This window comes from Actinoplanes sp. NPDC051861 (assembly GCF_040681145.1).
GTDB lineage: Bacteria > Actinomycetota > Actinomycetes > Mycobacteriales > Micromonosporaceae > Actinoplanes.
Genome location: NZ_JBFAYE010000025.1, coordinates 26,144 through 83,814, shown reverse-complemented (window position 1 = coordinate 83,814; position 57,671 = coordinate 26,144). Strand labels below are relative to the sequence as shown.

Annotated in this window: 38 protein-coding genes (1 of these 38 cut by a window edge); 13 read left to right on the top strand and 25 right to left on the bottom strand. The window is 72.0% G+C overall.

Features of this window, described 5'->3' with window-relative positions; all coding sequences use genetic code 11:
* On the bottom strand, positions 1–4,729 hold the 5' portion of the coding sequence (locus AB0M02_RS40240; RefSeq protein WP_364237237.1) for an alpha-(1->3)-arabinofuranosyltransferase family protein. 227 nt of this gene lie to the left of the window's left edge; 4,729 of the gene's 4,956 nt are visible here — the first part of the coding sequence; the start codon lies at positions 4,727–4,729; the stop codon falls past the left edge of the window.
* Positions 4,726–6,435, bottom strand: coding sequence for a substrate-binding and VWA domain-containing protein (locus tag AB0M02_RS40235; protein WP_364237234.1), 1,710 nt, complete (start codon positions 6,433–6,435; stop codon positions 4,726–4,728). Before AB0M02_RS40235 ends, AB0M02_RS40240 begins: the two co-directional genes overlap by 4 nt.
* Positions 6,436–6,539: 104 nt before the next feature.
* Here AB0M02_RS40235 and AB0M02_RS40230 point away from each other — a divergent pair, with 104 nt between their 5' ends.
* Positions 6,540–7,721, top strand: coding sequence for a glycosyltransferase family 4 protein (locus AB0M02_RS40230; protein ID WP_364237232.1), 1,182 nt, complete (start codon positions 6,540–6,542; stop codon positions 7,719–7,721).
* A gap of 85 nt (positions 7,722–7,806) precedes the next feature.
* Here AB0M02_RS40230 and AB0M02_RS40225 read toward each other — a convergent pair whose 3' ends face one another.
* Both AB0M02_RS40225 and AB0M02_RS40220 read right to left on the bottom strand, forming a co-directional pair.
* Complete coding sequence (locus AB0M02_RS40225) at positions 7,807–9,537, bottom strand: hypothetical protein (protein WP_364237230.1); 1,731 nt, start codon at positions 9,535–9,537, stop codon at positions 7,807–7,809.
* Between the two features lie 14 nt (positions 9,538–9,551).
* Positions 9,552–11,408, bottom strand: coding sequence for a hypothetical protein (locus tag AB0M02_RS40220; protein WP_364237227.1), 1,857 nt, complete (start codon positions 11,406–11,408; stop codon positions 9,552–9,554).
* 141 nt (positions 11,409–11,549) lie between these two features.
* Between AB0M02_RS40220 and AB0M02_RS40215 the strand changes: the two genes are divergently transcribed.
* The 5 genes from AB0M02_RS40215 (at position 11,550) to AB0M02_RS40195 (ending at position 17,488) form a co-directional block, all read left to right on the top strand.
* A complete protein-coding gene (locus tag AB0M02_RS40215; RefSeq protein ID WP_364237225.1) occupies positions 11,550–12,749 on the top strand; it encodes a nucleotide sugar dehydrogenase in 1,200 nt (399 codons plus the stop codon).
* Positions 12,746–13,543, top strand: coding sequence for a glycosyltransferase family 2 protein (locus AB0M02_RS40210; protein WP_364237223.1), 798 nt, complete (start codon positions 12,746–12,748; stop codon positions 13,541–13,543). The genes AB0M02_RS40215 and AB0M02_RS40210 overlap by 4 nt, the downstream gene beginning before the upstream one ends.
* Positions 13,540–14,565 (top strand): NAD-dependent epimerase/dehydratase family protein, encoded by a 1,026-nt coding sequence (locus tag AB0M02_RS40205; RefSeq protein WP_364237220.1) that lies wholly within the window; start codon positions 13,540–13,542, stop codon positions 14,563–14,565. Before AB0M02_RS40210 ends, AB0M02_RS40205 begins: the two co-directional genes overlap by 4 nt.
* A complete protein-coding gene (locus tag AB0M02_RS40200) occupies positions 14,529–15,839 on the top strand; it encodes a polysaccharide biosynthesis protein (RefSeq protein WP_364237217.1) in 1,311 nt (436 codons plus the stop codon). Before AB0M02_RS40205 ends, AB0M02_RS40200 begins: the two co-directional genes overlap by 37 nt.
* A gap of 95 nt (positions 15,840–15,934) precedes the next feature.
* On the top strand, positions 15,935–17,488 hold the full coding sequence (locus AB0M02_RS40195; RefSeq protein ID WP_364237214.1) for a heme peroxidase family protein: 1,554 nt from the start codon (positions 15,935–15,937) through the stop codon (positions 17,486–17,488).
* Between the two features lie 57 nt (positions 17,489–17,545).
* Here AB0M02_RS40195 and AB0M02_RS40190 read toward each other — a convergent pair whose 3' ends face one another.
* The 8 genes from AB0M02_RS40190 to AB0M02_RS40155 form a co-directional block, all read right to left on the bottom strand.
* Entirely contained in the window at positions 17,546–18,301 is a 756-nt protein-coding gene (locus tag AB0M02_RS40190; RefSeq protein ID WP_364237212.1) for an MBL fold metallo-hydrolase, read from the bottom strand.
* A 67-nt stretch (positions 18,302–18,368) separates the two neighbouring features.
* Positions 18,369–19,172 carry a M15 family metallopeptidase gene (locus AB0M02_RS40185; RefSeq protein WP_364237209.1) on the bottom strand — a complete coding sequence of 268 codons (804 nt, stop codon included), beginning with the start codon at positions 19,170–19,172 and terminating at the stop codon, positions 18,369–18,371.
* A gap of 29 nt (positions 19,173–19,201) precedes the next feature.
* Positions 19,202–20,473: an FAD-binding oxidoreductase gene (locus AB0M02_RS40180; RefSeq protein WP_364237208.1), complete on the bottom strand. Its 1,272-nt coding sequence runs from the start codon at positions 20,471–20,473 to the stop codon at positions 19,202–19,204.
* Positions 20,474–20,475: 2 nt separating this feature from the next.
* Positions 20,476–20,949, bottom strand: a complete 474-nt coding sequence (locus AB0M02_RS40175; RefSeq protein WP_364237207.1) for an Rrf2 family transcriptional regulator — start codon at positions 20,947–20,949, stop codon at positions 20,476–20,478.
* A 59-nt stretch (positions 20,950–21,008) separates the two neighbouring features.
* Positions 21,009–22,436, bottom strand: coding sequence for a diguanylate cyclase (locus AB0M02_RS40170; protein ID WP_364237204.1), 1,428 nt, complete (start codon positions 22,434–22,436; stop codon positions 21,009–21,011).
* 71 nt (positions 22,437–22,507) lie between these two features.
* Positions 22,508–23,509, bottom strand: coding sequence for a maleylpyruvate isomerase family mycothiol-dependent enzyme (locus AB0M02_RS40165; RefSeq protein WP_364237202.1), 1,002 nt, complete (start codon positions 23,507–23,509; stop codon positions 22,508–22,510).
* Between the two features lie 9 nt (positions 23,510–23,518).
* Positions 23,519–24,088, bottom strand: coding sequence for a sigma-70 family RNA polymerase sigma factor (locus AB0M02_RS40160; protein WP_364237199.1), 570 nt, complete (start codon positions 24,086–24,088; stop codon positions 23,519–23,521).
* Between the two features lie 40 nt (positions 24,089–24,128).
* The gene (locus AB0M02_RS40155) at positions 24,129–25,262 is read right to left on the bottom strand and encodes an AI-2E family transporter (protein ID WP_364237197.1); all 1,134 of its coding nucleotides are present in this window, start codon (positions 25,260–25,262) and stop codon (positions 24,129–24,131) included.
* 65 nt (positions 25,263–25,327) lie between these two features.
* On the opposite strand from AB0M02_RS40155, the gene AB0M02_RS40150 reads away from it, so the two are divergent.
* Complete coding sequence (locus tag AB0M02_RS40150) at positions 25,328–26,050, top strand: SAM-dependent methyltransferase (RefSeq protein ID WP_364237194.1); 723 nt, start codon at positions 25,328–25,330, stop codon at positions 26,048–26,050.
* A gap of 189 nt (positions 26,051–26,239) precedes the next feature.
* Complete coding sequence (locus AB0M02_RS40145) at positions 26,240–26,644, top strand: MmcQ/YjbR family DNA-binding protein (RefSeq protein ID WP_364237191.1); 405 nt, start codon at positions 26,240–26,242, stop codon at positions 26,642–26,644.
* On the opposite strand, the gene AB0M02_RS40140 is transcribed toward AB0M02_RS40145, so the two are convergent.
* The 4 genes from AB0M02_RS40140 to AB0M02_RS40125 all read right to left on the bottom strand — a co-directional run bounded on the left by AB0M02_RS40140 (position 26,634) and on the right by AB0M02_RS40125 (position 35,596).
* On the bottom strand, positions 26,634–31,790 hold the full coding sequence (locus tag AB0M02_RS40140; protein WP_364237189.1) for a diguanylate cyclase: 5,157 nt from the start codon (positions 31,788–31,790) through the stop codon (positions 26,634–26,636). The two genes, AB0M02_RS40145 and AB0M02_RS40140, sit on opposite strands and share 11 nt — an antisense overlap.
* Positions 31,791–34,175: a bifunctional diguanylate cyclase/phosphodiesterase gene (locus tag AB0M02_RS40135; RefSeq protein WP_364237187.1), complete on the bottom strand. Its 2,385-nt coding sequence runs from the start codon at positions 34,173–34,175 to the stop codon at positions 31,791–31,793.
* A 67-nt stretch (positions 34,176–34,242) separates the two neighbouring features.
* A complete protein-coding gene (locus AB0M02_RS40130; protein ID WP_364237184.1) occupies positions 34,243–34,986 on the bottom strand; it encodes an MBL fold metallo-hydrolase in 744 nt (247 codons plus the stop codon).
* A 19-nt stretch (positions 34,987–35,005) separates the two neighbouring features.
* Complete coding sequence (locus AB0M02_RS40125; RefSeq protein ID WP_364237181.1) at positions 35,006–35,596, bottom strand: TetR/AcrR family transcriptional regulator; 591 nt, start codon at positions 35,594–35,596, stop codon at positions 35,006–35,008.
* A 144-nt stretch (positions 35,597–35,740) separates the two neighbouring features.
* Between AB0M02_RS40125 and AB0M02_RS40120 the strand changes: the two genes are divergently transcribed.
* Positions 35,741–36,559, top strand: coding sequence for a hypothetical protein (locus tag AB0M02_RS40120; protein ID WP_364237179.1), 819 nt, complete (start codon positions 35,741–35,743; stop codon positions 36,557–36,559).
* A 40-nt stretch (positions 36,560–36,599) separates the two neighbouring features.
* Here the strand turns inward: AB0M02_RS40120 and AB0M02_RS40115 are convergent, their stop codons facing one another.
* The 5 genes from AB0M02_RS40115 to AB0M02_RS40095 all read right to left on the bottom strand — a co-directional run bounded on the left by AB0M02_RS40115 (position 36,600) and on the right by AB0M02_RS40095 (position 43,746).
* Entirely contained in the window at positions 36,600–37,844 is a 1,245-nt protein-coding gene (locus tag AB0M02_RS40115) for an alpha-amylase family glycosyl hydrolase (RefSeq protein WP_364237177.1), read from the bottom strand.
* A gap of 11 nt (positions 37,845–37,855) precedes the next feature.
* Positions 37,856–40,297: a LuxR C-terminal-related transcriptional regulator gene (locus tag AB0M02_RS40110; protein ID WP_364237174.1), complete on the bottom strand. Its 2,442-nt coding sequence runs from the start codon at positions 40,295–40,297 to the stop codon at positions 37,856–37,858.
* Positions 40,298–40,364: 67 nt separating this feature from the next.
* On the bottom strand, positions 40,365–41,342 hold the full coding sequence (locus AB0M02_RS40105; protein ID WP_364237171.1) for a helix-turn-helix domain-containing protein: 978 nt from the start codon (positions 41,340–41,342) through the stop codon (positions 40,365–40,367).
* 62 nt (positions 41,343–41,404) lie between these two features.
* Positions 41,405–42,547 carry a glycosyltransferase family 1 protein gene (locus AB0M02_RS40100; RefSeq protein WP_364237168.1) on the bottom strand — a complete coding sequence of 381 codons (1,143 nt, stop codon included), beginning with the start codon at positions 42,545–42,547 and terminating at the stop codon, positions 41,405–41,407.
* A gap of 74 nt (positions 42,548–42,621) precedes the next feature.
* Positions 42,622–43,746: an MFS transporter gene (locus tag AB0M02_RS40095; protein WP_364237377.1), complete on the bottom strand. Its 1,125-nt coding sequence runs from the start codon at positions 43,744–43,746 to the stop codon at positions 42,622–42,624.
* Between the two features lie 132 nt (positions 43,747–43,878).
* Between AB0M02_RS40095 and AB0M02_RS40090 the strand changes: the two genes are divergently transcribed.
* The gene (locus tag AB0M02_RS40090; protein WP_364237166.1) at positions 43,879–44,505 is read left to right on the top strand and encodes an alpha/beta fold hydrolase; all 627 of its coding nucleotides are present in this window, start codon (positions 43,879–43,881) and stop codon (positions 44,503–44,505) included.
* Positions 44,506–44,853: 348 nt separating this feature from the next.
* Positions 44,854–45,837: a TerC/Alx family metal homeostasis membrane protein gene (locus AB0M02_RS40085; protein ID WP_364237164.1), complete on the top strand. Its 984-nt coding sequence runs from the start codon at positions 44,854–44,856 to the stop codon at positions 45,835–45,837.
* Between the two features lie 8 nt (positions 45,838–45,845).
* Here AB0M02_RS40085 and AB0M02_RS40080 read toward each other — a convergent pair whose 3' ends face one another.
* Together AB0M02_RS40080 and AB0M02_RS40075 are read right to left on the bottom strand one after the other, a co-directional pair.
* Positions 45,846–47,828, bottom strand: coding sequence for a tetratricopeptide repeat protein (locus AB0M02_RS40080; RefSeq protein WP_364237161.1), 1,983 nt, complete (start codon positions 47,826–47,828; stop codon positions 45,846–45,848).
* Between the two features lie 89 nt (positions 47,829–47,917).
* Positions 47,918–51,130 (bottom strand): PAS domain S-box protein, encoded by a 3,213-nt coding sequence (locus tag AB0M02_RS40075; RefSeq protein ID WP_364237159.1) that lies wholly within the window; start codon positions 51,128–51,130, stop codon positions 47,918–47,920.
* A 97-nt stretch (positions 51,131–51,227) separates the two neighbouring features.
* On the opposite strand from AB0M02_RS40075, the gene AB0M02_RS40070 reads away from it, so the two are divergent.
* Positions 51,228–53,249, top strand: a complete 2,022-nt coding sequence (locus AB0M02_RS40070) for a response regulator (RefSeq protein ID WP_364237157.1) — start codon at positions 51,228–51,230, stop codon at positions 53,247–53,249.
* Between the two features lie 73 nt (positions 53,250–53,322).
* Complete coding sequence (locus AB0M02_RS40065) at positions 53,323–55,110, top strand: VanW family protein (protein ID WP_364237155.1); 1,788 nt, start codon at positions 53,323–53,325, stop codon at positions 55,108–55,110.
* Positions 55,111–55,128: 18 nt separating this feature from the next.
* Here AB0M02_RS40065 and AB0M02_RS40060 read toward each other — a convergent pair whose 3' ends face one another.
* Together AB0M02_RS40060 and AB0M02_RS40055 are read right to left on the bottom strand one after the other, a co-directional pair.
* A complete protein-coding gene (locus tag AB0M02_RS40060; RefSeq protein WP_364237153.1) occupies positions 55,129–56,214 on the bottom strand; it encodes a methyltransferase domain-containing protein in 1,086 nt (361 codons plus the stop codon).
* Positions 56,211–57,407: a hypothetical protein gene (locus AB0M02_RS40055; protein WP_364237151.1), complete on the bottom strand. Its 1,197-nt coding sequence runs from the start codon at positions 57,405–57,407 to the stop codon at positions 56,211–56,213. Before AB0M02_RS40055 ends, AB0M02_RS40060 begins: the two co-directional genes overlap by 4 nt.
* Between the last annotated feature and the right edge of the window lie 264 nt (positions 57,408–57,671).

Here is a 57,671-nt window from a genome sequence, read left to right as displayed (position 1 = left end):
GCGCCGCGCTGATCGGGAAGAGCGACTCCATGTACCGGTTCTTCGGCTCACGGCCGTGGATCCGCTGGTAGCGGCGCCGCGCACGGTTGCCGCCGATCAGCAGGTGCCACGGCCCGGTCTCGTGGCCGCCGTGCGGTGAGAGCCACGGCGTGAACGACACGAAGATCGTTCCGCCGGGGCGGGTCACCCGTACCATCTCGTCGAGCATCGCCTCCGGGTCGGCGACGTGTTCCAGGACGTTCGACGAGTAGGTGACGTCGAGGGCGCCGGTGCGGATCGGCAGGGCGGTGCCGCTGCCGCGGACCATCCCGCCCACCTCGGCGCCGGCCGCGGCGAAGTCGCCGACGGCGGGATCGATACCGACGTACGCGGCACCGGCGCGGCGGAACTCGGACGCGAAGTAACCCGGCCCGCCGCCCACGTCCAGCACCCGCGCGCCGTCGAGCGACACGTACGAGCGCAGCTGGCGTACCGAGTCGGCGGCGAGGTGCGAGTAGAACCGGTCGGGATCGGTCTGCTCGACCAGGAACGCCCGGAACAGGGCTACCGAGCGGCCCAGTGTCGCCCGGTGCGGGTCCGGATCCGGCTCGATGTTCGGTTCGTCCACTCGCACCTTTTCCTCGGGGTGGCCGGCCGCGGGCGCGACGGTCGCCGCCACCCAGCAGACGGCCGCCAGCATCGCCAGCTGAACGCTCAGCCCGTACGCCCACTCCTGACCATGTCCCAGCTGGCGCCCGGCGACGGCGACCGCGATGCCGGTACCGGCGCTCACCAGGGCGAGGCCGGGCAGCAGGCTGGGCCGCAGCTGCCGCACGATGAGCCCGAGCAGCAGGAAGACCGCGCCCGCCGCGCCGCCGAGGGCGACCGCCAGCGCCAGCAGCGGCACGATGATCCAGCCCTCGCCGCCGGGAATCGCCCGGAAGGTCCGGGCGAGCGGGCGGCTCACCACCACCCGGCGGCGGGCCGGCACCAGGGCCAGCAGCACGACCAGCGCGACGCAGGCCGCGCCGGCCGCGAGACCGGCCCGGTACGGCTCGTCGGGCGCGAACCGCAGTGTCACCTCACCGCCGGCACCTGCGGGCACGGCGAAACCCTGCTGCCAGCCGTCCACCCGTACCGCGCGCAGGTCCTGGCCGTCCAGGGTGGCCGTCCAGCCCGCGTTGAGGTTCTCCGGCACCACGAGCAGCGCGGCCTCACCGGCGGCGACGGTGACCCGGCGCTCGGTTGCGTCCCACTGCTCGACCGTGACCGCCCGCTGGGTGACGACCGGTGGCGTGGCCGCCGCGCCGTCGTGGACCAGCGTGGCCGACTCGGCCAGGAAGGCCTCGGACGGCACCGTGCGCAGCCGGTGCTCCCCCGCGGTCAGCTGCACCGACTCGCTCGCGAAGTCGTCGCAGATCGTGACCGGGAGCGCCCGGCCTGCCCGGACGTCGGCGAGCGTGCCGGTGACCGAGGTCGGGTAGGCGACGCCGTCCAGCTCGACGGTGGGTCCCTTCCCGCACGGCGCCGCGATCGGGGTGGCCGTCGCGGCCGGGGTGAGCAGATCGTCCAGCGCCGGCGCCTCGATCTCGGCGACCCCGGCCGGAGCCCGCCAGCCGTTGCCGCGGCTGTCGGCCTCGACCTCGGCCGTCGACGTGATGGTCAGGTCGAGCCGGTCGGTGGTCACCGCCGGGAAGCGCACCCAGCCGTTCGCGTCCACCGGCTGCTCGGTCTGCCCGGACGGACTGGCGACGAGCACGTGCTGCGGCTTGGCCGTGGCCGGCGCGTCCGCGGTCACCAGCCGCACCCGATCGATGCGCCGCTCGCCGGTCCAGGACAGGCGCAGCATCGGCTTCTCGTCGGTGGGCTCGGCCAGCCAGCTGGTCGCCGGGTCGCCGTCGACCGCGGCGTGTGCGCCGACCGTGAGGTCGCCGGTCAGCGTCGACGAGGCGGCGGCGTGCATCGGGCGGTCGAACGGCACGGCGGCGCCGGGCCTCGGCAGGGCGGTCAGTCGCAGGTCGTAGGCGGCGGCCACCGGCGCGGTGAAGTAGCGGTCCACGCCGAGGGGCTCCTCGCCGGCGCGGGCCAGGAACTGGTCGCAGCGGACCGTCGCGCCGGTCGCGTAGCAGGCGGCCCGCTGCTGCGGCGCGCGCCGGAACGCGAACACCGGTGCGGCGGCCGTGCCGGTGTCGGCGGGCACCCGCAGGCCACGCTGCGCCTCCAGCCCGGGGATGCCCAGTTCGCGCAGCGCGACGCTGCCCTGGTAGCCCTGGCGGAGGGCGAGCACGATCACGCGTACCGAGGTGGTGAGGCCGGGCAGTGTGGCGAGCTCGTGCGGGCCGGGCGTCTCGGGGACGTCCCGGTCCACCGGGCCCTGGTCGGTGATCAGGCGGACCATCGCGACCGGTGCGGCGATCCGCAGGTCGTCGGAGAAGTCCACGGTCACCGAGGTGACCCGCTTGGCCGTCTCCAGTTCGACCTGCAGCCACTGGCCGGCGGGCGATTGGTACTGGTCGGCGCGCCACGCCGTCGCCGGGTCGCCGTCGAGTGCCGCGAACGGCAGGGCGGACGGGTCGCCGGCGCCGAGCGAGTCGGCGAAGCTGGCGGAGCTGGACGCCTCGACCGTACGGATGCCCTGGTAGGCGGCGACCGTCAGGTGGCCCTTGGCGGAGAACGGGATGAGGTCGGTACGGACCCGGTCCTGCCGGGTCTTCTCGTCCTCGGTGAGGGTCTGGCTGACGTTGTCGCGGATCCGGCCGATGTTCAGCTCGCGGCGGCGCAGGCCGTCGGTGACGATCGCCGGCCCGGCCGCCTCGGTCAGCCCGAGGTCGCCGTCCACGTCGCCGGTGAGCACGGCCGGCTGCCGGCTGTCGATCAGGCCCTTGTCCATGACCTCGAGCAGCGACTCGGGGCCGCCGCTGACCACCGGCACGTCGGCGAGCCGGGTCGCCGATACCACCGGCACGTCCCGCCGCACCTCGAAGATCTCGATGGCCGGCACGGAGACCCCGGTGTCGGCGGGGCTGGGCGCCGCGCCTCCCGCGCCGACCCGCGGGCCGAACGTGGCGGCCGCGGCCAGGCCGGGCGAGCCGCTGATCGCCTGGCGGATCACCGCGATCGGTGGCGCCGAGGTGGCGGCGCGGTCCAGGTCGTGCCGGACCAGCAGGTACTTGTAGCCGTTGCGGGCCAGGAAGTCGGCCAGGGCGGGTGAGCCGCGTCCCTGGGCGAGCAGAGTCTCGACCGCGTCCATCACCCGGATGTTGCCCTCGGAGCTGAGCGGGATCTGGTTGCGGGTGGACCAGGGCGCGCCGGCGAGCGGCTGGAGCGGCTCGTCGACCGTGCGGCCCCAGGTGCTCTGGGCGAAACCGGCGCCGGGCACCACCAGCGTGCGGGCCTGCGCGTCCCGGTCGGCGAGCCAGTCGCCGGCCTCGGTCCAGTACGACGGGACCGACGACCAGCCGGGCCCGGGGCGCAGCACGCCCGTCCAGGCCGGCGTCGCGGCGACGAGGACCAGCACGGCGATCACCGGTGCGGCCGGGATCCGGATCCGGAAGCGGCGCCAGGTCAGCGCGCGGGTGGCGGCGTACGCGACACCGAGCGCGATCGGCAGCCGCAGCACCGGCTCCCACTTGTGCACGTTGCGCAGCGGGGCGAGCGGGCCGTCCAGCAGCTCCCGGATCTGCGGCGCGAACGGGCTGTCCAGGGTGCCGACGTAGCCCACGGTCAGCAGCGTCAGGCCGGTCAGCGCGCCGAGCACCAGGAACCGGCGCTCCGGCAGCCCGCGCGAGGCGAGCCCGAACAGGCCGATCGCGGCGATCAGCGCGGTCACGATCATCAGGCCGGGGTTGTCGATCAGCACCCATCCGGCCGGCCACCACGGCTCGCCCGAGACGATGTAGCCGACCCACTGGTTGGTGCCGCGCAGCGCCTGGAAGAGCGAGGTCACCGCGGTGGTGGTGCCGGACGACTCGATGAAGTCCAGGAACGGCAGGCTGTACTCGCCGAAGAGCAGCAGCGGGACGATCCACCACAGGGTGGCACCGACGACGCAGAGCACCCACCAGAACATCAGCGAGAACAGGCGCCGGTCCCACTGCCTGGTGAGCAGCCAGATGCCGGGCAGCACGAGGGCCATCACCACGGCGGCGGCGTTGATGCCGCCCATGAAGAGCACGGCCAGGCCGGAGAGCGCGGCGGCACGGCGGGCCGAGCCGATCCGGTGCACGCAGACCAGCGGCAGCAGCACCCAGGGCAGCGCGGCGACCGGCAGCATCTCCGAGGAGAGCGGGCCGATCTCGGTGAGCATGCGGGGTGCCAGCGCGTACGCCAGCGCGCCGATCACCCGTCCCGCCTCGCTGCCGATCCGCAGCACCCGGGCCAGCAGCAGCACGCCGTAGTAGGCGGCCAGGAGCAGCAGCGCGCTCCACACCCGCTGGGTGATCCACGAGGGGACGCCGAGCAGGTCACCGGCGGCGAAGAACGGTGCCATCGGGAACAGGTAGCCGTACGCCTGCTGCTGCAGTTCGCCCGAGGTGGCCACCGGGTTCCACAGGTGCAGGGCCCGCTCCATGAAGCCGATCGGGTTCTCGACCAGATCCAGCTTCGTGTCGAACGTCGTCTCGCCCGGGCGCTGCAGGAACGCGGCGGCGACGAGCAGCAGGGCTCCGCCGGCCGCGAGCCAGGAACGGCGGCGTGGTGCGGGTGGTACGTCAGCCACGGCGGGCGTCCGCTCCCGGAGGGCGGCAGTCATCGTCGGCACTCCGGGGGCAGGCAGCTGAACTGAGCCAGCGCAGTGTAGAAGATCTCCCGGATTCCGGAAGGCTTCGCGGTCAGCGCGACGCTGCCACCGGTGACCTTGGCGATCTGGTTCAGCTCGTCCTTGTCGATGTCCGGCCCGACGCCGATGAACAGGATCGGCAGCGGCCGCTTGCGGTCCACGAGTCCGCCCAGCTCACGCAGCAGCGCGGTCCGGGTGATGCCGTCGGCGTTGTCGTCCGCGCCGTCGGTGAGGATCAGGACCATGTTGATCCGGCCGGGCGTCCAGTTCCGGGTGCCGTTCTGGTACGCCGCGAGCGTCGTGTTGTAGAGGCCCGTTCCGCCGTCCGGCTTGACCTTGATCTCGCCGACCCGCTTGAGCATCTCCGCGCGGCGCGGGCCGAGCGGGCCGACCGGGATCACCTCGCGGTAGTCGCGCTTGCCGTCGAGGTCGATGGAGAACTCCCAGACACCGAGGTCGGTGGTGCTCAGCAGCAGGTTGGAGCCTTCCTGCGCGGCCTTGATGGTGGCCGACATCCGGGTCTCACCGGAGCCGGGCACGGCTGCGGCCATCGAGCCGGAGATGTCGAAGACGGCCAGCATCCGGGCGCTGATGTGCACACCGCCCCACGCGTTGAGCAGGTCCTCGGTGTCGGCCTCGGCGGGCAGGGCGGTCGGCGGCAGGTCGGCCTTGCTGATCCCGGTGCCGGCCGGGATCTCGGCCGGCGCCGCACCGGCCGGGGTGCGCAGCCCGTGCTCGGTGAACGCGGCGGCGCCGTCGGCGGCGAGCATCGCGCGCAGCAGGGCGGTCGCCGTGTCCCGGGCCTCGGTGGACGAGGTGAGTACGGCGTACGGGTAGTCGGGTCCGGGCACGCCGTCCGGCGGGTAGACCGCCACCTGCGGCTCGCCGTTCTCGGTGGTGGAAAGCAGGACCTGCTGCTCGGTGCTGACCACAGCGGTCTCGTCCTTACCCGGCCCGGTCGGGTCGGGCGCTGCCTCGCCGGCCGTGGAGACGGTGTCCTTCGACAGCCGGCGCATGGTCCGCGCCGTGCCGGCCTCGTCCCACTTGGCCAGCGACCGGATGCCGACCAGGCCGCCGAAGCCGAGCGGGCTGATCGCCGGGTCCGGCAGTAGCACGGCCACCGGTGGCTTCGCCGCGTCCACGAGCCCCTTCCAGGCGAGGTCGCCGCCCTTGCCGAGGCGGCCGGCGGTCTTCGGGTCCAGCGCCAGCACGATCGGGGTGCCGGCCACCGAGACACCCTCGGCGGGCACCTGGAACGCGCCGACGGCCCGCGCGCGCCGCAGCCACAGCGTCGACTCGGGCAGCCAGACGTCCGGCGCCTCGGTGACAGCCGCGCCGTCGCCGGAAGCGCTGGGCGAGGGCGCGGCCGAGGCGGCGGCGAGCCGTTCCGGCGCGGAGTTCGCGATCGTCCGCAGCACCTCCGCCGACTCCCGCGCCTCGACGATGACGTCGAGGCACCGCTGCCGCTCGGTGAGCCGGGTGGCCACCTGCCGCACGGGCGGGGTGATGCTCGGCGCCGCGGCCACCCGCAGGGTGGTCCGTTCGGCGCACGGCGGGTCCTTGCGGGTCCGCTCGACGTATGTGACTCCGGCCCAGCCGCCCAGTACCGCGATCAACGCGACGCTCAGGAGCGTGACCGGCCAGAATTCCGGTCTCGAGCGGAGGCTCCCATCGGTCACGCGGTCTCCTCCATTTGTTACGCCACCGTTGCGGTTATTCCCGAGGCTGCCCTAGTGTGACGCGACCGCGAATCGTACTCGCTAGTAGGGGTGCAGAGTAGACCATGACGGACGCCTCCAGCGGTCACATCGTGTTCCTGAACTGGCGGGACACCCACCACCCGGAAGGTGGCGGCTCCGAGCTGTTCCTGGAACGGATCGCCGCTGAATTGATCGGGAAAGGCTACCGGGTCACTCTTCTCTGCCAGGCGTATGGTTCCGCCCCGGCCGAAGAGATCAATTCCGACGGCATGCGTATCGTCCGCCGCGGCGGACGGCACACGGTATATCTGCGCGCCGCATTGACATATCTGCTCGGCGTCCTGGGCTTCGGCCCCCTGTCGCGCCGCCAGCTCGGCCGTCCGGATCTGATCGTCGACGTCGGCAACGGCATGCCGTTCCTCAGCCGCCTCTGGACCCGCCGTCCGGTCATCGCACTGGTCCACCACGTGCACCGTGAGCAGTGGCCGGTCGTGTTCGGCCCGCGGGTCGCCCGCATCGGCTGGTGGATCGAGTCACGCCTGGCGGTACGCGTCTACCGCAACTGCCGCTACATCACCGTGTCCGAATCCACCCGCGAGGAGCTGGTCGGGCTCGGCGTCGACCGGCACCGCATCTCGGTGGTGCACAACGGGACTCCCGAGGTGACCGGAGCGCCGGTGGCGCGTACGCCGAACCCGAGCCTGATGGTTCTCGGCAGGCTGGTGCCGCACAAGCGGGTGGAGATCGCGCTGCGGGCCACCGCGCTGCTCGCCACCGAGCTGCCCGACGTCGAGCTCGTGGTGGCCGGTCAGGGCTGGTGGGACGAGCCGCTGACCCGGCTCGCCGCCGACCTGGGTATCGAGGACCGGGTCAGGTTCACCGGCTTCGTGTCCGAGGAGCACAAGCACGAGCTGCTCTGTGGCTCCTGGCTGATGCTGATGCCCTCGCTCAAGGAGGGCTGGGGCCTGACCATCGTCGAGGCCGGGGCGCGGGCCACACCGTCGATCGCGTTCCGCTCCGCCGGCGGCGTCGCGGACGCCATGGTCGACGGGGAGACCGGGATGCTGGTCGAGGACGAGTACGAATTCTTCCGGGCGGTGCGCTCACTGGTGCTCGACGCCCGTAGGCGGAACGCGATGGGCGCCGCCGCGGCGGCGCATGCCCGGCGATTCACCTGGGAGAAAGCCGGTGAGGCGTTCTCCCAGGTGGTCGCCGGACAGCTCGCCGGCGAACAGCCGAAGCCGGCTGATCAGCGAGTTCCGTAAACCGAGCTCTCCAGATCCGCCGTGCTGCTGGCGTTCTCACTGGCGACATGCTCGGCGGACGGGCTCACCGCACCGACGGTCGCGACTACACCGACGATGCCGAGGACACCCCCGGCGACGGCAGCGATGACGAACGTGGCCAACTTGGCCATTTTTGTTCCTCCCCGGACTCGTGGGTGCGCGGACCGTACCACGATCTTCTGCGGACGGGCAGCAGCGCGAGAACTGCGACGACGACCACCGTACCGGCCAGTAGGTGTGCTGTCAGCGACGGAATTCGGCGGGACGCCGCGGAGAGCCGGACACCTGCCCCAATCGCCGGATTCTCCCACAATCGCAGGTCGGGGCCCTCGTGGACGAGACGGAGACCGGCCAGCGTGGCGACCGGGACCTCGCCGCGGACGAGCACCCACTTGACACCGAGCGAGGCGGCCGGGCGGCCGGCCTCCAGGTGCGCCCAGGCGGCCGCGGCCCGGGGGTTCTCCCCGTCGACGATCACCGCGCCGACCCGCAGCGCGTCGTTCATCAGCACCGGTGCGTCCAGGTATCGCGGCGCCGGGTCGCGGACCACGACGTCCCGGTTCCACGGGTAGCGCTGGTAGCCCTCGAACGGCAGCGACAGCACCTCGCCCGGAGCGGCGGCCACGATCGCGGCGACCCGGTCCCAGTCAGCCGGGTACCGCACCGGCCGCAGCGCGCCGCCGACGCCGAACGCCAGGTCCGGCAGCGCCACGATCGGCAGCAGCAGCGCGCCGGCCAGCACCACGAGCCCGGCGGCCGGTTCGAACCGGCGGGACAGCCGCTCGGCGAGAGCCTCCGCACCGAGTGCGAATCCGAGAGCCAGCGTCAGCGCGTACGGAATCAAGAATTTCTGCCCGTCCCGCAGCAGGCCGGCCCCCGGCACATGGGTGACCAGCCACTCGAGCAGGGGTGCGGTCGGCCCGGCACCCGCCGCGGCCAGCACGAAACCGCCCGCGGCCAGCACGAACAGCCGGACCGCGCCGCCCGGCCACCGGGTGCGCAGCACCCGCAGCCCCACCACGGCCACCGCGAGCAACAGCAGGGTGACGACCGGGGCCGCGGCGGTGACGCGGCTGGCGGGAACGGTCTGCGCGTTCCAGATGCCGCCGGTTCCGGCCAGCGCGACCAGCGTGCCCGCCCAGTTCTCCGAGCGCGCGGCGAACTGCGCGATGCCTTCCGGATCGGAGCGGCCACCCGCGGCGCTGGCCAGCGAGGCAAGCAGCCAGGGTGCGTTGAGCGCGGTCACGGCGGCCAGGGCGATCGCGGTGGCGCGTGACCGGAGCGGGAGCAGGATGGCCACGGTGACCAGCGCGATCAGGCCGCCGGTCGGGGTCACCGCGGCGGGCGCGGCGGCGATGATCAGCCGGGGCAGTGCCTTCTGGCGCCCGGCGCGCAGGTCACGCGCGGCGGCCACCATGAAAGGCAGGCATGCGTACGCGAGAAGCAGCGCCCATTGGCCGAGGAGCAGCCGTTCGGCCAGGAAAGGCGTCCATGCGTACGCGAACGCCGCCACCGCCTTGGTCAGCGCCCGGTCCGTGGGCACCAGCCGGGCCGCTCCCAGGGCGGACAGGTAGACGACCGCGACCAGCGCTATCCGCTGCAGCAGCCAGCCCGGCACCGCCACGTTGAGCAGCGAGACGAGCGCGTCCAGCGGCACCGCCCGCGGCAGCGCGTCGGCGGGGACGATCATCTCCCAGCTCAGCGGCTGCCGGGGCACGAACACCATGTCGTAGCGCAGCACGTATCCCGGCAGCACGAGCGGCGCCAGGACCACCGCGGTGATCCCGGCCGCCAACGCCCTGAGTCTCACTACTTCGGTGCGGGGACTAGCTCCCCGACGTGCAGCTCGTTGGAGCAGACGCTGGCCGCCTTGTCGACGATCTCCACCTGGACGCTCGACCCGCTGCCCCAGACGATCAGGAACATCGCGTTCAGGCCGCGCCGCACGTCGAACGCGACCGGCTTGTCGATGCCGATCCGCAGCCGCGCCGAGGTGTCCCGGTCGGCGAGGTACGCGATCCGCACCACGTGCCAGTACGCCGGCACCTCGGACTCCAGCGGGATGTCGGTGGTCTTCCCGTACCCCAGCTGGTAGCCGCAGCCGGACAGCGGGCCAGGCTCGGCCTTGACGCCGCTGACCCAGCCGGGCCGGATGTGCCCGCTCTCGTCGAAGACCGACACCTCCCGGGACTGCGTCACGAAGACCGGCCCGTTCTCCATCGGCGCGAAGAATTTCGACTGCAGGTTGTACGGCTGCGACAGCGACCCGACCACCTCCTCCGGCACCGGCTCGTCCATGAACACCGTGCCGGCCGGCATCGTGACCAGGTCGGCGCGGGCGTTGGCCAGGTAGTCGCGGCCGGCCTTGAGCGACCACTCGTCACCGAACCTCAGGCCGGAGACGGTCGCGCTGGCCAGCAGCACCGCGAGCGTGCCGAGCAGGGCCGGCTGGGCGAACCGGGCGGTGAACGCCGGCAGCCTGCGCGGCGCGCGCTTCTCCTCCTCGACGCCCTCGCGCCGCAGCCCGCACAGCGCCGCACCGATCGCGATCGCCGCGACCACCATCACGTCGGCGATGTACCGGGGCACCGCGCCGGCCACGGCGCTGTAGACCGAGCCCATCCGGGTCGCGCCGAGCAGGCCCGCGACCAGCCCCGTGTAGAGCAGCACGAGCAGCCAGGCGCGCGCCGCGGCGGCACCGCGGAGCCAGATCGTGAACGCCACGAACGCCAGCACGACGCCGATCGCGGCGAAGCGCATCGGCTGGGCGGGCGCGGTGATCGGCGCGCCGTCACCGGCCGGGAACCACGACCACGGGCCGCCGAGCAGACCCGGGATCAGCGTGTGGGTGAACATCTGCGCGACGAACTCGACCACCTCGTTCACCGACGCCGGGCGGCGCAGCGACGAGGTGGAGCGCGACAGGTACCCGGCGAGGAACAGCAGCGAGATGAGGGTGAGTGTGACCCAGGACGGCCACCACCGGCGGATCGTGGTGATCACCGCGCGCACCGGGCCGCCGGGTGCGTACAGGCAGAGCGTCATCAGGAAGACCAGCGCGACGGTGAGCAGGGCCTTCTCGAAGAAGATCAGGCCCAGCAGCACCGAGAGCGCGAGCGTCACCAGGTGCTTGCGGCGCCGGGTCCGGATGTACTTCACCTGGGCGCCGACCGCGAGGACCATGGCGAGCTGCATCGGCAGCATGTTGATGCCGACGGCCCACCACGACGAGGCCTCCAGCGTCAGCGGGCTGAACAGGAAGACGGCCAGCGGGACCAGCAGCATCCAGGTGGGCTGGAGCATCAGGCGCAACAGCCGGTACAGCGCGATGCTCACCGCCGCCTGACCGGCCATCAGCAGCCCGAGGAACGGCGCGTAGTCGAACCCGCCGAACCGCAGCGTCAGCCAGTTGACCGCGTGCCCGGCGGGCATCAGGTGGTTGTTGAACAGGCCGAACAGATAGTTGGGCACCAGCGCGTTCGCCTCGGCGAGCGACAGCATGGGGAAGTCGTCGTACGACAGGTAGCCACGCTGGGCGATCGCGGCCCGGGCGGCCACACTCGCCGCGATGAGCACGGCGGCGACCGTCGTGATGGTGATGCCGACGGCCGGCGCGTTCTCGGTCGGCTGTGGCGCTTGTTCTGTGGGGCTTTCGGCCAGGGACACGACAGCAGGGTGCCATAAACCGCTTCGTGTTTGGCTGCGGAGCCCCTGGTTGCCCGCTGTGCCTGAACGACCACTAGACCTGAAGTTTCCTCACCAGTAACCTACGCGGGCCAGCACCAAAGCGGGGATATGCGAGGCGAGATGACACAACCCAGCAACGCGGTCGACATCTGTGTGGTGGGCGGCTGCGGCCGGGTCGGGCTGCCCCTCGGCATCGCGCTGGCCGCGCGCGGGCTGTCGGTCGTCCTCTACGACATCGACGCGGCCGCGGTCGACCGGGTCAACAGCGGTGTCATGCCGTTCGCCGAGGAGGGCGCCGCCGAGCTTCTCGCCGAGGCGACCGGGGCCGGGCGGCTGCGCGCCACCACCGACCCGGCCAGCGTCGGGCGGGCCGACGCCCTGGTCGTCGTGGTCGGCACGCCGGTCGACGAGCACCTCAACCCGGATCTGGGCGCGGTTCCGCGGGCCATCGAGCGCTGCGTCGAGCACCTGCACGACGGGCAGCTGATCGTGCTGCGCAGCACGGTCTACCCGGGTGTCACGGCGCTGACCGAGAAGCTGCTGGTCAAGCACGGCCTCACCGTGGACGTGGCGTTCTGCCCGGAGCGGATCGCCGAGGGTAAGGCCATGACCGAGCTGTTCACACTGCCGCAGATCGTCGCGGCGCGTACACCTCAGGCGATGGACCGGGCCGAGAAGCTCTTCCGCAACCTGACCGGCTCGATCGTCCGGCTGGAGCCGGAGGAGGCCGAGCTGGCGAAGCTGTACACCAACACCTGGCGCTATCTGAAGTTCGCGGCGGCCAACCAGTTCTGGATGATGGCCAACGACTTCGGGCTCGACTTCGCGAAGATCCGGCACGCGGTGACCTTCGACTACCCGCGCGCGGACGACCTGCCGATGCCCGGGTTCGCCGCCGGGCCCTGCCTGCTCAAGGACACCATGCAGCTGGCGGCGTTCAACCGGAACAACTTCGTGCTCGGCCACTCGGCGATGCTGATCAACGAGGGCCTACCTCTCTATCTGGTGTCCCGGCTCGAGGACCGCTTCGACCTCGCGGACATGACCGTCGGCATCCTGGGCATGGCGTTCAAGGGCGGCAGCGACGACCCTCGGGACAGCCTGGCGTACAAGCTGAAGAAGATCCTGACGCTCAAGGCGCGGGAGACGCTCTGCACCGACCCGTACGTGGCCGACGACCGGCTGCTGCCGCTGGACGAGGTGCTGTCCCGGGCCGACCTGCTGGTGATCGCGGCGCCGCACACCGACTACGCGGGCCTCGCGCCGACCCAGCCGCTGATCGACATGTGGGGCCTGACCGGAAAGGGCGTGCTGGTATGACACCACGGGTCTCGGTGGTCATTCCGGTCTACAACGAGGGCGAAGGCGTGGTGAAGCACCTGGAGCGCATCCTGCGCGAGGTGCTGCTGCCGGCCGAGATCCTGGTGGTGCACGACATGCCCGAGGACACCACGGTGCCGTACGCGCTGGAGATCGCGCGGACCGATCCGCGGGTGCGCACGGTGTTGAACACGTACGGGCGGGGGCCGGCGAACGCGATCCGGTTCGGCATCGACGCGGCCCGCGCGCCGGTGGCGGTCGTGACGATGGCCGACGGCTGCGACGACCCGCGGCAGATCGACGACCTGGCCCGGCTCGTGGACCGGGGCGTGGTGGTCGCGGCGGCGTCGCGGTACATGCCGGGCGGGCAGCAGGTCGGCGGGCCGCGGTTCAAGGGGATGGCGTCGAAGTGGGCGGGGCGGACGCTGCACTGGTTCGCGCGGGTCGGCACCCGGGACGCGACCAACAGCTTCAAGGCGTACGACACGGACTTCGTGCGTGAGGTGGGCATCGAGTCGAACACCGGGTTCGAGATCGGTATCGAGCTGACGGCGAAGGCGACCCGGTCGCGGCGGCCGGTTGCGGAGATCCCGACGATCTGGCTGGATCGGCAGCTCGGGGAGTCACACTTCGATGTGGGGCGGTTCCTGCCGTCTTATCTGCGCTGGTACTTTTTCGCGTTCGGGCGGACGCTGTCTGCCGAACAGCTCGCGGCTCGGTGGGCGGCGCACCGGCCCACTGTCCTGTCCGACATCTCGGACATTTCGCAGAATAGGGAGGAAACACCGGCATGACTAAGGTACTGGTGACCGGCTCCGCCGGGTTCATCGGCGGGTACCTGGTGGAGGAGCTGCTCGGGCGTGGCCACTCGGTGGTCGGCCTGGACAACTTCTCCAAGTACGGGCCGGTGGCGCACAGCTACGACGACCACCCCAACTTCCGGTTCGTCGAGGGCGACGCCCGTGACGTCGAGCTGGTCACGTCGCTGCTGGACGGGTGCGACCACTTCATCGCGGGTGCGGCGATGATCGGCGGGATCTCCTACTTCCATGCGTACGCGTACGACCTGCTCGCCACCAACGAGCGGATCATGGCGTCCTCCTGTGACGCCGCGATCGCCGCACATCGGAACGGGACTCTCAAGAAGGTCACGTACGTGTCCTCGTCGATGGTCTTCGAGTCCACCGACCGCTGGCCCAGCAAGGAGGGCGACCAGCGGCTCATCCCGCCGCCGCATTCGTCGTACGGCTTCCAGAAGCTGGCCGTGGAGTACTACGCGCGGGCCGCCTGGGATCAGTACCGGTTGCCGTACACGATCGTGCGCCCGTTCAACTGCGTCGGCGTGGGCGAGGGCCGGGCGCTCGGTGAGGCCGAGGTGCTCTCCGGCAACGTCAAGCTGGCCATGTCGCACGTCGTGCCGGACCTGGTGCAGAAGGTGCTCAAGGGCCAGGACCCGCTGCACATTCTGGGCGCCGGTGACCAGGTGCGGCATTACACGTACGGCGGGGATCTGGCGCGCGGCATCGTCACGGCGATGGAGCACGAGGCCGCCGGCAACGACGACTTCAACCTCTCCACCGCGGAGTCCACCACCGTGCTCCAGCTCGCCGAGCTGATCTGGCACAAGATCAAGGGAACGGACGTCCCGTTCCGCTTCGTCAGCGACGAGCCGTTCGCGCACGATGTCGCGATGCGGGTGCCGGACGTTACCAAGGCACAGGAGGTTCTCGGCTTCACCGCCGAGACCACGCTCGACGCGATGCTCGACGAGGTGATTCCGTGGATCAGGCAGGCAGTGGAGGACGGCCGCTTGTAGGCGGCTCCTCCTCGCCGGTTCCGCCCAAGGCCGCCGCCGAGCTCTCCGAGCTGGCCGCGCGACGTCCGTCCGGCCGCGTCATCGGCATCGGCGGCGCGGCGGTCGCCGTGGCCAGCGCGGTCTCCAGCGGCATGGGGTACGTCGTGCCGGTGCTCGGCGCCCGTACGCTGGACGCCGCCGACCTCGGCGCGCTCGCCACCGTGCTGGCCATCGTCGCCATCGTCACCGTGCCCGGCATGGGCCTGCAGATCGCGGTCGCGGTCCAGCGCGCCAAGCACCCGGGCTCGACGGCCCGGTACGTCGGCTGGATCACCGCCGCCGCCTGCGCCGCCCTGGTCGCGCTGCTGACGCCGTTCGCCGGTGCGGCGTTCGACCTGCCGCCGACGGTGATGCTGCTGCTCGCCGTCTACACCGGCGCGATCGTGGTGGCCGGTCGCTGGCTCGGGCAGCTCCAGGGTGACGAGCGGTTCCTGCGGCTCGCCCTGGGCATGGCGGTGCTGGCCGCCGGGCGCTACGGCGGTCTGGTCGCCGGCCTGCTGCTGGGCGCCGGCCTGACCGAGTCGGTGCTGATCGGCACCGTGGTGTCACTGTTCATCCCGGTGGTGCTGTCGTTCGTCGCCCGCGGCTCCGGCGGCGGCACCCGCGGCGTCACCCCGCGCCACGTCCTCACCGCGTCCTCGGCGACGCTCGCCATGCTCGTGGTCTCCTACGCCGACCTGCTGCTGGCCCGTGCCCTGCTGCCACCGTCGGTGTCCGGCGCGTACGCGGTCGGCACCGTCCTGACCAAAGGTGCGATCTGGGCGCCGCAGGTGGTCACGGTGCTCGCGCTCCCCCGGCTCGCTCAGGGCAGCCGCCGGGCACTGACGGTGTCGATCGGGCTGGTGACCGGCTCGGGCACGCTTCTCGTCGTGATGTCGGCGCTGGCCGGAGGGCTGGCGTTCCGGTTCGCGGGCGGGGAGGACTACGTCGAGCTGGGGCGGTACGCGCCGGTGTTCGCCCTCACCGGCGCGCTCTACGCACTGGTGTTCGTGCTGGTCAACGCGCAGGTCGCGTCGGGGGCGAAGTGGCCGTCGGCGCCGCTGTGGGTCGCGACGGGGATCCTCGTGGTGGCCGCGTGGCTCGTCCCGCACACGTTCACGGCGATCATGTGGTGCGCTGCGGGGACGGCGGCTCTGGCGCTGGTGGCGACGGGGTATCTGACCTACAACGCGGGACGTGGCGGGCGGATGCGGGCGGCTACCTCTTCCGGGCCGCAGGGTCCCGAGTCGGATTAATCCGTCCAGCCTGGAATTTCCTTCAGTATCCGCTTTTTGTAGATTTCCTATTACCTTCGCTGGCATCGGTCCAGCTGTTGGCGAAGGGGAACTCCATGAGCGACGAATCGGCCTGCCTCGACAGGCGGACACTGCTCGCCGCAAGCGCGGGCGCGGCAGTCGCGGCGTCGGTCGGCGCCGGCTCCACCGCCGCCTCCGCTTCCGCGGCCGCCTCCACCCCAGCCGCCGTGACCGCTCCGGCGGCCGCCGTGCCGCCGGCTTCCCAGGACTGGAAACACGCGGTTGCCGGCACCCGGGGCAGCGACATCGCGGTCAAGGCCGGGCGTGCCCAGGAGGGACGCTTCGGGGTCATGTTCAAGAACGCCGAGGCGTACTCCCCGCCGGACGAGCTGATCAAATCGCTCGCCAGGCAGATGGGCGAGCCGACCGGCCCGGCCGGCAGCGACCTCGACAACCCGCGCATCCCCGCCGGCTTCACGTTCCTCGGCCAGTTCATCGACCACGACATGACCCTGGACCGGACCCCGCTGCCCGAGCAGGAGGCCGACCCGCACGCCCTGACCAACTTCGACACGCCGCTGTTCGACCTGGGCTCGCTCTACGGCCGCGGCCCGGACACCGACCCGGACCTCTACGAGGCCGACAAGACCCGGATGAAGGTCGTCCGCAACGTGAACGGCGTCGACGACCTGCCCCGCCGCGCCGACGGCAGCGCCATCATCGGCGACGCCCGCAACGACGAGAACCTGATCGTCGCTCAGCTGCACCTGGCGTTCGCGAAGTTCCACAACCGCTGCCTCGACACCGGCCAGGCCCGCAACCTCGCCGAAGCCCAGCGCCTGACCCGCTGGCACTTCCAGTGGATCATCATTCACGACTTCCTCGACAAGGTGGCCGGCCCCGAGGTCGTCGGCCGCTTCCTCGACGGCAAGGGCCGCGTCAACCGCGAGTACTACAAGCCGAAGAACCCGCACCGGCCGATGATGCCGATCGAGTACTCGGTCGCCGCCTACCGCTTCGGCCACAGCATGGTCCGCGCCGCTTACCTGATGAACGCCCGAACCACCCCGCCCGCGGTCGGGCCCATCTTCGGCGCCGAGGGCAGCGACCTGCGCGGCAACCGCCCACTCCCCGCCCGGCTCGAGATCGACTGGTGGCACTTCTTTGACGTACCCGGAAAGCCCGCGACGCCTCGCAACGCGGCCCGGCGCATCGACGGAAAGCTCTCCCTGCCCCTGTTCAACCTGCCCGTCACCGTCGTCACCGAGGGAACCTCGTCGCTGGCCGAGCGCAACCTGATCCGCGGCAAACGCCTGGGCCTGCCCGCCGGCCAGGACGTCGCCCGCCGCATGGGCATCACGCCGCTGACCAACACCCAGCTGGGCCTGCCCGACCCGGACAACGCCGACTGGCAGGGCAAGGCGCCCCTCTGGTTCTACATCCTCAAGGAAGCCGAACTCACCCACGCCGGCGAACGACTCGGCCCCCTCGGCGCCCGCATCGTCTGCGAGGTGATCCTGAGCATCCTCGACGCGGACAAGAACAGCTACCTGCGCGTCAACCCGTCCTTCCGCCCTGCCGCCCCGATCGCCCCCTCGACCGGCCAGTTCCGGATGGGCGACTTCCTGAAGTTCGCACTGTCCTACTGAGCCCCGCCTGTCTCCCCCGCCCGGCTCCTTCCCCATCAGCCGGGCGGGGGACCGATCTCAACGGCTCTGACGGGCCTGCTCCTGGTTCGACTTGTGGATGCCGGACAGCCAGTCCTGACTCAGGCGCACGTCGGCCGGTTCCTCTCCCCGCCGCAGCGCGTCCAGGTAGGCACGATCGGCGTCGAGGCGGCCCAGCACCTCCGGGCCCTCGGCGACGGCACCGTGACCGGGGATCAGCACATCGACGTGCTGGATTGCCTGACCCAGCCGGTCGAGCGCCGCCCGGTAGGCGTCCACCTGCCCGGGGCGACGATGGTCGAGCAGCGGGATCAGCACGTCGGAGAGCATGTCACCGGCGATCAGGACGCGCCGGTCCGCGAGGAGTATCGCCGCGTGGCCGACGGCGTGCGCGTCGTGCTCGATGATCTCCCCCGGCACGGGCGCCCCGCCCGCGGGCAGCGGGGTGAGCAGCGCGACCAGTTCGAGAGGGATCCCCGGCGCGGTATCCGCCGCCATCTTCTGCGCCCGCTCCCGCGCCTCACCGGCGATTCGGGCGCAGGCGGCGGTCGCATATCGGGGCACATCCCCGAACCGCGAATGCCACAGCAGGTGGTCCCAGTGCGGATGAGTGGCGAACCCGGCCACGACCGGTATCCCGAGCCGCTCCACCTCGTCAGCGAGCTGTTCGAGATCAGCCCCGCCGATCCCGGGGTCCACAACGATCAGCCCGCCGTCCCCGCGCACCACGACGGCGTTGCTCCACACCCACTCGCTCTGCCGCACCCAGACACCGTCCGCCACCTCATTCAGCACCGGCTCACCCTGTCAGCTCCCCCCGCTCCCCGCGACCCGAACCCCCAACCAGCCGGCACGCAGGGCGTCAGCGGTTGTTCGGGCTGAAGTGCATGTAGTCCTTCAAGGTGATCCAGCGTCCGCCCCACGCGAACCCGTTTGATGTGAAGGCCGGGACTCCGCCGTCGGCGTGGAGCATTCCTGGCCAGTAGTGGTCGCGGGCCAGCCACGTCGCGCTGTTGGGTGGGTCCAGGTAGTCGCCGCGGATCATGGGGTTCTGGCGGGGGTTGACGTCGATGGCCCGGCCGTAGGAGTGCTGCGACCAGGTCGTCGTCCCGGCTACGTAGCGGCACTCATAACCGCTGGTCAGGATGGACTTGTCGGTCAGGCCGGGCATGTTCACGGCGGCCGGCTGCATCACCAGGACGGGGAAGCGCCAGCGGTAGAGGGCGGCGAATGCCTTTTGGGTGGGTACGGCCAGTTCGCGGTGCATGATGAGGTTGCCGTCTCGGGCGACGCCCTGGAAATCGAGGTAGCGGACCCAGATGCGGCGCAGGTCGTAGGCGGCGACCGGGCACTTCTTGTTCGGGTCGCCGTTGGCCTCGGTGGCGGTGACCGTTTCGGTGCGGGTGCGCCAGACCGGCAGGGGTGCGGCAGGTGCGGTGAGCCGCAGCATGCCGTCGATCCGGAGGGTGTAGCCGGCGGGCAGGCTGTTCCACCGGCGAAGGTTGGCGACGCTGACGTCGTGCCGCGCCGCGATGGACGTGAGGGTGTCGCCGGGCCGGATGATGTGTGCGGCCTGCCTGGGACCGGCCGCCCTGACCGGTGCCGCCGGCGCGGTCGGAACGAACAGGAGAACGGCGGTGAGCAGCACCGGCGGGAGTTTCCACATAGTTCTCCAGGTTCGGGGGAAACCGGAGGTCAGACCGGGAAGCTGCCGCGGAATACGCCCTTCGGGTCTACGGCCTGTTTGATCGTGCGCAACCGTGCCACAGCTGCCGAGTCGAACGCGTCGGCGACGGTCTCGGAGGGGTTGAGGAACGTGAACGGCTTCCGGCCGCTGACCGGCAGTGCCGCCGCGTAGCCGGCCTGCTTGGCCAGGACCGCCTCCGGGTCGATCGGGAGACCGAAAAGGTACAGCGCGAACGGCTCGGTCAGCGGCCCGTGCGGGCTGTCCGACGGCCGGGTGAACGCGCCGCCGAGGTGGCGGATCTGCACGCTCAACAGTGGCGCGATCGGGTCCTTCAGCAGTGCGGCCACGACCGCGTCGTCGAGCGTGGTGAGTAATTCAGCGTGGGACAGTCCGGCACTCGGATCGGTCGGCTCCGCGGTGATCGAGCCCAGCTCGTCGACCGCCATGACACGCCGGCTGTCGGACACGGGCGCGGGCAGGGCGTCGAGCGGAACCAGAAGCTCGCGGGCGGCGTCGGCGGGCCCGAGGTAGGTCGCGTCGACCGCGACCATGGGCGCCGCCCCGGGGAAGTGCAGCAGGTCGAGCCAGACGGTCAGCTCGTCGGGTGCGGTCGCGACGATCCGCCGGTACGCGTCGATGACCGCGGGGGCGTGGGCGAAGTCCCAGAGGACGCGGCCGCCGTAGAGCGAGGGCGCCGGGTGCAGGGCGAGCTCGAGCGCGGTCACCACGGCGAAGTCGCCGCCACCGCCGCGCAGGGCCCAGAACAGGTCCGGGTCGGAGGTGGCGGTGACGTGCCGCTCGGTGCCGGTGGCGTCGACGACGTCGAAGGCCAGAACGTTGTCGGAGACCCAGCCGTGCGCGCGGCCGAACCAGCTCAGCCCGCCACCGAGTGCCACGCCGGCGACGCTGACGACCGGCGAGCTGCCGGGCATGCCGGTCAGGCCGTGCGGCGCGGCGGCGGCCTGGAGCCGGCCGGACAGGACCCCGGCGCCGACCCGGGCGCGGCGGGCGACCGGATCGATGTCGACACCGTCAAGACGACGGGTGCGCAGCAGCACGGCACCCGAGGTGTTCCCGGTCGCGCCGTGCCCGCGAGCCTGAGTGGTGACGGTCCGGCCGGTGGCCGCCGCGTGCCGGATCAGTGCGGCGACGTCGGCCGCGTCCGCCGCCTCCACGACCGCGTCGACCGGCTGAGTGATCGCCAGGTTCCACGGCTGGCGGGCGTCGTCGAAGCCGGGCGTGCCGGGCAGGTGGACGGTCCCCCGGACGAGATCTTTCATGGTCATCTCCCCATCAGCCGGTCAGTGGTGCCGGACGGCGCGTCCGGATAGGTCGTCTCGACCGAGGCCTTGAGCCCGGCCAGGGTCTGCCCGGCCAGCTCGCGGCGCCAGGCCAGGTCGGCCCGGTGCATGGCCTGCGAGATCAGGCATGCCTGGCGGTAGTCGGTGGCCGGGTCGGAGCCGGGCCCCTTTTTCAGCAGCTCCGCACAGCGGAACGCCTCGTCGGCCCCCTCGATGGCGACCACGATGTCCAGCAGGGTGATCCGCTCCGGCTCGCGGGCGAGCCGGAAACCCCCGCGCGGGCCGGGCGTCGAGGAGACGATGCCGGCGCGGGCCAGGGCCTGCATCTGCTTGTTGAGGTACGCCGGGGGCAGCTCGTAGAACGCCGCCAGCCTCCCCGTCGGCACCGCCTGGCCGTCGGGCAGCCACGTCAGGTTGAGGCACGTGTGCAGTGCCCACTCGACGCCCTCGCTCATCCTCATATCCTGGACACTACATATCCAGAATAGCCGAGTCCAGTGACCTGGGTCACCGCTCAGGCGGTCGCCTCGGCGTGCACCGTGAACCGGTTGTTGCCGGCCCGCTTGGCCCGGTACATGGCCTGATCGGCGTGCCGCAGCAACTCGGGGGCGTCGCCCGCGCCCGGTGACGCCAGGGCGATGCCCACGCTGCACCCCACCCGGACCCGGCGCCCGTCCACCACGAGATCGCTGTCGAAGGCGTCGATGAGACGTCGCGCCACCGCGATCGCCTCCTCCTCGCCGCCCTGATCGTCGAGGTCGTCCAGCAGGACACCGAACTCGTCGCCCCCGAGCCGGCCCACCAGGTCCGGACGGGGCACCCCGGCCCGGATCATCTCGCTGATCATGCGGAGCACCTGGTCGCCGACCTCGTGCCCGTACGTGTCGTTGACCGGTTTGAACCCGTCGAGGTCGAGGAAGAGCAGGCCGACCCGCCGCCGGCCGGCATCGAGCGCCTCCGCGACCGACCGGCTGAACGCGGTGGCGTTGACCAGGCCGGTAAGCCCGTCGTGGGTCGCGGCGTATGCGATGCGCTCCCGATCGGCGCGATGCTCGGTGATGTCCCGGTGGTGGGCGACGATGCCGCGCACGGCGGGATTGCCGAGCAGGTTGCGTACAGTCGCCTCGTGCCAGCGCCACGCGCCTCCGGCGGTGCGGACCCTCAGTTCGGCGCGGTGGGCCGTGGAGCTGTCGGTGGTCTGGGCGCGCTCCCCGAGCGCCGCGACGGCACCGGCGTCGTCGGGGTGGATGAACTCCGCTATCGGCCGGCCCACGAGCCGTTCCGGCGAATGCCCGATCATCGCTCCGGCAGCCGGGCTGGCGTAGGTGATCTCCCCGTCGCTCGACCAGACCACGATCATGTCGGTTCCGTCGTGCAGGAGCGCCTCCAGACGCTCCTCACTGCGGCGCAGAGCCAGCTCGGCCTCCTCGCTGCGGTGCACGCTCAGGCCGAGGACCCGGCAGGTGGTGACCGTGCCGATGGCGATCAGTGCGGCGGCCCCGTGCACCGCGGGCTGCGGCAGGTACGAGGACACCCAGCCCGCGGCGATGGCGAGCTGGCCGAGGAGAAGCATGGCGGCGCTGGCGAGAGCGGCCGGGCGCCAAGCGCGGGATCCGGACCAGCCCAGGTGCACCGACGCGATCTGCAGGTGCGCGACCGCCAGCACGGGGCCCCAGCCGACCAGGTACATCGTCAGGCTCACCAACAGCAGGTGGACAGCGACACGCGGGGCGACGCGCTGTGTCAGGTCCCCACCGGCGAGGCGGCGCTGCAACCCGGGCTGCTGATAGACCATGCCGGCGAACAGGACGACCGTCAGCAGCCAGAACGGGGCGTGGCCGGCCAGACCCAGGCGATACAGCACGGCTACGACGGCAAGGACCATGATCGGTTCGACACCGTGGCGCAGGTAATCCACCACCCGTGCCCAGCCTGACCGCATGCATGCCTCATCGGCACCCGCTGCGGGCACCTGACCGAACCGGGCTCACGTTCGAGCGAGGTACGCCACCGTCACGGGTACGGCGCGAGTGCCGGCACCACGCTCAGCCACTCCCGTGCCAGCCTCTCGTCGCCGCTCACCTCGGCCGGAATCACCGCCGGGTCCCGGCGGTCGCCGACCAGCCGGCAGAACTCCACCACGTCCACCGACACCTCGGCGTCCGTGTCGAAACCGGCCGGCTCACCGAGCGGCACCGTCCACGTCCCGCCGCCGGGGCCGGTCAGCAGCAGGCGGATCTGGCGGCCGGACGCCTCCGGCAGCCGGTGCGAGGTCACCCTGGGGAGCATGCGGACGGCCAGGTCGGCCATGGGATTAAGGTGCTCGGGCAGCGGCGTGATCGACGGGCTGCTGGTCACGCCCGCGATGTCCTCGGCGTGGATCCACGTCTCGAAGGCGCGGGCGAGCAGCGCGTCCGGGACCGGCATCGTGAAGCCCAGGGTCACCGTCGTGGAGGTGTCCGGGCGGCGCGGCAGGGCACGGCAGACGGCGTCGGCCTGGTCGCGCCAGGTCCGCAGGGTGTCCGACACCGGACGGCTCTGCTCGGCGGCCACCACCGCGGACGTACGGGCCTCGGCGTCCATGTCGGGCCGGACGGGCAGCGAACCGGGCACCCCGAGCGCGTCCGCCACCATCCCGTCGACGGCGATCAGGTGGGCCAGGAGGTCGTGGACGCTCAACTGCTCGTACGCCGCGACCTGCCGCCAGTCGTCGGTGGCCAGGTCGGAGAGCATCAGGTCCAGGGCGGCGACCTGAGCCGCGTACGGTTTCGCGTACCCCGGTGTCTTGAAAGCCGGACGGCGCCGGACCGGCATCTCCGACCGCAACCGGGCAAGAAGGCCCGCCGGAGGTGCGAACAGCAGCTCCTCCGCCGTCGCGCGCAACGTGCGCGCCTCGCCCGCGCAATCCGCGCAGCCCGGCAGATGGCCCTGGACGAGATGCGCCTCCTCCGGCGAGCAGGCGTCCACGGCCCACGCCCCGATGAGCTGGGAGACGGTCTCGTGGTCGGCTGTCATCGTTCCTCTTCAGTCGTGAGCATGCGGGCTCAACGCCACGGTAAGCCTGCGCAGCGCCTCGCGCAGCCTGGACTTGGCGGTGCCCTCCGGCAGGCCCAGCTCGGCGGCGACCTCGCGGTAGGTTCTTCCCTCCAGATAGGCCAGAGTGATCGCGCTGTGCAGCGGCTCCGGCAGGGTTCCCAACGCTACCCTCAGGCGGCGCGTGGTGTCGGCGTCCGTGACCTGGTCACCGACCGGGTCACCGGCGTTCAGCGCGTCCATGCTCAGCTGCGGCTCGCGCGTGCTGCGGCGGTGCGCCTCCTCGCGGCGCACCAGGTCGACCGCCCGCCGGTGGGCGATCATCGCCAGCCAGCCACGGAGGCTCCCCTTGGCCGGGTCGAACGCGAACGGCCGCTGCCAGAAGGAGAGAAACACCTCCTGGGTGACGTCCTCGGCCGCACGATCGTCGCGGGTGACGCGCACGGCAACGGTGTAGACGAGCGCGCTGTAACGCTCGTACACCTCTCCGAAGGCGTCCTCGTCGCCGAAGACGAGGCGATCGCGGAGCCGGCAGTCCACATCGGTGGATCCCTGCTGCACCCGCATACTTTAGGACGTTTCAAGCGTTCATGGGTGTCAATCAGGCGACTTCTGGTTCGGCGACGGCGTCCAGCGCGGCCTCGTCGGCGGGATCCTCCGGTGGCGGCTGCGGGGCATCGCTGAGCTGCTCGCGCAGGTAGTTCCACAGCACCGCGATCAGCGCGGCCACGGGAACGGCGAGCAGGGCGCCGACAATTCCGTACAGGCTGCTGCCCAGCGTCACGGCGAGCAGCACCACGCCGGCGTGCAGGCCCAGGCCACGGCTCTGCACCATCGGCTGGAAGACGTTGCCCTCCAACTGCTGCACGGCGACGATGATCGCCAGCACGATGAGCGCGTCGGTCCAGCCGTTCGACACGAGCGCGATCAGGACGGCGACGAAACCGGCGAACAGCGCTCCGACGATCGGCACGAACGCGGCCACGAACGTCAGCACGGCCAGCGGAAGCACGAGCGGCACGCCGACGATCCACAGGCCGATGCCGATCGCCACGGCGTCGAGGAGGCCGACGAACGCTTGGGAACGTACGAAAGCACCCAACGTCTCCCACCCGCGCGCCGCCACGATCGGCACGTCCACGGCGAGGCGCCCGGGCAGCTGGCGCGACAGCCACGGCAGGAACCGCGGCCCGTCCTTCAGGAAGAAGAACATCAGGAACAGCGCCAGAATCGTGGTGACCAGTCCGTTCACGACGGTCGTCACACCGGTCAGGGTGGCCGTGGCGATGCTGCCGACACTGCTCTGGATCCGGTCGATCGCCGCGTTCGAGGCGCTGGTCACCTCCTCGTCGCCGATGTTCAGCGGCGGCCCGGCGGCCCAGTCCCGCACGGTCTGGATACCGTCGGTCACGCCCTTGGCCAGCTCACCGGACTCCGACGCCACCGGCGCCACGATGCCGACCAGGGTGCCCGCCGCCACCAGCAGGAACAGCACGGTCACCACGGACGCGGCCAGCGCGGGCGGCCACCTGTGCTTGCGCAGGAACCGCGCGGCCGGCCAGGTCAGCGTGGTCAGCAGCAGGGCCACCACCAGCGGCCAGATCACCGACCACATCTGACCCAGCAGCCACAGGGCCACCCACGCCATGACCAGCACGAGCAACATCTCCAGCGAGATGATCGCGGCGCTGCGCAGGGCGGACTTCGACTTCCTGGCACTCAGCGTGGGCCCCATGTGATCACCCTAAGTTCCCTCGCCGGGGGTTGCCCGCCCGGGGCCGATTGCATAGAAAGAGATCCATGACAGGCCCGCTGCCCGCGCGCATCTGGAACTACTGGATGGGCGGAACGGACAACTTCCCCGCCGACCGGGCCGCCGGAGACGCGGTGGCCCAGGTGTACCCCGAGATCGTCGACATGGCCCGCGAGTCGCGCGGCTTCCTCACCCGAGCCGTCCGTTACCTGTCCGAGGAGGCCGGCATCCGCCAGTTCCTCGACATCGGAACCGGCCTGCCCACCATGCAGAACACCCACGAGATCGCCTCGTCCGCCCGCGTGGTCTATGTCGACAAGGACCCGCTGGTCCTCTCCTACGCCGCCACCCTGCCGGACCGCGCCACCTTCCTCCTGGCCGACTACCACGACCCCGAACTGATCCTCGCCGAGGCCGCCAAGACCCTCGACTTCGACCGCCCGGTGGCCGTCATGTTCATGGGCGTCCTGGGCTACGAGCCCGATCTCGACGAGGTCCGCTCCATCGTCTCCCGCACCTTCGCGGCCGCGGCGCCGGGCAGCTACCTCGTGCTGTGGGACGGCACGAACACGACGCCGGCGGTGGTGGAGGGGGCTCGGCGCCTCGCTGAGAGCGGCGGGGATCCGTACATCCTGCGCAGCCCGGACGAGATCGGCCTGCTCTTCGGCGGACTCACCCAGGTGGATCCCGGCCTCGTGCCCATCACCAGGTGGCGCGCGGACGCCAAGGCCGTCTTCATCGACGCCTACGGCGCCATCGCCCACTCATGATCCCCGTCAACGGCGCGAGCCGTCCGACAGAACCCTCCCGCCGGCCGAAATGGCGCCTAGCGCACGGCTCAGCCGCGCGAGCCGTGCGACAGAGCCCTCCCGTCGGCCGAGAAGGCGCCTGGCGCACGGCTCACCGCACCGCGCTGGTGGGACACGTCACGGCCGGCGAGGCGCCGTTATGGTGGGGGTGTGTCAGAGCCTGGGGATGTGGCGCCTGAGATCATGGAGCGGCTGCGGCTGATCTGTAGTGGGCTGCCTGACGTGCATGAGCAACCGGGATGGCTCGGCGTGCGCTGGCTGGTCCGGAAGCGGACGGTCGCCCATGTCTACACTCCGGATGTGGGACGGGCGCCTGTCTACGCGCCGTTTCTGGTCGACGGGGAGCCGCCGGCCGTGATGGCGTTTCGCGTGCCTGTCGAGGACCTGCTCGGCCTGACCGCGCCCGGTTTTCCGTACCTGCGGGCCCGCTGGGGCCGGAACGTCGCCGTGGCCGTACTCGGTGACCACACCGACTGGACCGAGATCACGGAGCTCGTCACCGACAGCTACTGCGAGATGGCACCGAAGTTCCTAGCCGCCCAGGTCAGCCGCTGACCACGCGGTTGCGGCCGGCCTCCTTCGCCCGATAGAGCGCGTGGTCCGCCCGCGCCAGCAGCTCGTCCAGGGTGCGATCCTCCGCCTCCAGACGGGTCAACCCCACGCTGATCGTCACCGGCACCGGGCCGGCGGCCGTCAGCACCGGGGACTCCGAGACCGCCTGGCGGATGCGTTCCGCCAGTTCGGCCGCGTGGCCCTCGTGGTCCGGGAGCACGACGGCGAACTCCTCGCCGCCGTAGCGGCCCAGGACGTCCGAGTGGCGCATGCGGCTGCGGATGCGGGCGGCCACCGTGCGGATGACCTCGTCGCCGACGCCGTGGCCGTACGTGTCGTTGATGGACTTGAACTTGTCGATGTCGAGCATGGCGGCGGCGAGCTGGCGCCCGTTGCGGGAGGCGGCCTGGACCAGGGCGCCGGCGATCGCGTAGAAGTGGCGGCGGTTGTGCTGGCCGGTCAGTTCGTCGGTGGTGGCCAGTTCGCGGACGCGGCTGAACAGGCGGGCGTTCTCGTACGCCGACATGCCCTGTGTGGCCAGCGCCGCCGCGACCTGGCGACTGGTGTCGTCCAGGCCGGCACCGCCGAGCAGGATCAGGCCGGCGTTCTCGTCGCGGGCGCGCAGCGGCACCGCGAGCACCGAGGCGGCGCCGTTGAGCAGGCGTTCGCGCAGCGCGGCGGTGGCCGCCGGGTCGAGCAGGGCGGGGGCGGCGGAGTCCACGTCGACCGGTGGCGCGACGCCGCCGACCATCGCGGCGGGTGCGTCGCCGAGCACCTGCAGGACCTCGGAGGTGGGGCTCAGCAGGCAGCCGGCGTCGGCGCCGAGCTGGGTCTGCAGGGTCTCGCCGAGGCGGCGCAGCAGCTGGTCCGGTTCGAGGATCGCGCTGAGCTCGGCGAGGGTGGCCCGCAGCATCTCGGCGAGGGCCTGCTGCTGGCGGGCGGCCTCGACCGCGGAGTGCAGCTGTGCCGCGCGGGCGGTCTCCAGCGACACCGCGACGTGGCTCGTGACCGCGGTGAGCACGGCGACGTCGTCGTCGGTGAAGATGCCTCGGGCGAGGCGGCTGTCCAGGTAGACGACGGCGACCAGACGTCCCTTGAACTGCACCGGCGCGACCAGGATGCTGCGCAGGCCGTGTACGACAGCACTGCGCGAGCCGAGCGCGGCGCCTTGTTCGGTGCCGGTGACCACGAGCGGCTCGCCCGTCTCGGCGACCCGGCGGACGAGCGTGGCGCCGTACGCGGTGGTGTCGCCGAGGTCGCCGTTCGCGTCCCGGCCGGCGTAGCGCACGGGTTCACCGGCGTCGTCGAGCAGGAAGAACAGCGCCCGCTCCGCACCGAGGATCCGCAGCATCTCGTCGAGCGCCACCTGGGCCAGCTGGCGCGGGTCCAGGATGGTCGCGGCGGCCGTGCCGACCTGCTGCAGCGCGTCGAGGTGCCGGTTGCGCCCGGAGGTGGGCCGGCGTTCCGCGACGGTACGCCGATGCGTGCCGGCGCCCTCGTCCACGCCGAACTCCGTACGCGTCTGCCGGCGCCGCTGCTCCCAGCCGTGGAAGACGGCCAGCCCGAGCGCGAACCGCGCCTGCCGGTCCGACTCGTTCGCCATGCCCATCGCCCGGAACGCGCGCGCCCGGATGCGGCACACCTCGTACTGGATGAACGGCGCGTCGATCGCGCGCAGCCGCCGTTCGGCCTCGTCGGCGGTCCTGATGCAGCGCTTGTGGTCGCCCATGACGTAGAACAGCGAGGCCTTCGTGGTCAGGTGCACCGCCTTCAGCAGCGGGGTGCCGCCGACCTTGCCCAGGTCCTTGATCGCCTTGGCGGCGACGGCGAGACGCTCGGCGCGCTCGTCGTCGGCGGCGTAGCGCAGCTGGATCAGCCGGGAGTGCGCCTCGTAGACGTAGATCCACTTGTGCTGCGGCATCAGGTCGGCCGGGCGCAGGCCCAGGCCGTGGAACTCGGCGAGCACCTCCTCCAGCTGCGCGCCGACCTCACCCTGTTCGAGCAGCACGCACGCGGCGGCGGTGAGGATGTTGGCGCGCTGCACCGGGGTGCCGGCGCCCGCGGGGAACGCCTCGCGCAGCCGCTTCAGGGCCGCGGCGGCGTCGCCGAAGCGGCTCTGACCGGCCGGGATCATCACGCTGAGCATGCCGAGCGAGGTACCGAGCGCTTGCTCGGGCTGCTCGATACGCGCCATGCCCCGCTCGTACTCGCGCTCGCTCTCGCCCACGTATCCGCGCAGCAGGAAGCGCAGGCCGAGGGTGGCGTAGCCGGGGATGAGCTGGGCCGGTGAGTACCACCGGACGTTGCGGGTGATCACTTTCTCCCACGCGGTGCCGTCGTCGTAGCCGCCGAACAGCAGCGCCACGCCCCGCAGCCACTCCACATAGGCCACCAGCGCCGGGTCACCGAGCCCGGCGGCGACCTCGGCGGCGCGGTTGAGGCACCGCTCCGAGGTGCCGCGCAGCTTGATCACCGCGGTCACGTAGCCGATCAGCGCATAGATCCGGACGTACTCCGGGCAGGGTCCGATCCGGTTCACCGCGTACAGCGCGCGCATGCTGAGGATGCCGGCTTCGCGCAGGCGCAGTCCGATCCCTGCGGCATAGCCGCCGGCGTCAAGGACGGCGGTGAGTGCGGCGAGCGTTTCGCGCCGCCGGCCCCGTGCGGTTCCAAAACCGATTCGGGTACGCCGAACGAGCCCACCGGCCATCGCGATGCACAGCGTCGACAGGATGACGAGCAGTCCCCGCCCGGGCAGCGGCCGGCGCAGTTCGGCGAGGGCCGACCGCGCCGCCTCCAGGGCGCGCTCGTCGTCCCAGAGCGTGTGGTGCAGCTCGATCCGGGTGGTGAGCAGGCGCGCCCGCCGCAACCGGTCCGGTTCGGCGGCCAGTGCCCGGTCGAGGACCTCGCCGGCCTCGTCGAACCGCCAGGCGCCCAGGTACGCCCGGGCCAGCAGGTGCAGCAGCTCCGTGCTCGGCTCGGGATCGCCGTCGACCGCCTCGGTCAGGTAGTCGATGGCCTCCGCCGCCGCCTGGTCCTGCAGCGCGCGCAGCCCGGCCGCCGCGGCACCGCGCCGCCGGTCCGCGGCCGGGATCAGGTCACCGGCCCGGCGGTGGTGGCGGGCCACCGCGTACGCGTGTCCCTCGTCGCGCAGGTCCTCGGGCAGCGCGTCGAGCGCGCCGGCCAGGGCCGCGTGCAGCCGGCGCAGCTCGCTCTCGCCGATCCGGTCGAGCAGCACGTCGCGCAGTTGCGGGTGGACGAACGCGTACCAGCCGCCCGGCCGGGCCTCCAGCACGTGCCGGTCCACACCGGCGGCGAGCGCGGCCACGACCCGGTCGGGTTCGCCGATGGTGAGCAGCGGCTCGGGCCGGAACCGGACGCCGGCGACCGCGGCCGTGGCGAGGCAGTCCAGCTCCTGGCCGGCGAGCCCGTCGAGGCGGGTGGCGAGCAGCTCGCGCAGGCCGGCGGCGGCGGGCAGCAGATCGGCGCCCGCGGTGTCCAGCCGCCAGGTGCCCCAGAACGGGCTGAGCAGACCGGCGTCGAGCAGCCGCATCAGGTAGCTGACGACGGCGAGCGGCGTCCCGTCGGTACGCGTGGCGATGTGCCGGGACAGCTCGGGGGCGACCGTGGCGCCGGGCAGCCGGGAGCCGATCAGCTCGGCGACCGCCGGGCCGGGCAGCGGGCCGCAGGTCACCTCCAGCGGCGGCGGCCCGCCCAGGCCGTCGGCCGGGTCGGGTGCGCCGTCGGGCGCGGTGAGCAGCAGCAGGATCGGCAGGCCGGGCAGCTCGGGGACGAGCTTGCCGAGCAGCTGCCGGGTGCCGGAGTCGAGCTCCTGCGCGTCGTCGACGACCACGACGAGACCGCCGGCGCGGGTGGCCAGCTCGCCGATGAAGGCGACACCGGCGGCCAGCACGTGCTCCTCACCGCCGGCGGCCGGCGCGGGTGCGTCGGCGGGCAGCGGCACGAGGTCGCCGAAGAGCCGGCCGATCAGGCTGGGCCCGGCGACCGAGACCGATTCGGTGATCTGCTGTTCGACCACGGCACGGCGGGCCGCGGGGAGACGGCGTACGACGGCCAGCCAGCCCTCGACGGCCTCACGGGCGGCGGCGAGCGGTGACTCCTCGTCCGGGCGGCAGGTGGCCCAGAGCACCGGCGCGTCCTCGGCGGTGGCCTGCGACGCCAGTTCGGCGGCGAGTCGCGTACGCCCGGATCCTGGTCCGCCACGGACCACCGCGACGCCGCCCTGCCCGGCCCGCACCCTCTCCCAACGTCGTGCCAGGCGACCGGCCTCGGCGTCGCGGCCGCACAGCGGCCATCCGGTGACCGCGGAGCGCCCGGCAGCCTCGCCACCGGGACAATCGCGCAGGTCGGCCAGGAGCGCCGCGGCGTCCGGATAGCGGTCGTCGGGGTCCTTGGCGAGCAGCCTGTACACCACGGCGGCCAGGGCGGGATCGAGGCCGGGACGCAGCTGTGCCAGGTCGGGCACGGGCGCGGCCAGGTGCAGGCGCAGCAGCTCGCCGACGTCGTCGGCCTCGAACGGCAGCCGGCCGCCCAGGCACTCGAAGAGCACGACGCCGAGCGAGTACAGGTCGGAGCGGCCGTCGACCGGGCGCTTGAGCATGCCGGACTGCTCCGGCGGCGCGTAGAGGAAGGTGCCGACGGCCTCGTCGGACCGGCCGCGCTCGTCGCGGGCCAGCTGGGCCAGACCGAAGTCGATCAGCTTGGCCGGACGGTCGCCGGAGACCATGATGTTGCCGGGCTTGATGTCGCGGTGGACCAGGCCGAGCCGGTGCGCGGCGGCCAGGCCGCGGGCAAGCTGAGCGGCGATCTCGACGACGCGCTCCTGGCTGAGCAGGCCACCGGCGAGCAGGTCGGCGAGCGAGCCGCCGGGCAGGTGCTCGAGCACCAGAGCGGGCGTGCCGTCCAGCTCACCGGCCGCGTGCACGCCGACCACACCGGGGTCGTCGATGCAGGCCAGCAGTGCCGCCTCGCGGTGGAAGGCGGCCCGGATCTCCGGATCCTCCTGCGCGTCACCGAGGGGCCGCTTGACCGCGTACCACTGCTCACCGCGCCGGGCGCGGTGCACCATCGTGAAAGCGCCGCGGCCGATCTCCTCGATGACCTCGAGGTCGGTCAAATCGTTCGTCACTTACACACTCACTCCGCATCCGGCGTCGCTCTGCTGATCGGCTGAGAGCGGGCCGACCTGAACGATCGCACTGCCGGCGAACATCACAGCGAGGTCCGGTGCGGGGATCGGGCGGGCGAAGTGGTAACCCTGGCCGCGGTCGCAGCCGAGGTCGCGCAGCAGATCGGCGTGGTACGCGGTCTCCACCCCCTCGGCAACAGTGGTCAGTCCGAGGCTACGCGCCAGATCGACAATCGTGCGCACCAGCGCGGTCTGCTGCGCGTCCTGGGGACTGTCGCCGTCGCCGGCGGGCATGAACGACCGGTCGATCTTGAGCACGTCGATCGGCAGATCGCGCAGGTACGCCAGTGACGAGTAGCCGGTGCCGAAGTCGTCGATCGCCACGCGTACCCCCTCGGCGCGCAGCGCGGAGAGATGGACCAGCGCCTGCTGGGCGTGCGCCCCGGAGCGCACCAGCACGCCCTCGGTGATCTCCAGCGTCAGCGCGGCGGCCGGCAGCCCGCTGTCGTGCAGCGCGGTGACCACCTTGAGGGTGAAGTTCGGGTCGATCAGCTGGCGCGGGGAGACGTTCACGGTCAGCGTGGTGCCCCACGCGCGGTACCAGGCGGCGGCGTCCAGGCAGGCCTGGCGCAGCACCCACTCGCCGAGCGCGACGATCAGGCCGCTGTCCTCGGCGGCGGGGATGAACTGGTCCGGCCCGACCGGCGCCCGACCTGGCGGCATCCACCGGACGAGAGCCTCGGCCGCGGTGGGCGTCCCGTTCTCCAGCGACACGATCGGCTGGTAGTGCACGGCGAACTCGCCGGCGTCCACAGCGGCGCGCAGGCGCTCCAGCAGGCGGATCCGTTCGGCCTGCTCGTCGCGCATGGCGACCTCGAACAGCGCGGCGCAGTCCTTGCCGGCGGCCTTCGCGGCGTACAGGGCCAGGTCGGCGTCGGCGAGCACCTGGACGGCGTCGGCGCCGGGTTCGATCACGCGTACGCCCACGCTGCCCGTCACGCGCAGCACCTGGTCGCCGGCCGGGACCGGACTGCGCATCGCGCCGACCAGCAGGTCACCACGCTCGACGGCGGTGACGCCGGGGAGCAGCAGCGCGTACTCGTCGCCGCCCAGCCGCGCGGCGACCTCACCCCCGTTTTCGCTCGTGGCCAGCAGGCCGCGCAGCCGGTCGGCGACGGCGATCAGCAGCGCGTCGCCGGTCGGGTGCCCGAGCCGCTCGTTGACGTCCTTGAACCCGTCCAGGTCGAGCAGGAGCAGCAGGCCGCCGCCACTTCCGGCCACCTCGGCGATCAGGTTCTTCATCTCGGCGCGGTTGGGCAGGCCGGTGAGCGCGTCGTGCCGGGCCTGGTGGCTCAGCGACCGCTGCAGTTCGGCCTGCTCGCGCAGCGACGCGCGGAGCCGCGCGGCCCGCCCGTTCGCCAGCCGGGTGCTGTGCGTGGAACGGATGACCAGCAGCACCGCGGTGAGCGCGGTCGCGGTCAGCGAGACGGCCACGTCGAGGAAGTCGAAGTCGTCGCGGGTGCGCCCCACCACGTAGGCGGTCGCGGCCGGGCCGATCAGCACCAGCACCACGTTGAGCAGGACCGTGCGCCACCCCTGGCCGGTCGCCGCGTCCTGAGGGCGGGCCGGGGCACCCGCGGACGGATGCGTCGCCGCGGCGCCGATCAGCACGAGACTGAGCACCCATCCCGTCGCGCTCCACGGCGGCCCGGCCCAGGCGCCACCGTCCGCGACGGAGACGAAATACACCACGTCGGTGCAGGTCTGCACGACAGCGGCGGCGGCAAGCAACAGGTCGGACCCGCTGAGCCTGCGCAGCGTGACCATCAGCCGGGTCACCGCGGCAAGAACAAGAAGATCCAGCCATGGGTACGCGATGACGCTGGTCGCGCCGGGCCACGGTCCGCGGTCGTCGACGTACGGGTCGAACAGCAGCACCCACACGAGGGCCGACCCGGTGCACAGCACGATCCCGGCCTCGGTCATCCCGGACCAGAACGTGCGCAGCCGTCCCTGCGTCAGGCCGAACAGACCCGCCATGACCAGCACGTACTGGCTCAGGTAGACGACGTCGACCCACGACATCCGCAGGGCGATCGACCGTCCGGTGGCGAGGTCGGCCGCCCAGACCGCGTTGGCCACCGCGGAGCCGACCATGGCGGCCGCGATCGCCCACCACGGCCACCGCCGGGACGGCCGGTGCAGCCGGATCCCGGCGGCGACGCCGAGCAGCGCGGTGCCGGCGGCGGCGATGTACGCGATCTGCCGCCCCAGATCGCCCAGCAGTGGTGCGACGATCGCGACCACCAGGCCGATGAGCACACACCAGGCCCAGGCACGGGGGCGCCACCCGGGCACCACCGTCTCCTCCGACAACCGGTACACCGGCGAGCCCTTCCGTCGTCCTGTCTGGCAGGCTCACCATGACGGGCGTGGGGTGCCGGACGGTTGCCTAAACCGAGGCGGCCAGTTGTTTCAACTTGTCGGCGGCGCCATCGGTCACCGGGTCGCCGTGACCGGGCAGGATCACCTTGACGTCGAGGCCGGCCATCTTCTTCACCGACGAGGCGGCCAGTTGCAGGTTGGCCGTGTACTCCGGGGCCGACCCCTCGAGGCCGTTCTGGTTGCGCAGCGCGTCGCCGGCCACCAGGACGCCGGTCGACGGCTCGAAGATCGAGATGTGCCCGAGAGTGTGCCCGGGCGTGCCGACGATCCGTACCCCGAAGACCTCGTCGCCGTCCTTCAGCGCGGTCAGCGGCTTGTCGGACAGAATGCCGGAGACGTCCGCGTCCCCCGCGTACAGCTTCGCGCTGACCAGTGGCGACACCCCCGCGAGGCCGCCGGCGTGGTCGTCGTGCAGGTGGGTCAGGATGACGTGCTTGACGGTGGACCAGTCGCTGCCCGCCGCCTTGAGCGCGTCACCGATGCCGGTCTCCGAACCCGGCGTCCCGGTGTCGACGATCAGCGACTCCTTTCCGCGGATCAGCAGGTACGCGGAGACGTACGACAGGTTCACCCGCTGCCAGTCACCGAGCGACCCCTGGACGGCGGAGGTCGCCGGAGCGGGTGCGGAGGCTCCGGTGGACGGCGACGACTCCGAGGTGGAACAGCCGGTCAGGGTATTGAGGACGGTCACGCCGAGAGCGCCGGATCCCGCGGTGAAGAGCAGTCTGCGGCTCAGTCTGAAATCACTCATGACTCATCCTTAGCGCAGATCAGCGCCGCCATGGGCGAAGACACAGATCGATCATTCGAATCTGCCGGTCCGGCTCGGCGAGATCGGAGCCCATGATCGCGTGCACCTGCTGGCCGACCGCGATGGACAGAAGCACGTCGATGACATCCTCGAGCGGGATGCCCGGGTCCAGCCCGCCGTCGGCGACCTCGTCGGTGAGGTGCGCCCGCAGCAGCTCGTGCCAGTGCTCGTCCACGTCGGCGCGGGTCGCGGCGATCTTGTCGTTGGCGGCGAGACGGCCCCAGAAGCCGACCACCACGTACGCCTCGTCGACGGTCTCCTTCACCAGCGGCAGGATCTCGCGGAGCATCGCGTAGACCGCGTCGAGGCCACGCAGGTCGGCGGTGGCGGCGGCGATCCGCGTGTTGGTCCGCTCGGTTATCCGCTGGTAGGCGCCGGCGGCGACCGCGTCGTACCCGTCGAAGTAATGCCACAGGGCGCCGGTGCCGACGCCCAGCTCAGCGGCGATGGCGCGGCTCGTCGCCGCCGGCAGCCCGTCCCGTGCGACGACGGTGAGATACGCCTCGACGATCTCGTCCCGCCGCTGGTCGTGATCGACGATCTTCGGCACTGTTCCCCCTCCAGACCTGCCGGAATGCTACCCATCCCGGTCGATGGACGGTCGGACACCTGACATCAGTCGTCCCCCGGACGGGACAGACGGGGAGCGCCGCGAGGAGGATAATGGAACAGGTGTTCGAATGGGGGGTGGACGATGACGCTGACCTCGCCGCTGGATCCGGCGGCCGGGCTGCGGCCCGGCGATGACCTTGAAGAGACGGTGATCGCCCAGGTCACCGCCCTGACGTCGGCCGTGCTGAGGCAGTGCCCGCCGCCGGTCGTGGCCGGTGTGCCGGCGCTGGACGACGTGCTGGACCGGGTGCGGGACCTGTGGTGGCAGCGCCTGAGCGCGGCGGAGCGGCTCGCCGTGCACGTGGCCGCCCTGCACCGCTCGCCGCGCCCGACGGCCGTGTCCGAAGTGGTCACGGCCTGCCGCCTGGCGGGCGACAGCGGACGCCCGGTGTGCGTGCCCGAGTTCACGTCGATGACCCTCGGCTCGGTGAAGCCCGGCCCGCGCGGCGTCTGGTCCGCCCACGTCGGCACGAGGCCGTACGGGTTCGGCCACATCGGCGACTACGGCAGCGTCCGTGCGGCGAACGCCGCGGTCTGGGACACCATCGAGATCAACCGGGAAACCCTGCGCGACCGGATGCGCGCCGCGTCGCCGCTGCTCGCGGCCCTGGCCGGCCGAGCCTGGGAGGAGCCACAGGTCAGCGTCTGGGCGAGCGCGGCGCAGCGGGACGCGGACGACCCGGAGATGGTGACCATGCACCAGATCGCCCACCGCGCACGGGTCACCGTCACACGTGCCGACACCTGGCGGGCCGAGCACGCCGCGTTCCCGCCCCCGGAGGCCGGGACCTCGTTGTGGTTCTGGCCCCTGGTGCGGCACTGGCTGTCCGGCACGGGGCGGCTGCCACCGGAGGGGCCGGCGGCGGACCGCCCGCTCCTCCCCCGCGACACGGACTACTGACGCCACCGGCCGCCGCGTTCGGCCGCGCCGGGAGGGCTGGTCAAGGCGTCAGGATCGCCCAGCTGTGGGCGGGGACCTCGAGGCCCCGCAGCGGCGCGGAGGACTCCGCCACGGTCAGGCCGGAGGTGTCGATCGGGAACGTGTAAGGGTCGTCGCCGACGTTCAGGAGGGTGACCACCCGGTTCGAGGCGTCGGAGGAGACGAGGGCGGCGGCCTCGTTGGTCAGGTGGGCAGCCTCGGTGCGTGCCCGCACCAGCCACGGGTGGCGCCGCCGCAGGCCGATCAGGCGGCGGTGCAGGTGGTACACCGGCCAGCCGTACTGTGCGAGCTCGGCCGGCCTCGCCGGGTACTCCGGGCGGACCGCGTCGTCGCCGCCAGGCCGGTCCTCCTTGACGCCGCGGAACGCCTGCTCGTCGCCGTAGTAGACGCTCGGCACCCCACCGGTGGTGAACAGCACGGCCAGGGCGTGCCCGAGGTGGCGCTCGTCGTCGAGGCGGCTGGCCAGCCGGGTGACGTCGTGGTTGCCGGCGAAGGTCAGCGGCGTACCGGCCGCGAGGACGTCGCCGTGGCGTTGCAGCGCCCAGGACAGCTCGAAGAGGTTCCGGTCGTTGAGGCTGCTCCAGAGGGCTTTCCACAGTTCGTACTGGGTGATCCCGTCGAGCGTGCTCTCGCGCAGGTAACCGGTGTAGTCGCCGTGGATCACCTCACCGGCGAACCAGGCGTCCGGGTGCTCGGCGCGGACCCTCCTCAGGGCGGCGCGCCAGAAGTCGGGGCGGATCGCGTACGCGGCGTCGAGCCGCCACCCGTCTGCGCCCCGGTCCAGCCAGTGGTTCATCACCCGGACGACGTGGTCGAGCACGGCGGGTTCGTCCAGGTTCAGCTCCGGCAGGCCGGCGTGGCCCTCGAAGACCAGCACGTCACCGGCGTCGTTGCGGCGGTACCACGTTGCCGGGTCGGGCACCGGGAAACCGCGCCCGACGTGGTTGAACACGCCGTCGAGCAGCACACGCATCCCGCGGTCGCGGCAGGCGGCGATCAGCTTGTCGAAGTCGGCGTCGTCACCGAGGCGCGGGTCGATCCGGAAGTGGTCGACGGTGTCGTACCCGTGTGACTCGGCGGCGAAGACCGGGCCGAGCTGAAGCCCGTTCGCGCCGAGCTCGATCGCGTAGTCCAGCCAGTCCACCAAGCGGGTCAGCCGATGCCCGGGGCCGGAGCCGAGCGCCCCGGTGAAGCCGAGCGGGTAGACGTGCCACCAGATCGCGTGGTCGATCCAAGAGGTGTTCATCGCACCCCAGGCTAGCGCCGCAGCGCCGGAGGTAGCTGGCGCCGGGAGGTCACGTCGAGCTTCTGGAACACCTTCCGCAGGTGGTGATCGACCGTGTTCGCGCTGAGGAACAGCTGCGCGGCGATCTCACCGTTCGTGGCGCCGTCCGCGGCCAGGCGCGCGATCGCCGTCTCCTGCGGGGTGAGGCGCGCGCCGGTGCCTCGGCGCCCGGCCGCGGCGTCGAGCTCCTGCGCGGCGCGTGCGGCGAACCCGGCAGCACCCATCCGCTCGAACATCGCCAGCGCGGTGCTCAACTCGGCGCGGGCGTCCCGGCGGCGGCGCTGACGGCGCAGCCACTCGCCGTGGAGCAGGTGCGCGCGAGCGAGATCGGCCCTGGCCGGGGTGCCGGACAGGAGCGTGATCGCCCGCTGGTACAGCGTCTCGGCCCCGGCGGCGGGTGCGAGCAGTGCTCGGGAGCGGGCGAGCACGCCGAGCGCCCAGTCGGTCCCGGCGGGGTGCGCCCGCTCGGTGAGCGTGGCCAGCGACCCGGTGGCGAGCACCCGGTCGCCGCCGCGGACCGCGGCCTCGACCAGGTCGGCCAGGATCTGTGGGTGGAGGCCGAGGGGGTCGCTGTCGAGGACTTCGCGGGCGGCGGTGCGGGCGCGGGCGTAGTCGCCTCGGCCGAGCGCGAGGACGACGTGGCTGACCGGGTCGAACGGTGTCTCCGGCGGTTCGCCGCCGCGCCAGGCGGTCAGCTCCGGGAACGGGTGGGCGGGGATGCCGATCGTGGTCCGGATCCGGTCGTGCTCGGCGAGGAGGCGCTCGGCGGTGGCGGTCTCACCGAGGCGGGTCTCCAGGGTGGCGGCGCCGTGGAGTGCGGTGGTCAGGTGCCAGAGAGCGCCGGTTCGGCGGGCGGTGGTGATCGCCTGCTGCCACAGGGCACGGGTCGCCTCGGGATCCCAGAGCAGGGAGCTGAGGGCGGTGGCGATCAGATGCCACTCCGGCGGAGTTCCGGGGTTGAGCAGGTCGTGGACGGTGCGGCGGATCAGCGGGACGGCGGCCTCATGTCCCGAGACGGCGAGCGTGGCGAAGGCGTTCAGCTGCTGTCCGGGAATGGTCGGGTCGGCGCCGAGGGTGGCGGCCAGGCCGGCGATCTCGGCGGGGACGGTGTGAGGCATCCGGGGGACAGCGCGGAGGGCGTGCTCGGCGGCGTCCAGGAGGGCCACGCGAGCCAGTCGCCGGTCACTGTGGATCAGCGCGCGGGCGGCCTCGAGCAGGGCGTTCGGGTCGGTTCGCCCGAGGATCAGGTGCGCTTTCAACCGTACGATATCGGTCTTTGGCCCTGCCACCGCCGTGCTCTCGGCCAGCCGCAAAGCTCGTGGCGCTGCTCCCGTGGGAATTGCGGCTGTGGCCGCGGCTAACAATCGATCCGCCTTGAGCTGGTCGTTCGTGGTGAGTTCGGCCGCGCGGGTGAGGAAGACGACACGGGCCGGCAGGCCGTCACGCGCCGTGGCCAGGTCAGCGGCGCGTTCCAGTTCGTCGGCGATCGCGTCGTCGGTGCCCAGGCACGACGCGGCCCGGTGCCAGGCGCGGAGATCGGCGGCGGAAGTCACGTCGGCCAGGACGGCGTGCGCCTGACGGCGTTCGGCACCGGTCGCGCTGCTGTAGACGGCGGCTCGGGCCATCCGTTCGACGGCGGTGGTGCCGGTCAGGCCTGGCTCTTCCGCGGCCGCTTCCAGCAGGAGTCGCCGGCGGGTGGTTTCGGGGAGTTGGTGCAGGTGGTGGGCGGCGAGGCGACTGTCGATCGGGAGCGGGTCGGGCAGGGTGCGGGCGCCGGTCAAGTGGTCGGCGGAGAGTTCGCGGGTCAGGTTCAACAGGGCCCGCGGGTTGCCGCCGGTCGCCGTGACCAGGCGAGCGACGACCATGTGGTCCAGAGGACAGGTGGTTGCTTCGCGCAGCAGGCGGGTCGCGGCGGGGGTCGTGAGACCCGTGACCTCCAATGAGGGGAGGTCGGGAAGTTCGTCGCGGGTGGCGAGCAGGAGACCGATGGCCGGATCCTCGCGGGCCGCGAGGGTGAGGGTGGTCAGGGTCTGGCTGTCGATCCAGTGTGCGTCGTCGACACAGCACATCAGTGGCGTGCCGGCGCGGGACAGTGCGGCGGCGGTGGCCAGGGCTACCAGGTGCGGGTCGACGGGTGGGCCATCGGAGAGACCGCAGGCGACCAGAAGGGCGCGGGGGGCCTCGGCCAGGAACGGCAGCAGCAGGCGGTGCAGTGCGGCGTACGGGAAACCGGCCTCGGCGGCCACGCCCTCGATCCGGATCGTGCGCTCACCGCGGACAGCATGGTTCAGCAGGGCGGTCTTGCCCACTCCCGGTTCGCCCCGCAGCACCAGCACCCCGCCGCGTCCGCCACGCAGAGCTCCGGTGAACTCCCGAAGCCTGCGGCACTCCGCGGCTCTCCCCCTGAGACCCATGACTGGCCGGAACCGTATCCATCGACCGGCGGGGAGACGGCTGCTGTGCGTGCACGATCAACGGCTGTCAGTGCATGGTGTCGCTCTCCCGTGCCTCGGCTGACGTGCGGCGGAACTGGCCGGGGGTGGTGCCGTACCGGGCCTGGAAGCGGCGGGTGAAGTGGGTGGGGTCGCGGAAGCCCCAGGAGCGGGCGATCGCGGCGATCGGGCGAGGGCGGGCGGCCGTGCGGAGCAGTTCGTGGCGGGCGCCGCGGAGGCGCTCGCTGATGATCCACTGTTCGAGGCTCAGGTCGGCCTGAGCGCAGAGCTTGTAGAGGTGCCGCAGCGAGATGTTGTGCGCGGCGGCGATCGTCGCGGGGCTCAGGCCCGGGTCGGTCAGGTGGTTGCGGACATAGGCGCGTACCCGGGTGAGCAGCGTGTCGGCGAGCGCTTGCCGGGTGTGCGGCCCGGCGCGGCCGACCGAGGCGAGCAGGGCGCGGCACAGGTCGATGGTGGCGGCGGCGACCGTGGCGGCGGCCGGGTCGGTGGTGATGCGGGCCGGGTCGCGGGCGAGCTGTCCGATGTGGCTGGTGACGAGGCGGTACAGCGGGCTGGCGTGCAGGTTCCCGAGAGCCGGGCGGATGACGTCGACGGGCAGGCCGAGGCGGTCGAGGGGGATCTGGACACAACCGGCCGCGCCGTCGCCGGACCAGCAGTAGTCGTACGAGCCGGACAGGTCGACGCCGAGCAGCTCACCCGGTGGCGTCAGCTCGCGGCGGTCACCCTGCTCCAGCCGCCCGGTGCCGCGCTGCTGCACGGAGAGCGCGATCACCGGCATGGCGTCCTGGCGGGCGAGCTTGGCGGTGCGCACCAGCCGGATCCCGGACGAGCGCTGCGTGAACACGTTCGCGTCGCCGAGGTCCCAGACCTCCATCCGCGCGTACACCGGCCCGCCCGGGTTCTCGTGGACCACGTGGCAGGGCGCGGACGCGTACATCATGGCGGTGTGCACGGCCTCCACACGCTCATGCACCGGGATTCCCGCGGTGTCCAGGACGAAGGCCATGCCATCACTGTCTCAGGCCGCACAGTGCGGGCACCTGGTGGGACAGGGCGTGACCGCCGGGGTCAGCCGGCCACGGCTGGGACGCGGGTTGTCAGGGGGGCGCCCAGGGCGGCTCGGTAGTGGTTGATGAGTTCGTCGCCGATGGCGGACCAGCTTCGGCCCTCGACCGCGGCTCGGGCGGCGACGCCGAAGTCCTGGCGGAGGGGTGGGTTCGCGGCCAGGTGGGCGATCGCGGCCGTGAAGTCCGCGCCGCTGTGCGGGGGGACCAGATAACCCGTGCGGCCGTGCGAGACCAGGTCCAGCGGGCCGCCGGACGCGGGGGCCACGACCGGCAGGCCGGACGCCATGGCTTCCTGGACGGCCTGTCCGAAGGTCTCGTACGGGCCGGTGTGGGCGAAGACGTCGAGACTGGCGTAGATGCGGGCCAGCTGGGCGCCGTGGCGGGCGCCCAGGAACACCGCCGTGGGGAGGGCCTTGCGGAGGGCGGGTGCGGCGGGGCCGGAGCCGACGACGACCAGGCGGACGCCGGGAAGGCGGGCGGCGCCGGCCAGCAGGTCCACCTCTTTCTCGACCGCCAGGCGGCCGACGAAGCCGACCAGGACCTCGCCGCCGGGGGCCAGGGCCCGGCGGATGCCGGTGCTGCGGCGGGCCGGGTGGAAGCGGACGTCGTCCACACCGCGGCGCCACAGATGGAGGCGGCGGACGCCGTGGGAGGCGAGGGCGGCAATGGATTCGGTGGAGGGAGCGAGCGTACGCGAAGCCGAGTTGTGCACAGTCCGGATCCACCGCCACGCCATGCGCTCGGTGAGCCGGACGCGGTACGCGCGGGCGTACGCGGCCACATCGGTCTGGTAGACCGCGACCGACGGCAGCCCGAGTGAGCGGGCACTGGCCTGTGCCCACGCGCCCAGCACGAACGGACTGGCCAGATGGACCACGTCCGCGTCGTGGCGGCGGATCGCCGCGTGCAGGGCCGGGGCGGGCAGGCCGAGTCGCAGCTGCGGGTAACCGGGCATGGGCAGGGACCGGATGCGCACCACGGGGTACGGCAGTGATCCCACCGGCCGGCTGCCGGCGGGCGGTTCGGGTGCGACCACCAGCGGGTCGTGGCCGGTACGCGCCAGGTGCTCGGCCATACGCACGACCGAGTTGGCGACTCCGTTGACGTCGGGCAGGAAGGACTCTGTGACCAGCGCGATGCGCATGAACACAGGGGAATGCCGGGGCCGATCGGCGGGGCGACACCGCTGTGGCCGGGAGCGGAACGATCGGCGAATCGTTAGTTCTTGCGCATGGTGACCGCCAGCAGCGCCGCCGACAGCAGCTGCACGACCGCGACCACCACGGCCAGCGCGGTGATCGACCAGCCGTAGAGGCCGCCCGCGAGTGCGCCGCCGACGAGGGCCGCGCCGCCCTGGAACGCCGCGAAGACCCCGTACGCGGTGGCCCGCCGGTGGCCCGGGACAAGATCGGCGACGAGTGCCTTCACGGTCGAGTCCTGCACTCCCACGGCGACGCCCCAGAGCATCGTTCCGGCAATGATCGCGGGGACACTGCCGGACAGGGCGAGGGCCGGTGTGGCGGCGGCCAGGACGGGGAGGGCGTAGAGGACGCGGGCGCCCGAGCGGTCGTACACATGGCCGGTGACCAGCGCCCCGATCGCCTCGGCCGCCATCGCCGCCGCGTAGAGCAGCGGGATCGCGGCCAGCGTGATGCCGCCGGCGGAACTCGCGTGGTACGAGATCAGGCCGAACGTGACCAGCCCGGCCGTGGCCGCCGCTGCCGACGCGGCGAACCAGTAGAAGCGGCGGGGCAGCCCGCCGGTGTCCGGCACCGCCGTGGCGGGCGAGGAGCGGACGGGCGCCGGGAAGCGCCGCCGCAGCCACACCAGCAGCACCATCGCCACGGCGCCGGGGATCGCGAGGGAGGCGAGCGCGGGCCAGACCGTCCCGGCGGCCGCCACCAGGGCGGCGACCAGCAGCGGGCCGGCGAACGCGCCGATCTGGTCGAGGGCCTTGTGCACGGCGAACCCCCGGCCCCGGCCGACCGCGCCGGCGGCCTCGGCGAGCAGCGCGGACTTGGCGGGACTGCGGACGGCCTTGCCGACCCGCTCGGCGACGATCAGGAAGGCCGCCACGGCGAGACCGGCACCGCCCAGAAGCGGCGCGACGGCCAGGAGGGGCACGCAGACGGCGGTCATCGCGTACCCGAAGATCGTGAGCGCCCAGTAGCGCCCGGTCCGGTCCGCGAAGGGACCGGAGAACAGTCGCAGCAGCAGGGCCGCGGCCTCGCCGGCCCCACTGATCAGGCCGACCGCGAGTGCGGACGCGCCGAGTGCGGCCAGCAGCGGTCCGGTCACCGAGCGGGCGCCCTCGTACACCATGTCGGCGGCGAGGCTGACCATCCCGAATCCGGCGATCGCGCGCCACGGGCTCAACGGATTGATCTTCGAAAGCTGCTCGGTCACGTGATCGAGCACATCATCCCGTCCGTAGTGCATGTTTGACGGCCCCCCGGACAAGGAAGACATCCCCGCATGCACCCGCAGCCCCCACGCCGCACCACCCACGCGTACGGAACTCCCCGTAACCATCTCGTCTACGACCGCTGGGGAAGCTTCGGCCGCCCGGTGGTCCTGCTGCACGGCCTGCTCTACGACCGGACGATGTGGTGGCCGGTCGCGGCCGACCTGGCGCTGAGCAGCTCGTGCAGCGTGATCGCGGTGGACCTGCCCGGTCACGGTCAGTCAGCGCCGCGCGGCGACTACGACCTCGACGCGCTCACCCAGGATCTCGCCGTCCTGATCGCCGGGCTCGACCTGCACCGGGCTCCGGTGGTGGTCGGGCACGCCGAGTCGGCACTGCTCGCCGACGGGTTCGCCGCCTCGTACGCGACCCGGGCGGTGCTCACCTTCGACGAGCCTGTCGAGGAGCCGTCCGACTGTGTCGACCAGCATCTGGCCGCGGCCGACCTGGGTGCGATCCCGGATGCTTACCGTCAGTTCGCGGTGGCGCGCCGGGATGCGGGGCTGCTCCGCGCGTACCGTTGCTGGTTCTCCGCGAAAGCGCGGCCGCACCGGGTCTCCCCGACGCGGCCCCGCTCGGGTTTCCCGCACCTGCGTGCGCCGGCGTCCTTCGCCGCAACCCTGCGTGATCTTCTGTAGCGCCGTTCAGTGATGCCGGTGATGCCGGCGTGGTGGTAGCAGCGCGGCACTGCTGATCAGCATGCAGACGATCAGCATGGTGCCGACCAGGATGTCGATCATCATGCCCCGACCCTCCTTGACCAGCTATTCCATCCCCTCACCGTCCTCCGCGGGCAGCCGCGAGTCAACCAGAATCGGGTTTATCGCGCGATTGGGATAGCTGGCCGGGGCGGAGGTGCCTAAGCTGCCCGGTGAGGGGAGTACCTCCGAAGAAGCGTGGCGGTCACCACGGGCGCGCCGAACGTGCCCCCGTCCGTTCACCCGCGGATTCTGATCAGGGGTGAGGGAGACCTCGGACAGTGACACGTGTCCGAGGAGGCCCGCTTGAACTCGATCGCCACCACGCAACTCTGGACGATCACCATCGTCGTGCTGCTCGCCCTGCTGGCCGCCGACTTCGCCGTGACGCGGCGACCGCATGAGGTCGCGATGCGCGAGGCGGTCGGCTGGTCACTCTTCTATCTCGCGCTTCCGGCCGCGTTCGGGGTGCTCATCCTTCAGGTGTACGGGCGGACGCCGGCGATGGAGTTCTTCACCGGGTACGTCGTCGAGAAGTCACTGTCGGTCGACAACCTGTTCGTCTTCATGCTCCTGCTCGCGGCGTTCGCGGTGCCGGCGGCACTGGCCCAGCGCGTGCTGCTCTACGGCATCGCCGGCGCCCTGGTCCTGCGAGCGATCTTCATCGCGGCGGGTGCGGCGGTGCTGCGGACCGGAGCGTGGGCGTTCCTGCTGTTCGGGGCGGCACTGCTGGCCACCGCGGTCAAGGTGCTGCGCGACGCGATGCGCGACGAGCAGTACCACGTCGACATCGACAGCATGCGCAGCGTCCGGTTGTTGCGCCGGATCATGCCGGTGACCGCTACCTACCAGGGCGGCAGGTTGCTCGTGCGGCAGGACGGCCGGCACGCGCTCACGCCACTCGCGCTGGTCGTGGTCGCGGTGTTCATGACCGACATCGTCTTCGCCGTCGACTCGGTGCCCGCGGTGTACGGCGTGACCGAGGACCCGTACCTGGTCTTCGCCACCAACGCGTTCGCCCTGCTGGGTCTCCGCGCGCTGTACTTCGTCCTGCACAACGTCCTGGACAAGCTGCGGCACCTGGACTACGGGCTGGCGATCATCCTGGCCTTCATCGGGGTGAAGCTGCTGCTGCACTGGGCGCACAAGCTGTGGGAGCAGGTGCCGGACATCCCGACCGAGCTGTCCCTCGCCGTCATCGCCGCCACCCTGGCCACGGTGACCGTCACCAGCCTGGTAGCCAACCGCCGGGAGACCGCGGACGTCACCTGAGAAGTGGCTCAGCCCTCGTCCGGCCGGCCGGCCTGCAGGAGGGCGGTAGCGAGGTTGTCCCGCGTGAGCAGGGTGTAGGGGTGGTCCTCGCCGAGCAGCCGCCGCTGGTCGGCGAGGACCTGCTCCAACCCGCTGATCGCCTCGTCCAGCCGCCCCGCCGCCTGCAAGGCGGCGGCGAGATTGTTCCGCGTGAGCAGGGTGGGGGGATGCTCGTCGCCGAGCAGCCGCCGTTGGCCGGCGAGCACCTGCTCGAACCCTCTGATCGCCTCCTCCAGCCGCCCCGCGTCGTAGTACGCGACTGCGAGATTGTTCCGCGTGCCCAGGGTGTCCGGGTCGTCGTCGCCCAGCAGCCGCCGCTGGTCAGCGAGCACCTGCTCGAACCCTCTGACCGCCTCCCCCAGCTGCCCCGACTCGCGGTAGGCGATAGCAAGTTGGTTTCGGGCGATCAGGACGTTCGGGTGGTCGTCGCCCAGCAACCGCCGAGCGTCGGCCAGCACCTGCTCGAACTCGCTGATCGCCTCGTCCGGCCGCCCCGACTCGCGGTAGGCGATCGCGAGACTGTGCCGCGTCATCAGGGTGCCCGGATGGTCCTCGCCCAGCAGCCGCCGCATGCCGGCGAGCACCTGCTCGAACTCGCTGATCGCCGTATGAACCTGGCCCTGGAAGTGCCGGAACGTAGCTGCCCTGGCCACCACATGGAGAACATCGGTGATCCGGTGGTCGTCGGGGAGGTTGGTGGTGAACGCGTCGATGTGGGGAAGGAGCATCGTCCATCGTGGCCAGCCCTGCACGTTGTTCATCGGATCGTCCGGGATCGCACTGTTGAGCAGCCCGGCCGTCTGCTGCTGCACCTCTTCCACGGCTCCGGTCTGCTGCTGGTGGTGCCGTGTCACAGCCTGGACCAGCCGGTGCACGCTCACCATCCGACCGGGCCGGCTGATCATGCTGTAGGAGGCCAGCAGAGCGAGAGCGTCATCGACATCGGCCGGGTCGTCGGCCAGCGGCGTCAACACGTCGTCTGGCAGATCGTCGGGAGCCAGCCAGGCCAGCACGTCCAGCACCCGCCCGGCCAGCGGACTCGACTCGACGATCGCGGACATGGTCAGCGTCCACACCGAAGCCACCGCCCGGCCGTCGTCCCCGCCGAACCCGCTGGTGGCGGCCACGCGCGCGAACTGCCCGGCCAGCAGGCTGCGGTAGTCGTCGAAACTCATCGCCGCGTGCTGACTGACGTAAGCAGCGGCCTGCTCCAACGCCAGCGGCAGATCACCCAGATCAGCCGCCAGCCGACCGGCACCCGCACTGTCATCGGACCGGCCGGTCAGCCGGGTCAACAGCTGTATCGACGCCGGCCGGGCGAGCACCCCGAGCCGCAACGGCGTCAATCCCAACACCGCCCACCGAGCCGCACCCAGGTCCCGCCGCGTGGTCACCAGCACCTGGCCGTTGCCACCGACGACACCCAGCAGCTCGCTGATGTCGCCGACGTCCTCGACGTTGTCCAGCACCAGCAACCAGCCGGTGTGCGACTGCAGCCAGCCCACCGCCCACGCCCGCGCGTCAGCCAGCATCGTCACCGGATGCAACCGGCCTGTCAGCGCGGCAAGCCCCAAACCCACGTTCTCATCACTGTCCGCGGTGATCCACCACACCAGCGAATACCGCGGCAGGTACGCGCGGGCGTAGTGATTGACCAGCTCGCTCTTACCGATCCCACCCAGACCGTGCACGGCGCCGGCCTGCCCGACCACCACACCCACGTCATCGCCGCTCAGCTGCCCGGCAAGCTCCCCCAGATCCCGGCCCAGGAACACCCGGGACGCCCGCGGCAGGTTGTGCACCACGCCGCCTCCGGTCGTCTGTGGCGGCGGCACCCCGGCCGGGTCCACAAAGACGTTGTTCTGGATGCCGCCCGGGCCGACCTGCACTCCCTGTCCACCGGGCACCTCGACCCGGTAGCGGTCGCCACCTGCGGCACCGGCATCGACCACGGGTGATCAACTCCCTGCGCAACGTCACCGGCGGGCCCACCAGAATGCCGTACGACAGCAGGAGCAGACAAGCGGCCGCAACCGCTTCGTCAGCGGCTGACCATGTCCGCGTCGCTGAAGCGGCGGCGGATGCGGGTGATCGCGTCGTGGACCATGGCCACCGCTGGGCGGGCTCGCGTCAGTGAGGCCACCGCGGACTCCAGGTCGCCGGCGCGGGCGTCGGTCTCCAGCCGGTCGCACGCGTCGGTGGCCGCGACCGCGCCGAGGTTCGCCATGATGCCCTTGAGCTGGTGTGCCTCGGCGTGCAGTGCGGCGGCGTCCTCGTCGGCGAGCGCCTGCGCCATCCGGTCCAGGTGCTGCGGAATCTTCGCCGCCAGCGAGCCGAGCAGCCCGTTGAGAGCGCCCGCGGTGGCGACCGGGTCGGGGCCGCGCAGCTGGTCGAGACGCTGCTCGATCTCGGCCGTCACCGATGCCAGGTCCGGCACCGGCAGCCGGTTGCCCCACTGCTGGAGCACCCGCGCGACGTCACCCGGGATGAGCGGCTTGGCGATGTGGCCGTCCATGCCGGCGGCCAGGCAGCGGGCCCGGTCCTCCGGCAGGGCGCTCGCGGTGAGCGCGATGATCGGCACGTGGTGGCCGGGCGGCTCGCGGCGCCGGATCTCCTCGGTGGCGGCGTACCCGTCCATCTCCGGCATCAGGCAGTCCATGAAGATCGCCTGATACTCCTGCCGGGTCGCCAGGTCCACCGCCTCGACGCCGTTGACCGCGACGTCGGCGCTGTAGCCGAGGTTGGCCAGGATGCCCAGCGCCACCGTACGGTTGATCTCGTTGTCCTCGACCAGCAGAAGGTGGCCCAGGCCCAGCGGCGTCGCCGCGGTGGTGCCGATGACCTGGTCCTCGGCCCGGCCGGTGAGCGCGCCGACCAGCGCGTCGTAGAGCTGCGACTGCCGCAGCGGCTTGGCGAACGCGGCGGAGAACCGGCCCGGGTCGGGTTCCACCGGCAGGTGGTGCGCGTCCGTGGCGAGCAGGATGGTCTTGGGCGGCGGGCAGCCCTCCGGCGCGAAGGTCAGCCGGGTCAGCTCGATGCCGTCGCCACGCGCGGTGCCGATGTCGACGATGACCAGGTCGACCGGCCGGCCGGCCGCGGCAGCCTCGCGCAGCGCCTCCGCCGCGCTGGCCGTGTCCACGGCGCCGGCGGCCTGCATCGACCAGGCGGTGAGCTGCTCGGTGAGCACGTCGCGGTCGTTCTCGTCACGGTCGACGATGAGCACCCGCAGGCCGTCCAGCGAGTGCCGGTCGCTGATGTCCAGGTCGTCGCGGGCGGCTCGCAGGGTCACGGTGAACCAGAACGTGCTGCCGCGGCCCGGCTCGCTCTCCACGCCGATGCTGCCGCCCATCAGCTCGACCAGGTCGCGGCTGATCGCCAGGCCGAGGCCGGTGCCGCCGAACCGCCGGGTGGTTCCGGCGTCGGCCTGGGTGAACGCCTCGAACAGCTCCTGCTGCCGGTGCTTGTCGATACCGATACCGGTGTCGGCGACCTCGAACCGGATCGGCACCGCTTCCGGGCCGGCCGGATGGCGCTCGTCCAGGCAGGCGGTCACCATGACCTGGCCCCGGTCGGTGAACTTGACCGCGTTGCCGGCCAGGTTGAGAAGCACCTGGCGCAGCTTCGCCGGATCGCCGCAGACCGTGGCGGGCAGGCGCCGGTCGCAGAGCGCGGTGACGCTCACCGCGTCCCGGGTGTCCGGCGGGGCGACCAGCGACACGACGTCGTCGATCAGGTCGCGGACGCCGAAGTTGGCGTCCTCGAGCAGCACCTTGCCGGCCTCCAGCTTGGAGAAGTCGAGGATGTCGTTGATCACCGCGAGCAGGGCGGAGCCGGCCGCGCTGATGCCCTCGGCGTACCGTCGCTGCTTCTCGTCGAGGGCCGAGCCGAGCAGCAGGCCGGTCAGGCCGATGACGCCGTTCATCGGTGTCCGGATCTCGTGGCTCATCGACGCCAGAAACTGCGACTTCAGCCGGGCCGTCTCGATCGCCTGGTCGCGGGCCTCGGCCAGGGCCACCTCGGTCTGCCGCCGGGCGGTGATGTCGCGGACGAAACCGTGGAAGTGCGCGCCGCCGTCGTGCCCGAGCCGCCACATGGTCAGCTCGACCGGTATCTCGTGGCCGTCCTGGTGCGTCGCCCCGATCTCGGTCGGCCGGTCCAGCAGCCAGTCCCAGCGCCCGTCGAGCAGTCGCCGCAGCGCGCCCCGGTACCGGCGGGGCAGGATGGTCCCGTCCACGGTGCGGCCGAGGATCTCCGCCCGTGGCCAGCCGAAGACGTGCTCGGCCTGCCGGTTCCACTCGGCGATCACGCCGTCGCCGTCCATCGTGAAGAACGGGTCGCTGGCCGCCTGCATGATCATTTCCAGCTGCTCGCGCTCGACCCGGAGGCGCTGCTCGGCCTGCACGCGGGCGGTGATGTCGTGCGCCACCGTCGAGGCGCCGATCACGGTGTCGTCGGTGTCCAGCATCGGGGCCATGCTGAGGGAGACCTCGATGATCGTGCCGTCCTTGCGCTGGCGGCGGGTCTCGTACCGGCTCAGCGCGCCACCGGCCAGCACCCGCCCGAGCAGCTCCTTCTCCTCGCCCTTGCGGTCCGGCGGCAGCAGCCGGGTGACGTCGCTGCCGACCATCTCCTCGGCGGTGTATCCGTAGAGCCGCTCGGCGCCCGGGTTCCACGTGCGGATCGTGCCGTCCAGCGCCTTGCTGACGATCGCGTCCTGGGAGGCCTCGACGATCGCGGCGAGGCGGGCGTTGGCGTGCGCCTGCAGCCGCCGCTCCCGCTCCACCTGACCCTCGACCAGTCGCAACTCGGTGACCTCGGTGCCCACCCCGAAGATCGCGTACGGGCGCCCGCGACGGTTGCGCAGCGCGTACAGGGTGGTCAGGTAGCGGCGGCCGCCGACCTCGTCCTCGTACGCCAGCGGGCCGGTGGCGGCGACCACCGCGCGGTCCCGGCGGCGCAGTTCGGCGAGCCGCTCCGGCCGGTGCACGTCCCGGTCGTAACGTCCCGCCACGGTGCCCGGCACCCGGCCCTCGAGCTGCTCGAAAGCCGCGCTGACCAGGCGGTACCGGCCGCTCAGGCTCTTCACGAACGCCGGTGTCTCGGTGTGCTCCAGGATCGCGGCGAGATAGAAGTAGCGGTCGATGCGCCGCCCGATGCGGTGGCGGAGCACCTCGGCGCCGAGGGTGACGCCCGCCGCGGCGAGTGCAGCGAGCACCAGTAGGGCGGGGGTGCGCCCCGGCGGACGGACCGACACAGCTACCTCCTCTTCTGCATCACCGTACATGTGAAGATTTTCTGCATTAGCCTTATTAGCGGACAAAGGCTCTCCAGACGCCGCAGAAGGAGGCGCCGTGGCGACAGTGATGGTCGTCGACGACGTGGCCGCGAACCGGGACATCGTGCGCATGTTGCTCGGCTACCGGGGTCACGACGTCATCGAGGCCCAGGACGGGGCCGACGCGCTCCGGCTGGCCCACGTCCACCACCCCGACGTCGTGGTCTCGGACGTGCTGATGCCCGGCATCGACGGCCTGGAGCTGGTCCACCGCCTGCGCACCGACCCGGATCCGGTGGCGGCGCAGGCGCCGGTGATCTTCTACACCGCCAACTACCTGGAGCCGGAGACGCGTCCGATCGCCGAGGCGTGCGGGGTGAGCCAGGTCGTGCTGCGCTCCCAGGACCCGCACACGCTGCTCGACGCCGTGGACACCGCGCTGGCGCACGGGCCGGTCACGGTCGAGGTCCCGGCGGCCGACGAGACGTTCGCCCAGGCACACCTGCACGCGGTCAACGCCAAGCTGATCGAGAAGGTCCGCGCCCTGCACGACACCGAGCGCCGGTTCGAGGCAATGGCGATCGCCTCACCGGTCGGCATCGGGATCCTGGACCGGCACGGCAGCGCCGACTACATCAACCCGCGCCTCGCCGAAATCATGCAGGTGCCGATGGACAGCTTCCTCGGCCTCGGCTGGCTGGCGTGGCTCGACACACCGGCCCAGGACGCCGCGCTGAGCCTGCTGCACGGCGCCGGCGAGGCCGCCGAACTCCGGTTCGACCACCGGATCACCTGGCCGGACGGCACCGCCCGGCGGCTGCGGCTGCACCTGCGGCAGATCCACGACGACGATGACGGGCAGCTGGCCGGCGGCGTGCTGATGGTCGACGACGTCACCGACCTGGTCTCCGCCGAGGAGCGGCTGCGCGAGGAGACGCTCCGCCGGCAGGAGGAGACCCGGCACCGCGACGCCGAGCGGCTCGACAGCCTGCGCCGGATGGCCGGCGGCACCGCGCACGACTTCAACAACATCCTCGGCGCCATCCTCGGTTACACCACGCTGGCCATCGAGAGCATCACCGACGGGCAGGCCGACGGCTCCGTACCGGCCGGGATCGCCGAATCCCTGCTCGGCGACCTCGGCCAGGTCGTCAAGGGCGGCGAGCGCGCCAAGACGCTCACCCAGCAGCTGCTCGCGTTCGGCCGCCGCGAGATCACCCAGCCCACCGCGTTCAACATGAACACGCTGCTGCGCGACGCCGAGGCGGCGCTGCGGGCCACGGCCGGCGAGCGCGCCGAGCTGGCCCTCGACCTGGCGCCCGGCCTGCCGGACGTGCAGGCCGACCCGGCGCAGATCACCCAGGCGCTGCAGAACCTGGTCCGCAACAGCGCCGAGGCCATGCCGGGCGGCGGCATCGTGACGATCTCCACCGCCGTGGAGGACGGTCACGTCGTGCTGCGCGTCCGCGACACCGGAGCGGGCATGCCGCAGCATGTGCTGGACCGGGCCTGCGAGCCGTTCTTCAGCACCAAGCCCACCGGCGGCACGGCGGGGCTGGGCCTGTCCACCGCGCACGGGATCGTCAGCCAGGCCGGCGGGCAGCTCACGCTGCTGTCCCGGGAGGGGCAGGGTACGACGGCGACGTTCGCCCTCCCCGCGGTCGTCGCCACGCCCGCCGCCCCGCCCCCGGTGAACGCCCACGAGGCATGCCCGGGCGGCGAGACGCTGCTGCTGGTCGACGACGAGGCGGCGCTGCTCCAGGTCACCGCCCGGATCCTGAGCGGCGCGGGTTATCACGTACTCACCGCCGCCGACGGCACCGAGGCGCTCAAAGTCCTCGAACAGCACCCCGGTCACGTTTCCGCCCTGGTCACCGACGTGGTGATGCCGGGGATGGACGGGCGGCAGCTTGCCCAGATCGCCACCTCGCGGCAGCCGCACCTGAGCATCGTCTTCGTGTCCGGGTTCGCCGAGGCGCTCTTCGACGAGTCCGGCAACAACCTGGAACCGGGTTCCACCATCCTGGCGAAGCCGTACAACCGCGAGACGTTGGTCAACACTGTCCGGTCGGCGCTGAACGCGACCCATCACGGCTGATCCACAGGAAGCTCACAACCGTAGTCAAATAACGTGAGCTCTCCCCGTGTTTCTGGCTCTGGAAGGACGCCCGGTGACCACCGCCAGTGATCGACAGCCGCCCGTTTCGGAATCCGCCACCGCCCGGGTTCCGGCGCAGGCCGTGCCGGCTCACGACGTTCTCGAGTCCGCTCCTCCGCCGCGCCGGGGCCGCCGCCGGTTCCTGATCGCCGGCGCCGCGGCTCTTGTCCTGGTCGCCGCGGGTGCGGGCGTCGCGGCCCGGTGGGCCTACCGGGGCGACGTGCCGCGCGGCGTCACCGTGCTCGGCGCCGACCTGGGCGGGCTGAGCCGCACCGCCGCGGCGCAGGCGCTGCGCGACCACCTCGCCGCGGACCCGAGACTCGCCGAGCCGGTCAGGGTCCAGGTCGACGGCAAGGAGGTCACCGTCAAGCCGGCCGACGTCGGCCTGGTCGTCGATGTGGAGGCGACCGTCACCGCCGCGGCCACCGGGGGGCCGTCGCTGTTCGCCGACCGCGAGGTGGCCCCGGTCGTCGCCGTCGACCCGGATCTCCTCGACGGCGCCCTGCGCAAGGCGGCCGGCAAGATCGGCACGCCGATGCGCAAGCCGGCCGTGGTCTTCGACGGCCTCACACCCCGCGCCGTCCACCCGGAGCCGGGCCGCGACATCGACCCGGCACGCTCCGCCGAGGCGCTGCGCGCCGCCTGGCCGGGCGGCGGGACGGTCACCGTCCCGCTGGTCGACGTGTTCGCGACGACGACCGCGGCCGAGGTCGACGAGCTGGTCGGCTCGCTGGCCCGCCCGGCGGTCGCCGCCCCGCTCACCGTCACCTCGTCGCTGGGCACGCTGAGCATCCCGCCGGCCGCCATCGCCAAGAGCCTGGTGCTGACCGCGGACAGGGCCGGGAAGATCGAGCCGCGGATCGACGACAAGAAGCTGCGGGCGGCCGTCGCCGGGCAACTGGCGAAGCTGGAGAAGCCGGCCAAGGACGCGCGGTTCACGTTCGCCGCCGGCAAGCCGAAGATCGTGGAGGGCGCCCAGGGCACCGCGCTGGACCTGGCCGCCGCGGCGCCCGAGATGATCGGCGTGCTGCGCGCCACGAGCGAGCGGTCGATCGCGGCCACCCCGGTCACCAGTGCCCCGAAGCTCAGCGCCGCCGACCTGGCGAAGCTCGGCGTCAAGGAGAAGGTCTCCACCTTCACCACGAAGTTCACCGGCGGGCTCTCCTCGTCGCGAAGCCAGAACATCGTGCAGGCCGCCAAGCAGGTCCGGGGCGCGCTGGTGCTGCCGGGCAAGACGTTCTCGCTGAACAAGCACACCGGGGAGCGCACCTACAAGACCGGCTATCAGGACGCGCCGGTGATCATCGGCGGCAAGCTGACACCGGGCGTCGGCGGCGGGGTCTCGCAGTTCACCACGACGCTCTTCAACGCCAGCTACTACGCCGGGCTGGAGGACGTCGAGCACAAGCCGCACTCGTTCTACTTCGACCGCTACCCGGCGGTGATCGAGTCGACGATCTTCTACCCGGATCTCGACTTCAAGTTCAAGAACGACAGCCCGCACGGCGTGCTGATCGACACCGCGTACACCAGCAACTCGATCACGGTGTCGATGTGGAGCACCAAGGTCTGGGACAAGGTCACCACGGAGTACAGCCCCCGGCGCAACATCACCTCACCGCAGCGGATCGTCCTGCCGGACGGACCGGACTGCATCGCGACCGGTGGGCTCATCGGCTTCACCCAGGACGCGTTCCGCCTGTTCCACAAGGACGGCAAGGTGGCCAAGCGGGAGAAGTTCACGTGGAAGTACGACGCGGAGCCGAACTTCGTGTGCGGCGGCCCGGAGACCACGAACTGATCCCCGGGCCGCCCGAGTTCACCGCTTGGTTGCCGACACCACCAGGTTGAAGCCGGTGTCGGCGGCCAGGATCGGGTCGGCGAAACCGGCCTCGGCCAGCAGCGACAGCCGCTTGGCCGGACCGCCGAGGGTGCCGAGCCCGTACGCACCCGGCTGGCTCAGCGAGCCGGGGGTGCACAGGGCGGCCGAGGAGGCGTACCCGATCCGGGTGATCGGCATCCCGATCGTGCTGGTCCAGTCGTCGGCCGACCACGGCTCGACGGCCACGACGACGCCGCCGGGTGCCAGGGCGTCGTAGGCCGCGCGCAACGCCGCCGCGGGGTCACCCAGGTCGTGCAGGGCGTCGAAGAAGACCACCACGTCGAACGGGCCGTGCCCGCCGATCGCGGCCGAGTCGGCGACGTGGAACGAGACGTTCGCCGGGCTGCCTGCCTCGATGGCGCGGGCCCGTGCGGTGGCGATCGACGGCTGGTGCCGGTCGAACCCGGACACCGTGGCACCGGGCCAGGTGTTGCCGATCAGCAGGCTGGCGAAGCCGTGCCCGCAGCCCACATCGGCGACCCGCGCGCCCGACTCGAGCTTGGCGACCAGCCCCGGGACGGCCGGGAACCAGGTCTGCGCGAGCTGGTTGACGTACGCGGTCCGGAAGTAGCGCTCGATGCCGTGGTACGTGCAGCCCGGCACCTCCTCGTGGTCCAGGCCGCCGTCGCCGCGGAACGCCGCCTCCAGCCTCTCCATGGACAGGAAGTAACCGGTGATGATCTCGCCGGCCGCCACCACGTACGCCGGTGAGTCCACCACCGAGAGCGCCAGCGCGTGCTCGGTGGGCAGTTCGTAGGTGTCGCCGGCGACCGTCACGTACCCGGAGACGGCCTGCTGCCGCAGCCACTCGGTGACCAGGCGCGGATGCAGGCCGGTCTGCGCGGCGAGCTTCTCCGCGGTGACCGGCCCGGCACCGGTGAGCGCCCGGTACAGCCCGAGGCGGTCGCCCAGGACGGTCATCGCCGTGCTCGACGCACCGGCGAAATCGGTGATCAGCTGCCCGAGGAAGGCCTCCACGCGGGCCTCGTCGATCGTGGGACTGTTCTGCGTATCGGTTGTCATGCACCGACAGTGGCGGCCGGCCCTTGCTCGTACCTTGCCCATGCCTTGCTGAGCACCGACAGGGCGTACCCGATGATCGTCGCGGTGTCGCCCGCCGGCGGCGTCTCCGCGCCGTCGCGCAGCCGGGCCAGCCGCTCGGCGTCGGCGCTCATCACGGCCGGTGCCATCGGGTCGATGTCGGCGGCGCGGACCAGCTTCGCGGCGGCGGCCGGCTCACCGAGAGCGCCGAGAAGCTCGGCGATCAGGCGGATCATCGTCCAGACCTGGGCGGTCATGTTGGCGTCGCGGACGGTCAGGATCAGATCACTGCAGAAGGGTACGGCCTCCGCGTACCGCCCCAGCCGGATGAGCACGGCGGCCCGCGCGACCCGTGCCACGTTGCCCGTGTAGACCTGGTTGACCCGGTCGCTCGCGGCGATCGACTCGTCGTACCAGGCGAGCGCCTCCTCGCCGCTCAGCAACTCACCGCGGGTGAACTGGACAAAACCGTCAAGGCCATCGCTGTGCAGCCGGTCGACGTACTTCTCCAGCCACCGCCGGCCCGCCTCCGGATCCCCGCCGTAGGCGTCCATCAGCGCCGCGCAGCAGATCCCGGTGGCCCGCGCCCACCGCGGCGCGCCCGGATCCTCGGCCATCCGCTCGGCGTCCGCCCGCACATCGGCGGCTCGCCCGGCGAACATCCCGTTGGATATCCGCACGATCAGCGCGCCCCACCGCAGCGGATGATCACCGGGCATCCGGTCGAGAACCGCGCTGAGCAGCCGGTCGGCCTCCGCCAGATCGCCGCGCAGCCACTCGGCGTTCCCGGCCGCCAGCCCGCGCAGCACGTCGCTCTCGGTCTCGACCCGCTCCGGCGCCCACCCGGCCAGCTGCTCGGTCAACCCGGGATCCGGCGCGTCCGACCCGATCACGGCGAGCAGAGCGGCCAGCCTCGGGCCGTCGTCGTGGCCGCTCTCCCCCAGCCAGGCCAGGGCCTCCTGCAGGTTGGGCAGCTCACGGCGCAGGGTGGGTGTGGTCCACGGGTCCCGCTCGCGGCCGCGCTCCACCAGCTCGGCGGCCAGGTCGAGCATCCAGCGGGCGTGGGCGCCGCGCGCTTTTCGCTCCCCGTCGGGCCCGAGGTGCCCGAGCCCGACGTGCCGCACGGTCTCCAGCAGCCTGTAACGCGGCGGCTCCGCACTCAAATCCGAGATCACCAACGAGGCGTCGACGAGCTCCGCCAGCAGCCGCTCGGCGTCACCACTCGATTGTGTGTGGAATGTGGGTGCGCCGGCGGGCCCAACTCCCCACACACCCACCGGCGGCACGGCGGCAGGCAGCCGCTCGGCGTCACCACTCGATTGTGTGTGGAATGTGGGTGCGCCCGCGGGCCCAACTCCCCACACACCCACCGGCGGCACGGCGGCAGGCAGCCGCTCGGCGTCACCACTCGATTGTGTGTGGAATGTGGGTGCGCCCGC

Coding starts and splice junctions, on each gene's coding strand:
- AB0M02_RS40110 (WP_364237174.1), bottom strand. CDS start 40,297: ATGGGTCTCAGGGGGAGAGCCGCGGAGTGCCGCAGGCTTCGGGAGTTC.
- AB0M02_RS40120 (WP_364237179.1), top strand. CDS start 35,741: ATGACGCTGACCTCGCCGCTGGATCCGGCGGCCGGGCTGCGGCCCGGC.
- AB0M02_RS40155 (WP_364237197.1), bottom strand. CDS start 25,262: ATGGGGCCCACGCTGAGTGCCAGGAAGTCGAAGTCCGCCCTGCGCAGC.
- AB0M02_RS40195 (WP_364237214.1), top strand. CDS start 15,935: ATGAGCGACGAATCGGCCTGCCTCGACAGGCGGACACTGCTCGCCGCA.
- AB0M02_RS40180 (WP_364237208.1), bottom strand. CDS start 20,473: ATGAAAGATCTCGTCCGGGGGACCGTCCACCTGCCCGGCACGCCCGGC.
- AB0M02_RS40175 (WP_364237207.1), bottom strand. CDS start 20,949: ATGAGCGAGGGCGTCGAGTGGGCACTGCACACGTGCCTCAACCTGACG.
- AB0M02_RS40100 (WP_364237168.1), bottom strand. CDS start 42,547: ATGCGCATCGCGCTGGTCACAGAGTCCTTCCTGCCCGACGTCAACGGA.
- AB0M02_RS40185 (WP_364237209.1), bottom strand. CDS start 19,172: ATGTGGAAACTCCCGCCGGTGCTGCTCACCGCCGTTCTCCTGTTCGTT.
- AB0M02_RS40165 (WP_364237202.1), bottom strand. CDS start 23,509: ATGACAGCCGACCACGAGACCGTCTCCCAGCTCATCGGGGCGTGGGCC.
- AB0M02_RS40210 (WP_364237223.1), top strand. CDS start 12,746: ATGACACCACGGGTCTCGGTGGTCATTCCGGTCTACAACGAGGGCGAA.
- AB0M02_RS40150 (WP_364237194.1), top strand. CDS start 25,328: ATGACAGGCCCGCTGCCCGCGCGCATCTGGAACTACTGGATGGGCGGA.
- AB0M02_RS40090 (WP_364237166.1), top strand. CDS start 43,879: ATGCACCCGCAGCCCCCACGCCGCACCACCCACGCGTACGGAACTCCC.
- AB0M02_RS40215 (WP_364237225.1), top strand. CDS start 11,550: ATGACACAACCCAGCAACGCGGTCGACATCTGTGTGGTGGGCGGCTGC.
- AB0M02_RS40230 (WP_364237232.1), top strand. CDS start 6,540: ATGACGGACGCCTCCAGCGGTCACATCGTGTTCCTGAACTGGCGGGAC.
- AB0M02_RS40105 (WP_364237171.1), bottom strand. CDS start 41,342: ATGGCCTTCGTCCTGGACACCGCGGGAATCCCGGTGCATGAGCGTGTG.
- AB0M02_RS40115 (WP_364237177.1), bottom strand. CDS start 37,844: ATGAACACCTCTTGGATCGACCACGCGATCTGGTGGCACGTCTACCCG.
- AB0M02_RS40205 (WP_364237220.1), top strand. CDS start 13,540: ATGACTAAGGTACTGGTGACCGGCTCCGCCGGGTTCATCGGCGGGTAC.
- AB0M02_RS40095 (WP_364237377.1), bottom strand. CDS start 43,746: ATGGTCAGCCTCGCCGCCGACATGGTGTACGAGGGCGCCCGCTCGGTG.
- AB0M02_RS40060 (WP_364237153.1), bottom strand. CDS start 56,214: ATGACAACCGATACGCAGAACAGTCCCACGATCGACGAGGCCCGCGTG.
- AB0M02_RS40130 (WP_364237184.1), bottom strand. CDS start 34,986: ATGAGTGATTTCAGACTGAGCCGCAGACTGCTCTTCACCGCGGGATCC.
- AB0M02_RS40170 (WP_364237204.1), bottom strand. CDS start 22,436: ATGCGGTCAGGCTGGGCACGGGTGGTGGATTACCTGCGCCACGGTGTC.